Source organism: Microbacterium flavum (genome assembly GCF_018717645.1).
Taxonomy (GTDB): domain Bacteria; phylum Actinomycetota; class Actinomycetes; order Actinomycetales; family Microbacteriaceae; genus Microbacterium; species Microbacterium flavum.
The window spans coordinates 171,560-229,230 of record NZ_JAFLHG010000004.1 but is presented as its reverse complement, the minus strand read 5'-3'; the positions used below and the strand labels follow the sequence as shown (position 1 = coordinate 229,230).

Genomic DNA, 57,671 nt, shown 5'->3' with positions numbered 1-57,671 from the left:
CATCGCGCTGCTCATCGCGCTGGTGCTCCTGCTCGCCTTCTCGGGAGCCCTGGCCCTGCGCCGTCTCTCTCCGGGGCTCGCCCTCGCGATCTGCTGGGTCGCCGCGATCGTGCAGATGTCCGCCGGGCTTCCGCCGCTGCCCGCGAATCTCGCGATCTTCGGCGTGCTGTACACGACCGCCGCCTACGGCACGCGGCGGCTGTTCTGGATCGGGTTCGCCTCGTCGCTCGCGGGCGCTGCGGCGATCGCGGTGTACCTCATCATCCCCGGCGCCATGGAGATCATCGGCTCGGGCGATGTGGGGCAGCTGCGCACGTACGTCTTCGCCGCCGTGATGACCTTCATCGCCTCGGCCCTGGCGCTCCTGCTGGCCTGGACGATCGGCGCTCTCGTACGCTCCGGCCTACGCGCGCGGGAGAATCGGCAGGCCCAGCAGGCCGCCGAATCCGAGGCCGCGGCGGAGGCGGAGCGCACGCGCATCGCGAGGGACATGCACGACGTCGTCGCACACTCGCTCGCGGTCGTCATCGCGCAGGCCGACGGCGCGCGGTACGCCGCCGCGGCTGATCCCGAGGCGGCATCCCGCGCCCTCGGCACGATCTCGGCGACCGCGCGGGCGGCGCTCGCCGACGTGCGCATGCTCCTCACGCAGCTCCGGCACACCCAGGCCGAGGGGCCTCAGCCCACGCTCGCCGACCTCGAGCAGCTCTACGCGCAGGTCCGGGCCGCCGGCGTCGACCTCGCGGTGGATGTGGATCCCGCGCCGCGGGGCGACATCCCGGCCGCCACCCAGCTCGCGGTGTACCGCATCCTGCAGGAGGCGCTCACGAACGCGCTGCGCCACGGAGCCCGCGGCGGCCAGGACGCCGGAGCCCCGGCGGGGACAGCGGCAGGGCGCGTCGACGTCCGGCTCGCGTGGCACGATGATCGCGTGGAGATGATCGTCGCCAATGCGCTGCGCCGGCCGATCCCCGAGGTCGCCGGCGCGAGCCGCGGACACGGCCTCATCGGCATGCGCGAGCGCGCCCAGCTGGTCGGCGGCACCCTCGACGCGGGCGCCGACCCCTCCGGCTGCTTCATCGTCAGCGCGACTCTTCCCCGGGCGGATGCCACATGAGCGCGCCCATCCGCGTCGTGCTCGTCGACGACCAGGCGCTGTTCCGTGCCGGCATCCGCATGGTCATCGATTCGCAGCCCGACCTCGAGGTCGTCGGCGAGGCGGGCGACGGGGAGGAGGGCGTGCGGGTCGTCCGTGCCGCCCGCCCCGACGTCGTCCTCATGGACATCCGGATGCCGGTGCGGGACGGCCTCGCCGCCACGTCAGAGCTTCTCGCCGACACCTCGTTCGGCGACCACCCGCCGCGAGTCGTGATGCTCACGACGTTCGACCTCGACGAGGCGGCGGCGCGCGCGATCCAGCAGGGGGCGAGTGGATTCCTCCTGAAGGACGCCGACCCCGAGTTCCTCCTGGCGGCGATCCGCACCGTGCACGCCGGCTCCGCCGTCATCGCGGCATCCGCCACCCGCGACCTGTTCGCGCACGTCATGGGGCCGGCGACGGCGCCCGTACCGCCGGCGTACGGCGAGCTCACCGAGCGAGAACGGGAGATCTTCGCGCTCGCCGCCCGCGGCCTGTCGAACGCGGAGATCGCGCAGCGCGAATACCTCTCCGAGGCGACGGTGAAGACCCACATCAGCCGCATCCTCGCCAAGCTGGCGCTCCGCGACCGCGTCCAGCTCGTGGTCTTCGCCTTCGAGCACGGCCTCGCCTGACCGCCCCCAGAGCCAGCGCCAGCGCCAGCGCCTGGGCGGGTCCGGCTCGGGCCACGCTGCCGTGACCGGCCGTTCGCGCTCCGAAAGCAGGCTCGATCGACCTCGCGGGGCCCCGGCGCCACCGAACGGCCGATCCAGCCTGCTTTCGGCGCACGCGGCCCGGCACGGCCCGCCCCGGCACGGCACGCGCGGCACGCGCGGCGGATCATCCTCGCGATGTACGCCGGCGCGACCTGCGGCCGAGGCGCCGGCGGGGGCGCCCTCCGTAGCGTCGAGAGCATGGAGATCACGACGACGCAGCTGGGCCTCGCCGCCCGCGTGCAGAACCTCACGAAGACCTACGGGGCGGGCGAGTCGGGCGTGCGCGCCCTCGACGACGTCAGCGTCGGCATCCGTCGCGGCGAGTTCACCGCGATCATGGGACCATCCGGATCGGGCAAGTCCACCCTCATGCACATCATGGCCGGGCTCGACGCCCCCTCCTCGGGGCGCGCGTGGATCGGCGACACCGAGATCACGGGGCTCGGCGACCTGGAGCTGACGCTCCTGCGTCGCCGCCGGGTCGGCTTCGTCTTCCAGGCGTTCAACCTCGTGCCCACCCTGGATGCGATGGGGAACATCCTGCTGCCCTTCGACCTCGACGGGCGCCGACCGAGCGCGCTCGAGCGTGCCCGCATCGACGGGCTCGTCGAGACCCTGGGGCTCGGCGCCCGCCTGCGCCACCGGCCGCACCAGCTCTCCGGCGGTCAGCAGCAGCGGGTGGCGATCGCCCGCGCGCTCGCCACGGGGCCCGACCTCGTCTTCGCCGACGAGCCGACAGGCAACCTCGACTCCCGGTCGAGCCGGGAGGTTCTCACGCTCCTCGCCGCCGCGAGCCGCGAGCACGGGCAGTCGATCGCGATGGTCACCCACGACCCGGTGGCGGCCGCCCACGCCGATCGGGTCGTCTTCCTCGGTGACGGCCACATCGTCGCCGACAAGACACGTCAGAGCGCCGCGCAGGTCTCCGCGTTCATGCTCGCGGCGGAGGTGGCGGCATGACCGCGGCATCCTCCGTCGACGTCCGCGACGCACGGCCGGTGCCCTCGGCATCCGCGGGCGACGGGATGCCGCACGGCAAGGCCCGTCGCGCGTCGGGGAGCTCCCGCCTCGCCGCGGCGCTGCGCGAACGGGGGATGGGGGCGACGGTGCTCGTCGCCGCGATCTCGACGGCCTTCGGCGTGCTCCTGCTGAGCGCGACCGGCTACATCGGCGCGTGGGCGAACAGCGAGGAGGCGCTCGCCGGCGACACGCTGACGCTCGTCGTCGGCATCCTGAGCGTCCTCCTCGTGGGCGTCGCCGTGTACGTCGCGGCGATCGTGACGGCGAACACCTTCGCGACGATCGTCGCGGGGCGGACACGGCAGATCGCGCTTCTGCGCCTCATCGGCGCCTCTGCCCGCTCGCAACGGGGGGCTGTCGCCGCACAGGGCGCCGCCGTCGGCACGATCGGCGCCGTCACCGGACTCGTCGCCGGAACCGCCGCCGCGGCGATCCTTCTGCGATGGGCGGATGCCGCGCTGGGCATCTCGACCGGGTACGGCGTGGTCCAGCCGATCCTGCTCGTCCCCGCCGTGGTGGTCGCACTGACGACGTGGGCGGGCGCGTGGAGCGGATCGCGTCGCGTGCTGGAGGTGACTCCCCTCGAGGCGATCGGCGGATCCGCCCCGCGCTCGCACGGCGAGGTCGCCCGGAGCCGGGGGCGCAACGTCACCGCGCTCGTCATGACCATCACGGGTGCCCTGCTCCTCGCGGCCGGGGTCGCGATCGGTCTCGTCACCCCGCTCGGCATCGCGGTCGCGTTCTTCGGCGGCATCCTCTCGTTCACCGGCCTCAGCCTCGGGGCGGTGGTCATCATGCCGCCCCTCCTGCGGCTCACTGGTCGGGCGTTCGGTCGCTCCGCGCCCGCGCGGCTCGCGGCCGAGAACGCGCTGCGCTACCCCGAGCGCTCCAGCCGCATGGCCATCGGCGTCGTCATGGGCGTCACGCTCGTGGTGATGTTCGCAGTCGCGAACGAGTCGCTGAAGGCGGTGTTCACGGCATCCTCCGGCGGCGAGCCGCCCGCCGAGTTCGGGCGGATCATGGACACCTTCGCCGCCATCATGATGGGCCTTGTCGCCGTATCCGCCGTCATCGCCGCCGTCGGGCTCGTCAACCTCCTGACGATCGGTGTCGTGCAGCGCCGGCGCGAGCTCGGCCTCCTGCGTGCGCTCGGGCTCACGTCCGGTCAGGTGCGCCGCGTCGTCCTGCTCGAGGCGGTGCACGTGACGATCACCGCCCTCGCCTTCGGCCTGCTGCTCGGCATCGCCTACGGGTGGATCGCCGCGCAGTCGCTCCTCGGGTCGGTGGCGGCGCCGCCCTCGTTTACGTCCCCGACGCTCGTCGCGCCCGCGATCCCGTGGGTGCCCGTGCTCGTCGTGATCGCCGCGATCGCCATGCTCACGCTCGTCGCGGCCGTCGTCCCCACGCGGCTCGCGACGCGGGTCAGCGCCGTCGAGGCGCTCGCCGAATAGCGCGCGGAGCGCTCAGGATGCCGCGGGTCCCGCCTCGGCCACAGCCTCCGATCCCGGCTCCAACCCTGACGCGAGTCCGGGGTCGGAGGCGGGCGTGGTCTCCGGGTCGTGGGCCCAGGTCGGTGCCAGGGTCCGCAGGCGCGCCGCGCGCCACTGCCAGATCGTCCACAGCACGGGCCAGAGCACGGGTGCCGCGGCACCCCCGATGACCAGGCGCTCGCGCCAGAGCGTGCGGCCGGGGTCGCCCGGCGCGGGCGAGACGGCCATCTGGTGGTCCCACACGTCGAGGCTCGCGAGGGGGCCGGTGAGCGGGATGCCGCTGTCGCGGAGGATCCGCACATCGCCCCGTGCCTCGGGGATGACCCGCTCGCTCACGTGGATCAGCTGATCGCCGAGCGCGGCTCCCCCCACCCGCATCCGCACCGGGACGTCGTCGCCCGGCGCGAGTCGGATCGGCATGCCGCCCGCTCCCATCGGCTCGAGGTCCACCAGCGGCCCGTAGAGATCGGCGATCACCCGCGGGGAGTGGAGGGCGCGCCACGCGGCATCCGCGTCGCAGTCGAGCACGATCTTCACGAGGATCCGCATGCGCCCAGTCTCGCACTGCGGGTGCGACCGCGTCGGCGCACGCCCGGGCCCGCCGCGCCTGAGCAGGTTCCGGCCGCCCGCGTCCCGCGCCCCGAATCCCGCGTCCCGAATCCCGCGTTCCGCGTTCCGCGTCCCGAATCCCGCGTCCCGCGTCCCGAAAGCAGGGCGCACCGGCGGGCGCACGCCGTGTCGGCGACGAAAGGTACGGTCCAGCCTGCTTTCGGAACGGGGCGACGTCGCAACGGGGCGACGGCGCAACGCGGCGACGGCGCGACGCGGCGACGGCGCGATGGGGCATGCGGGCGCGGGCGCGCCTGCATCCCGCCCGTAGCCTGGAGGGATGAGCTCACCGTTCGACCAGTCCCGCTACCAGGTGCGCCTCGCATGGGGGGCGTCGGGCCTCGACATGCTCGCGCCCGCCGATGTCGTGATCGTCGTCGACGTCCTCCGGTTCAGCACCACGGTCGCGGCGCGCCTGGACGCGGGGGAGGACGTGCCGCTGGATGCCGCGGCGCACGCCGCGTCGCTCAACGGGGCGGCCGTCGCAGCCCATGCCGCGCAGCTCGCGCATCGGCCCGTCGTCCTGCTCGGCGGCCTCCGCAACGCGAGCGCCGCGGCGCGCGCCGCCCTGGCGGAGCAGACCCGCCGGGGGGCGCGGACGAGCATCGCCGTCATCCCCGCGGGAGAGCTCGCCGGGCGCCGGCCGGGCGCACCCCTGCGCTTCGCCGTGGAGGATCTCCTCGGAGCGGGCGCCGTCGTCGACGCTCTCGGCGCGCTCGGGATCGATCACACCGCTCCCGACGCGGCCGCCGCCGCCGAGGCGTTCCGCGGTCTGCGGGGCGCGACGCGGCATCTCCTCACCGCGAGCGGCTCCGGGCAGGAGCTCGTCGAGCGCGGCGGGCGGGATGAGGTGCTCGCCGCCGCAGAAGTGGATGCCTCGGCATCCGTGCCCGTCCTGCGCGGCGACGTCTTCCGCCCCTACGCGGACTGATCGGTCCTTCGCTCCACCGTCGACTGATCGCGCGGCGTCATCGCTGCGAGCCGGGTGGCGGGCGTGATCTCGCGGCGGGTCCAGGTGAAGAGGAAGCGGGCGTCGAAGGTCGGAGAGCAGACGGCGCACGAGGTCGCCCGCGTCGCCCGGCGGTGGCGGTAGGCGACGTGGCCCACCGGGCACACCCCCACCCACGGTGCGAGCTCGGTCGCCGTCTCGCCGTAGTGGGTCGTGCCGCCGGTGTAGCCGAGGCCGCGCGCCGTGCGCTTCCACACGGGTCCGTGCCCCGCGCGCGCCCCCGCGAGGGCGTGCGCGACCTCGTGCAGGAGCGTCTGACGGTTGGTCTCGTCGTCGTAGCGGGCAGCGAGGTAGCGCGACACGGTGATGCGTCCCCGGGTGTAGTCGCACGCGCCGGCGCGCCGCTTCGCGTTGTCGAAGGCGAACGTCCACGACGCGTCGAGGTGCGTGTGCAGCAGCGCTTCAGCCATGCGCCGCACCTCGATCAGATCGGACATGCGGGAAGTATAGAACGGATGTACGACACGGGATCGATCGGACGCGCGGGCGGCTGCGTCAGCTGGCGACCTGCGAGCCCGAGCGGCGCCTCTCGGCGGCGTCGATCGCCGTGAGGGTCGATTCGAGCTGCTCCTCGGGCGCGCCAGCCTCCTGGCGGAGGAACAGGGCGCGCTTGAAGTCGGCGCGTGCATTCACGAAGTCGTTCATGTCGTAGAACACCTTGCCGCGGTGCTGGTAGGCGAACGCAGCGAGCGCCGACCAGCCCTGGCCTTCGGCCTCCTCGCCGCACGTCGTGAGCTCCTGGATCGCCGCGGCGTACGCGGCGCGCGCCTGAAGGACGGTCGCGTGCAGCACGCGGGAGCGCAGCAGGTCCTTCCGGGGTCCGCCCATCCGGGCGACGCGCACCGACTGCTCGGAGACGACGAGCGCCTCGTCGAGGTCTCCCGTGACCTTCAGCAGCCACACGCGTTCGAGGAGGGCGGCCAGCGACCGCTGGTCGCCGAGCTCGTCGAGCCGGTCGCGGCACTGGGCCTCGTCCACGATCTCCCGCAGGGTCTGCGGATCGTATCCCTGGATGTAGCTCACCGGCATCCCCCTTCGTGCGCGGACGGTGCGGTGACCAGTGTCTCCCGATCGCGCGGGCTCGCGCCGACCTCGCCCGGCGTGCCGCCCGACCCGTCTCCGACGGCTCTGCTCAGCGCTCGAACAGCGCCGACGACGGCTTCGGTGAGGACGTCGCGTCGGCGTCGGTCACGACGGTCGCGCTCCGCACGAAGTCATCGATCTCGCGCCCCTGCGCGACCTTCGCGGGGTGGGGACCGGCGGCCATGAGGCGCGGCAGCCACTGCGTCGGCAGGGGTGCGGCGGATGCCGCGACCACGAGGTTGCCGAACCGGCGGCCCTTGAGGGTCTGCACCTCGGCGAGCACGATCACTTCCGGCAGGACGGCGCGGATGGTCGCGACCTGCCGGCGCGCGAAGGCGAGGCCGGAGCCGTCGGCGACGTTGACCAGGAGCACGCCGTCCGGTGTCAGGAGGCCGGCGAGGATGCCGTAGTACTCGGCCGTCGTGAGGTGAGCGGGGGTCTGCGCGCCGGCGAAGACGTCCGAGACGACGAGGTCGGCCGTGCCCTGCAGGCCGGGCGGAAGCTTCGCGGCGACAGCGCGCGCGTCGCCGATCCGCACGCGCACCTGCGCGGTGCGGGGGAGCGGGAGGTGCGTGCGCACGAGGTCGATGAGCGGCTGCTCGAGTTCGATCACCTGCTGGCGCGATCCCGGTCGGGTGTGCGCGACGTAGCGGGGGAGGGTCAGCGCGCCGCCGCCCAGATGGACCGCGGTCAGCGGCTGTCCCGGCATCCGGAGCAGATCGATCACGGCGCCCATGCGGGCGACGTACTCGAAGTGCAGGTGGGTCGGATCGTCGAGGTCGACGTGCGACTGCGGCGTCCCATCGACGTCGAGCTCGAAGCCGCCCGCGAACCTGCTGGGCACCACACGTGCGAGGGAGCCGTCGGAGAGACGGACCTGCTCCGGCTCTTCGACGTGTGCGCGGGCCATGGTGCCCACGGTACACAGGCCGCGGTGCCCCGGCCGATGCGTACCGATTGCAGGATCGCCGCGGCTGCGCCGGAGCGCGAGGCCCGCGATGCCGCGCCTCACGCTCCTGCCGGCGGCGGTCGATCCTGCATACGGTACGCGGCGCGGCCGGTAGCGTGGCGGCATGAGCGCGATCGACCTGAACGCCGACCTGGGCGAGACGGTCGACGGGGCGCCGACCGCCGATGACGCCGCGATGTTCGCGGTCATCTCCAGTGCCTCGATCGCGTGCGGCGGACATGCGGGCGATGCCGCGTCGATGCGGGATGCCGTGGCCCGCGCGGCCGCGCACGGGGTCGCGGTGGGGGCGCATCCGTCGTACCCCGACCGTGCCGGATTCGGTCGCGTCCGGCCGGCGCTCGGCGCAGGCGACCTGCGGGAGAGCGTCGCCGCGCAGCTGCACGCGCTCGTCGCCGCGGGCGCGGATGTCCGATACGTCAAGCCGCACGGCGCTCTGTACCACGCGGTGCGGGACGACACGGCGCAGGCCGCCGCGGTGGTCGCCGCCGTCGCCGCGCTGTCGGAGCGGGTGGGCCGCGCCGTGCCGATCCTCGGCCTCGACGGCGCCATCTCGCGCGCCGCCGCATCGGCCGGGCTCCCGTTCCGTCGGGAGGCCTTCCTCGACCGGGGCTACCTCGCCTCGGGCGCCCTCGTCCCCCGCGGCGACCGCGATGCCCTGCTGGATGATCCCGTCGTCGTCGCCGCGCGGGCCGTGCGACTGGCCCTCACGGGCGAGGTCGAGGCCGTGGACGGCGCCGTCGTCACGACCGGCGCCGTCTCGCTGTGCCTGCACGGGGACTCCCCGGGCTCCGTGGCGATGGCGCACGCGGTGCGGGCCGCACTTGATGAGGCGGGTGTCGCGGTGGCGGCACCGTGGTGAGGCCGTGGTGAGGCCGTGGTGAGGCCATCGTCGCCCGCCGCGCCGTCGCCGGCCGCGGCGGCGCCCGCCGCGGCGGCGCGCGTGCTGCCCTTCGGCGACCGGGGTGTCCTCGTCGAATGCGCCGGTCTCGATCAGGCGCTCGCCATCCGTGCGCGCCTCGCCCGGGCCTGCCCGGACGGCGTCATCGACCTCGTGCCCGCCGCGCGCACCGTCCTCGTGCACGTGGACCCGCGGCGGCTCCCGCTGGCAGCCGTCCGCTCCTGGATCGAGCGCACCGCCGTGGGCCCCGCGCCCACCCGCGAGGCCGGCGACGCCGTGCGCCTGCCGATCGTCTACGACGGGCCGGACCTCGCGGCTCTCGCCGAAACCCTGGGGCTCACGCCGGCGGAGCTGGCCGGCCGGCACGCCGCGTGCGAGTGGACCGTCGCCTTCACCGGCTTCGCCCCCGGGTTCGGGTACCTCGTGAGCGAGGACTGGACGTACGACATCCCGCGCCTCGACTCGCCGCGCACCCGCGTCCCGGCGGGCGCCGTCGGACTCGCCGCCGGCTTCACGGGGGCCTACCCGCGCGAGACCCCCGGTGGATGGCAGCTGATCGGCACCACGACGGCGCCGCTGTTCGACGCGGATGCCGCGCCGCCCGCCCTCCTCGCCCCCGGAACCCGGGTCAGGTTCGCTCCGGAGGCCGCTCCGGAGGCCGCACCGGGGGCCGCCGCGTCGGACACCGCGCCGCCTGTTCCGGCCGAACCCCACGCCGCAGGCGGGGAGCGCGACCCCCGGCGGGCCCCCACCGCGGCGTTCCGGGTCCTCCATCCCGGCGCCCTGACCACCGTGCAGGACCTCGGACGCCCGGGTCACGCCGCGGAGGGGATCGCGGTCTCGGGCGCCGCCGACCGGGCGGCACTCCGCCGCGCCAACCGCCTCGTGGGCAACCCGGAGGGCGCCGCCGCGCTGGAGGTCGCGCTCGGCGGCTTCCGCGCCGTCGCGGAGGAGGACCTCTGGTTCGCCGTCACGGGCGCGTGGGGTGGCGTCCGTCTCGACGGTCGGGACGTGGATCCGTCCACCGCTCACGCCTGGCCGCGGGGGGCGGAGCTCGCCCTCGACGCGTTCACCCACGGAGTGCGCGCCGTGGTCGCCGTGCGCGGCGGTGTCGCGGCCTCCGTCGCGGTCGGATCGCGCGCCACGGACACGCTCTCCGGCCTCGGTCCTGCCGCCCTCCGCCCCGGCGACGCCGTCGACCTCATCGACCGGCATCCGGCGGCCCCCATCCCCGCCACCGACCTGCACCCGTGGGGTCCGCCGCCCGCGTCGGCGATCGACCTCGAGGTCGCCCCTGGTCCGCGCGCCGACTGGTTCGCGCAGCCGGAGCTCCTCTTCGAGGGTGTGTGGACGGTCTCGGCGCGCGCGGACCGGGTCGGGGTCCGCCTCGACGGGCCGCCGCTGGCGCGCACGGACGGACGTGCGCGCCAGGGCGAGCTCGCGAGCGAGGGGATGCTGCCCGGCGCCGTCCAGGTGCCGCCGGACGGATGCCCCGTGATCCTCGGGCCCGACGGACCGGTGACCGGCGGCTACCCCGTCGTCGCCGTGGTGACCGATGCCACGCGCGACGCCCTGGCCCAGGCGCGACCCGGCACGCGGGTGCGCTTCCGTCATGCGCGCTGACCTCCGTGCTGATGCGCGCTGATGCGCGCTGATGCCCGGGGATGCCCCGGGATGCCCCGGGATGCCTCCCGCGTGTCGCCGCCGTCTCCTACAGTGACGGTATGACCCGCGCACGGATCGCCACCCTCGCTCTCGCCGCCACGCTCTCCCTCGGGCTGTCCCTCGGGGCGGCGGGATGCTCCGCCTCGGCGCCCGCGGAATCCACGGCCTCCAGCCCCGCCGCTCCGAGCGCGACGCCCGCGGCCGGCACCGTCATCACGGGAACGGGCTATCGCTTCTCCGTCCCCGAGGGCTGGGGCGACCCCGGCCCCATCGAGGGCTTCGACCCCGACAGCCTCGCGGTGGACGGCTCCGACGCCGACGGCTTCTCCGACAACGTCAACGTCATCCTCTCGCCCGCGGGGAAGATCACCCCCGACCAGGTCGAGTCGCAGGGTGTGACCGAGTTGAAGGGGAGCGGGGCCACGGACGTCACGGTGCAGCCCCGCCTCACGGTCGCCGGGAGCGAGAGCTCGCACCTGACGGCGGCGCTGGAGAGCGGCGGCGCGTCCTACGTGATCGACCAGTTCTACGTGTCCGACGCCTCCCAGACCTACATCGTCACGTTCAGCTTCAGCCCCACGGTCACCGACGACGAGCGCGCCGCGGTGACCGGACCGGTGCTCGCGTCCTGGGTGTTCACCGCCTGACCGGCCGGGGACCGGAGGGGCGGGATGCGCCTGCGGTTCTTCTCCTCCACCGCGGGAGCGCGTTTATACCGCAGCATCCGATGCTCGTCAAGATTCGACTGGACATGGCGCGTCGCAGCACGTATAGTGGGTAGTTGCGCTCCCATCCCCCATGCCCTCATATGGTGGTCGGCTGTGCCTGCGCCCCGTTGTCAGACGGCTTGCGCGCAGGAGTGGATCGGAGCACTCCACCTGACGACAAGGAAACCAGCCCCCGCCCGGGCTCATGGAGGTCATCCCCTTGGCTGCTGCGCGCAACGCAACCAACCCCACCACCAAGAACGGCCGCGGCGCATCGCGCCTCTCGTTCGCCAAGATCACCGACACTCTCGAGGTCCCCGATCTGCTCGCACTGCAGACCGAGTCCTTCGATTGGCTCGTCGCGAACGACGCCTGGAAGGCGCGGGTCGCCGAGGCCAAGGCTCAGGGACGCACCGACGTTCCCGAGAAGAGCGGCCTCGAGGAGATCTTCGAGGAGATCTCGCCGATCGAGGACCTCGGCGAGACGATGCAGCTGAGCTTCACGAACCCGTACCTCGAGCCCGAGAAGTACTCGATCGAGGAGTGCAAGGAGCGCGGCAAGACCTACGCCGCCCCGCTGTACGTCGAGGCCGAGTTCATGAACCACCTCACCGGTGAGATCAAGACGCAGACGGTCTTCATGGGCGACTTCCCGCTCCAGACCGGCAAGGGCACGTTCATCATCAACGGCACCGAGCGCGTCGTCGTCTCGCAGCTGGTGCGCAGCCCCGGTGTCTACTTCGACAAGACGCCCGACAAGACGAGCGACAAGGACATCGTCTCGGCGCGCGTCATCCCCAGCCGCGGCGCCTGGCTCGAGTTCGAGATCGACAAGCGCGATCAGGTCGGCGTGCGCATCGACCGCAAGCGCAAGCAGTCGGTCACCGTGTTCCTCAAGGCCCTCGGCCTCACGAGCGAGGACATCCTGAACGAGTTCGCCGGCTACGACTCCATCGAGGACACGCTGTCCAAGGATGCGATCCTCACCAAGGAGGACGCGCTGCGCGACATCTACCGCAAGCTCCGTCCGGGCGAGCAGGTCGCCGCCGAGGCCGCCCGCGCGCTCCTGGACAACTTCTACTTCAACTCGAAGCGCTACGACCTCGCGAAGGTCGGCCGGTACAAGATCAACCAGAAGCTCGGCCTCGACAAGCCGCTGAGCGACTCGGTGCTCACCGTCGACGACATCGTCGCGACGATCAAGTACCTCGTGGCCCTCCACCGCGGCGACGCGACCATCCCCGGCGTCCGCGCCGGTCAGCCCGCCGAGATCCGCCTGGACGTCGACGACATCGACAACTTCGGCAACCGTCGCATCCGCGCCGTCGGCGAGCTCATCCAGAACCAGGTCCGCACGGGCCTGTCCCGCATGGAGCGCGTCGTCCGCGAGCGCATGACCACGCAGGACATCGAGGCGATCACGCCGCAGACCCTGATCAACGTGCGCCCCGTCGTCGCCGCGATCAAGGAGTTCTTCGGCACGTCGCAGCTGTCGCAGTTCATGGACCAGAACAACCCGCTCGCGGGTCTGACGCACAAGCGTCGCCTCTCGGCCCTCGGCCCCGGCGGTCTGTCGCGTGAGCGCGCAGGCGTCGAGGTCCGCGACGTCCACCCGTCGCACTACGGCCGCATGTGCCCCATCGAGACCCCGGAAGGCCCGAACATCGGCCTGATCGGCTCGCTGGCATCCTTCGCGCGCATCAACGCGTTCGGCTTCATCGAGACGCCGTACCGTCGCGTGATCGACGGCAAGGTCTCCGACACGATCGACTACCTGACGGCCTCCGAGGAGGTCGACTACATCGTCGCTCAGGCCGGTGCCGATCTGAAGGCGGACGGATCGTTCGCGAACGAGCGCGTCCTCGCCCGTCGTGGTCAGGGCGGCGAGGTCGACCTCTTCCACCGTGACGAGATCGGCTACATGGATGTCTCGCCGCGCCAGATGGTGTCGGTCGGCACGTCCCTCATCCCCTTCCTCGAGCACGACGACGCGAACCGCGCCCTCATGGGTGCGAACATGCAGCGTCAGGCCGTGCCGCTGCTGCGCAGCGACTCGCCGTTCGTGGGCACCGGCATGGAGGGCTACGCGGCCATCGACGCCGGCGATGTCATCACCGCCGACAAGCCCGGCGTCGTCATGGAGGTCTCCGCCGACGTCGTCACCGTGCAGCTCGACGAGGGCGGCACGAAGGACTACTTCCTCCGCAAGTTCGACCGCTCCAACCAGGGCAACTCCTACAACCAGCGCGTCATCGTCTCTGCGGGCGACCGGATCGAGGTCGGCGAGGTCATCGCCGACGGTCCCGCCACCGAGAACGGCGAGCTGGCCATCGGAAAGAACCTGCTCGTCGCGTTCATGACGTGGGAGGGTCACAACTTCGAGGACGCGATCATCCTCAGCCAGGACCTCGTCAAGAACGACACGCTCTCCTCGATCCACATCGAGGAATACGAGGTGGATGCCCGTGACACGAAGCTCGGCAAGGAGGAGATCACCCGTGACCTCCCCAACGTCAGCCCGGACCTCCTGAAGGACCTCGACGAGCGCGGCATCGTCCGCATCGGCGCCGAGGTGCGCCCCGGCGACATCCTCGTCGGCAAGGTCACGCCCAAGGGCGAGACCGAGCTGAGCGCCGAGGAGCGCCTGCTCCGCGCGATCTTCAACGAGAAGAGCCGCGAGGTGCGCGACACGTCCCTGAAGGTGCCCCACGGCGAGCAGGGCACGATCATCGCGGTCAAGGAGTTCAACGCCGAGGACGGCGACGACGAGCTCGGCTCGGGCGTCAACCGCCGCGTCGTGGTCTACATCGCTCAGAAGCGCAAGATCACCGAGGGCGACAAGCTCGCCGGCCGCCACGGCAACAAGGGCGTCATCGCCAAGATCCTTCCGATCGAGGACATGCCCTTCCTCGCCGACGGCACCCCCGTCGACGTCGTCCTGAACCCGCTCGGCATCCCCGGTCGAATGAACTTCGGCCAGGTGCTGGAGACCCACCTCGGGTGGATCGTCAAGCAGGGCTGGAAGGTCGACGGCACCCCCGAGTGGGCTGCCGACCTGCCCGAGGCCGCCCGCGAAGCGGCCCCCGGCACGAAGGTCGCCACCCCGGTGTTCGACGGCGCGTACGAGGCGGAGATCGCGGGTCTGCTCGACTCGACCCTCCCCAACCGCGACGGCGAGCGTCTCATCGACAGCTCGGGCAAGACCCAGCTGTTCGACGGCCGCTCCGGCGAGCCGTTCCCGGCGCCCATCTCGGTCGGCTACATGTACATCCTGAAGCTGCACCACCTCGTGGACGACAAGATCCACGCGCGCTCCACCGGCCCGTACTCGATGATCACCCAGCAGCCGCTCGGTGGTAAGGCGCAGTTCGGCGGCCAGCGCTTCGGTGAGATGGAGGTGTGGGCTCTCGAGGCCTACGGTGCCGCGTACGCGCTGCAGGAGCTCCTCACGATCAAGTCCGACGACATCGTGGGACGCGTCAAGGTGTACGAGGCGATCGTCAAGGGCGAGAACATCCAGGAGCCCGGCATCCCCGAGTCCTTCAAGGTGCTCATGAAGGAGATGCAGTCGCTCTGCCTGAACGTCGAGGTCCTCTCGGCAGACGGCACGGCGGTCAACCTCCGCGACACCGACGATGAGGCCTTCCGCGCAGCGGAGGAGCTCGGCATCAACATCTCCACCCGGTTCGAGTCCTCGTCGATCGACGAGATCTGACCCTTCGACGGGCTCAGGGAATGACCCCTGAGCCTGTCGAACCACCGATTTCAAGAACTTTCTGAGACACAGGAGAACCAGTGCTCGAGTCCACCACTTTCGATCAGCTTCGCATCGGCCTGGCCACTGCCGACGACATCCGTCGTTGGTCGTTCGGCGAGGTCAAGAAGCCCGAAACCATCAACTACCGCACCCTCAAGCCCGAGAAGGACGGTCTGTTCGGAGAGCAGATCTTCGGACCGTCCCGCGACTGGGAGTGCGCCTGCGGCAAGTACAAGCGCGTCCGCTTCAAGGGCATCGTCTGCGAGCGCTGCGGCGTCGAGGTCACGAAGTCCTCGGTCCGCCGTGAGCGCATGGGCCACATCGAGCTCGCCGCGCCCGTCACCCACATCTGGTACTTCAAGGGCGTGCCCTCGCGCCTCGGGTACCTGCTCGACATGGCTCCGAAGGACCTTGAGAAGGTCATCTACTTCGCCGCCTACATGGTGATCTCGGTCGACGAGGATGCGCGCCACCGCGACATGCCGACCCACGAGGCGAACCTCCGTCTCGAGATCAAGAACCTCGGCGACCGCCGCGACGCCCGCGTCGCGACGCGTCTGGCGAAGCTGGAAGAGGAGCTCGCCGTCCTCGAGAACGAGGGCGCGAAGGCCGACCAGAAGAAGAAGGTCAAGGACGCCGCCGAGAAGGAGATGGCCTCCATCCGCAAGAACGCGGACGACCAGGTCGCCAAGCTCGAGCGGATGTGGGACGAGTTCCGGGGCCTCTCCGTCGGTCAGCTCAAGCAGGAGGACGACGTCTTCCAGGAGCTGCAGGACCGCTTCGGCCAGTACTTCGAGGCCTACATGGGCGCCGAGTCGATCCAGCGTCGCCTCCAGGCGTTCGACCTGGCGGCCGAGTCCGAGTCGCTGCACCTGCAGATCTCCGAGGGCAAGGGCCAGCGCAAGATCCGCGCGATCAAGCGCCTGAAGGTCGTCAACTCGTTCCTGCAGACCGGCATGTCCCCGGCCTCCATGGTCCTCGACGTCGTCCCGGTGATCCCGCCGGAGCTGCGCCCGATGGTCCAGCTCGACGGTGGCCGCTTCGCGACCAGCGACCTGAACGACCTGTACCGCCGCGTCATCAACCGCAACAACCGTCTCCGTCGCCTGATCGACCTCGGTGCGCCCGAGATCATCGTCAACAACGAGAAGCGGATGCTGCAGGAGGCCGTCGACGCGCTGTTCGACAACGGTCGCCGCGGCCGCCCCGTCACCGGTACCGGCAACCGCGCCCTGAAGTCCCTCAGCGACATGCTGAAGGGCAAGCAGGGGCGCTTCCGCCAGAACCTCCTCGGCAAGCGCGTGGACTACTCGGGCCGTTCGGTCATCATCGTCGGCCCGCAGCTCAAGCTCCACCAGTGCGGTCTGCCCAAGCAGATGGCTCTCGAGCTCTTCAAGCCGTTCGTGATCAAGCGCCTGATCGACCTCGGTCACGCGCAGAACATCAAGGCGGCCAAGCGTCAGGTCGAGCGCATGCACGCGCAGGTCTGGGACGTCCTCGAGGAGATCATCCGCGAGCGCCCCGTGCTGCTCAACCGTGCGCCCACGCTGCACCGCCTCGGCATCCAGGCCTTCGAGCCGCAGCTCGTCGAGGGCAAGGCCATCCAGCTCCACCCGCTCGTGTGCGCGGCGTTCAACGCCGACTTCGACGGTGACCAGATGGCCGTCCACCTGCCCCTGTCGGTCGAGGCCCAGGCCGAGGCCCGCGTGCTGATGCTCGCGTCGAACAACATCCTGAAGCCGTCCGACGGCCGCCCGGTCACCCTGCCCTCGCAGGACATGATCATCGGCCTCCACCACCTGACCACGGTCAAGGAGGGTGCGAGCGGCGAGGGTCGTGTGTTCGGCTCGGTCGGCGAGGCGATCCTCGCGAAGGACGAGGGCACCCTCGACCTGCAGGCGAAGGTCCGCATCCGCATCCCGGGTCTGACGTTCCTCGAGGGCGAAGCCCCCGAGGGCTACGAGCGCCACGGTCTCGTGGACGCGTCGCTCGGTCAGGCGATCTTCAACGACACGCTCCCCAAGGGGTACCCGTTCGTGCGCGAGCAGGCCGACAAGGGCAAGCTCAGCCAGATCGTCAACAAGCTGGCCGAGGAGTACCCGAAGGTGGAGGTCGCGGCATCCCTCGACCGCATCAAGGACGCCGGCTTCTACTGGGCCACGCGCTCGGGTGTCACCGTCGCCCTCAGCGACGTCCTGACTCCGCCGAACAAGGGCGAGATCATCGCCAAGTTCGAGAAGCAGGCGCAGAAGGTCCAGGGCCAGTTCGAGAAGGGTCTCGTGACCGACGCCGAGCGTCGTCAGGAGCAGATCAAGATCTGGACCGAGGCGACCGACGAGGTGCAGGCCGCGATGAAGGCCAACTTCCCGGCCGACAACACCATCAACCGCATGGTGAGCTCGGGCGCCCGTGGTAACTGGCTGCAGATCCGTAACATCGCGGGCATCCGAGGCCTGGTGAACAACACCAAGGGTGAGATCATGCCCCGTCCGATCATCTCCTCGTACCGCGAGGGGCTGTCGGTCGCGGAGTACTTCACCGCGACGCACGGTGCCCGCAAGGGTCTGGCCGACACGGCCCTCCGTACCGCCGACTCGGGCTACCTGACGCGTCGACTCGTCGACGTCTCGCAGGATGTCATCATCCGCGAGGACGACTGCGGCACCACCAAGGGCCTCGAGTTCACGATCGCCGCTCCGGATGCCTCCGGCACCCTGGTGCGCGACGCGAACGTCGAGAACTCGGTGTTCGCCCGTACCCTCGCCGCCGACGTGGTCGCGCCCTCGGGCGAGATCGTGGCGGAGGCCGGCGACGACGTGGGCGACGTGCTCATCGACAAGCTGGTGGATGCCGGTGTCGAGACCATCAAGGTCCGCTCCGTCCTCACCTGCGACTCGGCGGTCGGCGTCTGCGCGAAGTGCTACGGCCGCTCGCTCGCGACCGGCAAGCTCGTCGACATCGGCGAAGCGGTCGGCATCATCGCCGCTCAGTCGATCGGTGAGCCCGGAACCCAGCTGACGATGCGTACCTTCCACACGGGTGGGTCGGCCTCGGCCGATGACATCACCCAGGGTCTGCCGCGTGTGCAGGAGCTCTTCGAGGCCCGTACCCCCAAGGGTGCGTCGCCGATCGCCGAGGCCGACGGCCGCATCACGATCGACGAGACCGACAAGGCGAAGAAGGTCATCCTGACGCCCGACTCGGGCGACGAGCCGCACGTCTACCCCGTGCTCAAGCGCGCCACCCTCCTCGTCGAGGACGGCCAGCACGTCACGGTCGGTCAGCCGCTGCAGGTCGGGACGCTCGACCCCAAGGAGGTCATGCGCGTGCAGGGTGCCCGCGAGGTGCAGAAGTACCTCGTCGGCGGCGTGCAGGGCGTGTACCGCTCGCAGGGTGTGCCGATCCACGACAAGCACATCGAGGTCATCGTGCGCCAGATGCTGCGGAAGGTCACCGTGGTCGACCACGGCGAGACGACGCTGCTGCCCGGTGAGCTGGTCGACTTCAAGAAGTACCAGTCGATGAACCGTGCCGCCGTGGCCGAGGGCAAGCGCCCCGCGTCGGGTCGTCCGGAGCTCATGGGTATCACCAAGGCGTCGCTGGCGACGGAGTCGTGGCTGTCCGCGGCATCCTTCCAGGAGACGACCCGCGTGCTGACCCAGGCGGCCATGGAGGGCAAGAGCGACCCGCTCGTCGGCCTCAAGGAGAACGTCATCATCGGAAAGCTCATCCCCGCCGGAACGGGTCTCGCGAAGTACCGCGACGTCACCGTCGAGGCGACGGAGGAGGCCAAGAGCGAGCGCTACCCGAACCGGATCTTCGCGTCCGACGGTGCGTACAGCGACGCCGATCTGAGCTATGTCGACTTCGACAGCTTCACGACCGACGGGTTCTCCACCGAGTACAACTGAGTGATCACGCCATGATGAAGGCCCCCGGGACATCGTTCCCGGGGGCCTTCGTCGTGTCCGCCATGCCCCGCGACGCACGCCGCCTACGCTGGAACCATGGCACGGGTCGGGGGCAGGAATGCCGTTTTCGCATGGATCGTCGGGGTCCTCTGCCTCGCCGTCGTCGGCGTCCTCGCCTTCCTCGCCATCCCGCTGATCCCTGCGTCGGTGGCGTGGATGGGCGACACAGTGAACCGGCCGACGGGTTCCGCGGTCGCGGACGGCGCCGACGGGGAGGGCGCCGCCGGCGTCCCCACCGAGTGCTCGGGCCTGTACGACTCCGCCCTGTGGGCGACGATGCGCTTCGCGCCCGGCTCCGTCATGACGCCCTCCGCCGACGCGCCGACGAGCACGGCCCAGTCGCTCGTGACCGCGCTCCAGCCCCAGGTCCTGTTCACGTGCTCCTGGCATGCCGATGCCGGGACGGTGTCGACGACGCTCGCGACGGTGCCGACGGATGCCGGGGCGATCGCCGCGGCCGCGCTGCCCGCGGCGGGCTTCACGTGCGAGGCGGTCGACGACCGCACGCGCTGCGCGCGCACCGACGGGGAGCTCGTCGAGACGATCGAGGCCGGTGGGGGGCTGTGGCTGTCGACGAGCGAGAGCGCGTGGCATCCTGCCGAGTACGTCCGCCGCACGGGCGACCGCGTCTGGGGCTGAATCCGGGTCTCCGCGTGCGGGACGACGTGCGTTCGGGAGGAGATCGGCGTTCGGGAGTACTCCTGCGCGTCAGGCATCCTCCGGAGCGTCGATCTCCTCCCGGATGGCGCGGCGCTCGCATCACCCCAAGGGCGTCGGGCTCGGCTTCGGGGTGCGCCCGCCGGCGGGCCAGAGGGCCGCGATCACCGCATCCGTGTATCCGTCGGGTGAGAGGTTCGAGTACTGGGTGTCGACGATCACCCCGTCGCGCCAGAACAGGGTGCGGCCGTCCTCGACCGGCAGGACCGGATCGGTCCAGGTCTTCTCGCAGCGCAGGCCCCCCTGCGGCTCGTAGCAGGTGAAGCCGTCCTGCCCCAGGGCGAAGAGCGCGTCGCGCGCCTCGCGCTCGGGGGAGTAGCCGATGACCGTCACCAGGCGCGTGGTCGCCGCTCCCGGCTCGCTCCAGACGCAGACGCGGGAGCTGTCTTCGCGGATGCCGCCGCCCATCCCCTCCGCGTTGAGCGGGATGCCGTCGAGCTGAGCCAGCACGTCGGCGTCGAGCAGGTCGCGGCACCCCTGCGGAAGGTCCGCCGGCAGCGGCGTCGTCGACACCGAGGCGCCGAGGGGGAACGGCGTGATCGACCCCGACGGGGTGGGTCGCGGTGCGATCGCCGTTGCCGTGCCCGAGGGTGAACCGGGGCCGGGCTCGGCGACGCAGCCCGCGAGGAGGATGGCGAGCGCCGCCGACGCCGCGACGAGGGCGGATCGGGTGCGGGCGGGGCGAGGCATGCCCCCACGATAGGCGGGTGCGCCGCCGGACGCGCGCAGTGGCGAAATCGCGGCGAGGCGCCGCGGCACGGCCCGATCCGGGCGTTACTCTCGCTGTGCGGCGGCACGTGCCCCCGCGTGAGGAGCAACGCCATGAGCGACCACAAGTACGGCGAGCCGGTCGACGAGGGAACCGTCGGCCACCCCGTGACGTCGGCCGACGATGCCGTCGCGAGTGCCCACGAGGGCCTTGCGGACGCAGAGGCGGCCTCACGCGACGTGGTCGCCCCGGACCCGGCGACGGATGCCGCCGCGTACGATCGCGACGCCGCGCACGACCGCGACGCCGCGGTGACCTCGGCCGAGCCGGTCGTCGAGCCGGGCTCGTCGCACTCCGGATACTCCTCCGCCGCGTCGGAGGTGGCCGCCGAGCCGGTCGCGCCCGCTGCGCCCGCCGCCCACGGCGGGATGTACGCCGACGATCCGGTCGACGAGGCCTACGTGCCGGGTGCCTACTCCGACCGCACCGACGCGCCCACCGAGGTCGTCGCGCCCGCCGTCGTCGCCCCCGCCGCGGTCGCTCCCGCGGCGTCCGTCGCGCCCGCACCGCAGCCGATCTTCGTCCAGGCGCCCGAAGCGCCGCGCCCCCGCGGGAACCGTGGCGCGGCGGGACTCATCGGCCTGCTCGCGACCGTCGCGTTCGCCCTGCTCTACCTCGCCGCGGCCCTGGGCCTCCGCGCCCTCGGCGGCGACGTGACGACCTCCAACGTCGGGACCGAGGCATCCTCGGCCCTCACCTCGTGGTGGTTCTGGGTTCCCGTCGCGGTCTTCTTCCTCGCGTTCTGGCTCCTCGGCGCGATCATCAATCGCGGCCGCTGGGGTCACTGGGTCATCTTCGGCCTCTTCGTCGGCGCCGCCTCCTACGGCGGGCACCTCCTCGGGCAGCTCTTCCAGGCGCCGTTCTGGCAGCTGACGGCCAGCCAGGGTCAGCAGGTGGTGCAGGATCAGCTCCTCGCCCCGCTTGCGATCGTCGCGTTCGTCGTGGGCCGTGAGCTCACGATCTGGTTCGGCGCGTGGGTCGCTGCACGCGGCAAGCGGATGGCCGAGCTCAACCGCGAGTCGCAGCGCGAGTACGAGCGCACCCTCGAGGCGGGTCCGCGCATCCAGCAGGCCTGAGGCGCGTCGCGTGAGCCGATGACCCTCCCGCCTCGTGACGAGGGCGGTGTCAGCGCTCGGGTCGCCGTCGCCTTGACGACGGCCGGGTTCTTCGCGCTCCTGGTCGCGGGGTTCGGCATGCTGAGCCTCGCGACGGATGCCGAGGTGATCCCCGTCCGCGGACTGGGCCAGGCGCCGGGCGTCGTCGCGACCGTCGCCGCGGTGGTCGCCTTCGCCGCCGTCACGGCATCGATCGTCCGCCGCCCCCGGCCGTCGTACCGCGGGGTGTGGCTCACCGCGGTCGCCGTCCCCCTGGCCTACCTCCTCGGGCTGGGGATCGGCGCACTGGTCTCCGGTGTCGACCTGGCCCGTGCGGTCGCGGCGGTGGGCGGCTTCGCCACGTCGTGGTTCGGCGTGCTGCTGGCATCCATCGCCCTCGTCTGCGGGTGGAGCGCCGTCGCTCTCGTGCGCACCCGTGCCGGGCGTCCGCGGTGGCCCTGGGAGGGCGACGAGGACTGACGCGGCGCGCGGAGCACGCCGGGAAACGGACGAAACGGCGCGCGACCGGCGAGAATGGACCCGTGGAGCGGTCGATCGAGACCCAGGTCAGCCAGGCAGTCGATGCCTGGCTGCGCTGGCTGCCGCGTTGGGAGCCCGCCACCCACCGCGGTCGCGTCGCCCCGTGCCGCCGCTGCATCGGCTCCCCGGTGCTCTCCGCGGCGGGTCTGGGCGCCGATGTGCCCCACGGCGTGCAGCACGGTCTGTCGACCCGGGTGAAGACGATCGTCGACCACGCCGTCGCCGAGTACACCGCGCGCAACCTTCCGCTCCTGCAGACCGAGCTCGATCAGCAGGCTGCCCGCAATCGCGCCCGCAGCTACCGCCCGACCGAGGGCCTCGAGCCCGAGTTCGACGGGCTGCCGATGGACCCCGACCCCGTGCCCGGCGCCCCCTTCCTCTTCACGATCGGAGGGCTGGCGGAGGAGGTGGATGCCGCGATCCCCGCCCTTCCGCCGCTCAGCGACGAGGCCAAGGCGGCGCTGCGTCAGGAGATCGGGCTCGCCGACGACTACGCCAACATGATCGGCCGCGAGGTCTGCGCCGTGCTGCTGCACCACCGCCTGCGGATCCAGGCCGCTGTCGCGCAGTACGTCGAGCCGCAGATCGCGGCGATGCTCGAAGAACTGACGCGCTCGCTCGATGCGCCGTTCGACCCGAACCCCGATCCGGGTCCTGGTCTGACCGAACCGTGACCTGCGCCCGCGACAGGGGCGGGGCCCGGTCTTGTTAGCATTGCCGGGTCGTCGATGAGGCCGATGACCGTGAGCGAAGGGATGCCATGACGCGCAGGCTCCCCTCCGCGCCGCCGCTGCTTCCGGGTCTCGACTACGTCCGCCCCCTCGGCTCCGGCGGCTTCGCCGACGTCTTCCTCTATCAGCAGGACATGCCGCGCCGTCAGGTCGCGGTCAAGGTGCTGCCGATCGGGGAGCGCGACCCGGACATGCTCCGGATGTTCAACGCCGAGGCCGACGTCCTCGCCCACCTGTCGGCGCACCCCTCGATCGTGACGGTCTACCAGGCGGGCATCTCCGCCGACGGTCGTCCCTTCATCGTGATGGAGTACTGCCCCGGCTCCCTCGCGCAGCGCTACCGCATCGAGCGCGTTCCGGTCGAGGAGGTCATGGCGATCGCGGTGCGGCTCGCCGGCGCCCTCGAATCCGCCCATCGCGCCGGCCTCATCCATCGCGACATCAAGCCGAGCAACATCCTCATCACGACGTTCGGCTCGGCGGTGCTCGCCGACTTCGGCATCTCCTCGACACTCGTCCGGTCGGGGGACGACGAGGTGCTCGCCATGTCCATCCCGTGGAGCGCGCCCGAGGTCGTCGCCGAGCAGACCGGCGGCACCATCGCGAGCGAGGTCTGGGGGCTGGGCGCCACCGTCTACTCGCTCCTGGCGGGCCACAGCCCGTTCGAGCGGCGCGAGAAGGGGCAGAACACCCGCGACCTGATGCGGCGCCGGATCGCTCGCGGCACGTTCGTGCCGATCGCGCGCGACGACGTCCCCGACGCACTGCAGCAGGTCCTCGCCACGGCGATGGCCCGCGACCCGGCCCGCCGCTACCGCAGCGCCGCCGAGTTCGGCGAGGCGGTGCGCGAGGTGCAGCGCGGAGCGGGGCTGGCCCCCACGCCGCTCGAGGTCCCCGCGGACGAGTGGATGCCGGCATCCGTGCCCATCGACTTCGCCGACGCCGCGCCCCGCGGTCCGGTGCGCAGCCGCGTGGCCTCCGAGAGCCGTCGGACGGGCGAGCCCCTGGAGGGCACGGCGCTCCGGCGCGAGGAGGACACGGACGTCACCACCCCGCCCGCCGGACACGGACCCATCTGGCCGTGGGTCGTGGGCGGGGTGGCGGGGCTCGTCGCCCTCGGCGCCGGCGCCGGGTGGATCTGGATGGTCCTCACCTGATGAGCGGCAGGCGGCCTGAGGGAGGGGCTGGCGGCCCGATGACGCGGCGGACGGTGATCGGGCTCGCCGCGACGGGAGCGGTGGTCGCGCTGGTCGCGGGGGTCAGCGCTATCTGGCCCGGGCTGGACGCGCAGCGCACGCCGCCCACCACGACGACCGCCTGGGTGCTGCAGTCCGACGGTCTCCGGTACGCACGGGTCAACACGGCGATCGACGAACTCGACACCGTTCGCACCGTCAGCAACCCGAGTCGCATCGTGCAGACGGCGGATGCCTCGTACATGTTCACCGACAGCGACGCCAAGGTGATCCGCATCGACGATGCCGTCCCGGCCGATCTCGACGCGGAGGGGATGCGCGCGGCCACCTCCGCCCCTCCCGGCGCGGTGGAGGTCGACACGGCCGGCGACTTCGTGGCCTACCGCACCGATGCCGGGGCGGTCTACGCGGGGCGGCTGTCCACCGGCGACGTGAGACAGCTCGACCCGGGCGGCGCAGCGCGCGACGCCGGCGGACCCGGCGCGACACCCGGCGTGGCATCCGCGGCCACCTCCGACGCCATCGCGGTCGGCTCCGACGGCGAGGTATTCAGCTACTCCGCCGCGGCGCACACCATCGCGCGGATCGACACCGTGACCGGCGCGATCCTCGCCACCGACACCGTGGACGCGCAGGTCGCTGCGCCGGCTCTGAGCGCCGCGGGCGACGACTGGGTGCTCGTCGACACGACGGACGGCACCTACTGGACGTCCCACCGCGGCGGTGCGTCGGCGGGGACGAGCGGGGCGGTCGCGCTCTCGCGCGTCGACGCGGACGGGCAGGCGGTGTACCTGGCCGACCAGAGCGGACTCGTGCGCATCCCGACGGAGGGCGCCGACCCCGAGCGCGTCTTCGGCGATCGCACGACCGCGCGCGGCGCCCCCGCCCGTCCCGTGGTGCGCGGCGGCATCGTCCACGCCGCGTGGCTTCCGGAGGGCGCCGGGCCGGGGACGCTGTGGACATCGGATGCCGGGGACGTCTCCCTCGACTACGGCGGCGCCACGCTGCCCTCGAACCGCCGACCAGTGTTCGCCGACGCCGGCGACGGGCTCGTCCTCAACGACACCCGGTCGGGGTGGGTGTGGAGCGTGCCCGACGGCCGGCTCGTGCCGTCGAGTCAGAACTGGGATCTCGAGGACGACGTCGTGACGGCGCCCGAGACGACGACCCAGGAACCTCCCGCCGTCATCGATCCGCGGCCGCCGGTCGCCGTGAACGACGCGTTCGGGGTGCGACCGGGCGCCCTCGTGACGCTGCCGGTGCTGCTCAACGACCACGACCCCAACGAGGACGTGCTCCAGATCGACCCGGCATCCGTGAACGGACTCGATCCCGCCTTCGGGACGCTCACGATGACCGACGATCGGCAGCGGCTCGCGGTCCGCGTGGCGGCGGACGCCGCCGGAACCGCGACCTTCGCCTACGCCGTGACCGATGGAACCGCCCCCGATGGTCTGCTCTCGGCTCCTGCGACGGTGACTCTGCGCGTCGCTGCCGACGGCGAGAACTCCGCCCCGCAGTGGTGCGGCGTGGAGGGGTGCCAGCAATCGTGGCCGCAGCCGGAGGTGGCGGCGGGCGGCACGGTCGCGCTGCCGGTGCTCGGCGACTGGGTCGACCCTGAGGGCGACCCGATCCTCCTCCTCTCGGCACGCGATGACTCCGGCGTCGGCCAGGTCGCGGCGACGCCCGAAGGGCGGGTCGTCTATCAGCACCCCGACGCCGGGGAGGGCGGTGACGAAACGGTGCCGCTCACCCTCACCGTGGCCGACACGCGCGGAGCCGTCACGACCAAGACGCTCACGGTGCGGGTGTCGGGCGACCCGCAGCCGCATATCCAGTCGTTCGCCGTCGTGGACACGGCAGGCTCGCGGCTGTCGGTCGACGTCGCGCCCCACGTGACCGGCACGGCCGGCAGGCTCACCCTCACCGCCGCGCGCGTCCTCGACGACGCCGCCGCGACGGCGACGGTCGTCGGCGGCACCACGCAGTTCGACTTCTCCGCCGCGAGCCCCGGCACGTACCGCGTCGCGGTCACGGTCGCCGCGGGAGCCCGGGAGGCGACGGGGACGGCGCGCGTCACCCTGCTCGCCCCCGATGCTCCCGCGCAGCTCGCGACGGCGCCCATCGTCGCCTTCGTGCGCCCCCAGGCCGACGCGACCGTCGACGTGCTCGCCGCCGTCGCCAACCCCACGGGGCGCGTCCTGCTGCTCAGCGACGTGGTCGTCTCCGCCGCAGCGGGATCCTCGCTCGTCGCGGACGCCGTGGGCCAGAGTCAGCTGCGCGTGTCGGGCGCGACGGCCACCCAGGAGTCCGGACTCCTCGGCACCGTCGCCTACCGCGTCAGCGACGGGACGGCGGACGAGGGCGCCGCCGTCGTCGGCGAGGCGACGGTGTACCTCCTTCCCCCGCCGCCCGACGCGGCGCCGATCACGGTCGATGACAGCGTCGTCGTCCGCGCGGGGGAGCAGATCGACGTGCCCGTCCTCGACAACGACGTCGCCGCCGAAGGGGGGCGTCCGCGCCTGGACGCCGAGTCGATCACCTCGTCGTCGCCGGATGCGCTCGCCTTCGCCGCCGGGGACGTGCTCCGCTATCTCGCCCCGAGCGAGGCGGGGGACTACACGGTCGAGTACCGCGCATTCACGACCGGCTCCCCGTCGCTCGGCGACATCGCGACGGTGCACGTCCGCGTCGTCGGGGCGGGGGAGAACCGCGACCCCCTGCCGCCGCGGCTGTCCGGGCGCGTCGCGAGCGGACTGCAGACGACCATCCCCTTCGACGGATTCGGGATGGATCCCGACGGTGACGTCGTGCGCCTCGACAGCGTCGTCTCCCAGCCGGCGCACGGCACCGCCACCATCGCGCCCGACGGCTCGGGCATCGTCTACTCGAGCACCGCCGGGGCGAGCGGTCAGGACACCTTCACCTACCGGGTGGTCGACGCGTTCGGGGGCTCCGGAGAGGGAACCGTCCGCGTCGGTGTACTCAGCGGCGAGACGAGCCCGAGCCCCGTCACCTACACCGACTACGTGCACGTGCAGGCGGGCGGGGACAGCGTCATCCGGGTCCATCCCCTCGCGAACGACATCGACCCGCTGCGGGGCACGCTGACGCTCACCCGCGTGCGCCCCGATGTGCCGGAGACGGCCCTCGACGGATCGACGAGCGCGGAGTACGCGCGCCTCTCCGGCCGCATCCGGTCCGTCTCCGACGACACCGTCACGATCGCCGCCGGCACCGAGCCGGGCACGATGTCCTTCCTGTACGACGTCACCTCGTCCTCGGGCAACACCGCGCGCGGGCTCCTCGTGGTGAAGGTCGTGTCCCAGCGGGTGCCCGACTACCCCGTCGTCTCCGACACCGTCCTGACGGTGGCGGACCGCGACGACCTCCAGATCGGCGTCGACGTCCTCGCGGGCAAGGTGCTGTGGTCGGGGGGCGAGGTCGCCGACCTCACGGTCGGGCTGTGGGGCACCCCGCCGGGGGTGACCGTCACCGGGCACCGGCTGCGCGCCGCACCCGGCGACACCGCTCGCATCATCCCGTTCTCGGTGACCGGCCGATCGGCCGGTGGCCCGGTGACGACGTACGCATTCGTCCGCATCCCCGCGGCCTCCGAGGGTGCGCTCTCGCTCCGTGCGGACGCGCCGCCGATCGTCGTCGATGAGGGCCAGCAGGCGGATGCCGATGTCGCGACCCTCGTCGCGCTGCCGCGCGGGCGCACGCTGGAGATCGACGCGGACGGAGTCCGCGCCTCCGGCGCCCGCGCGGCAGCCGGCTGCGCCGCCGCGGCGGGCACGGGCATCCGCTACAGCGCCGGCGACGGCGCGCCGTGGGCCGACGCCTGCATCGTCCCCGTGCGTCTGGTGGGCACCTCAACCTGGTCGGTGCTCACGATCCCCGTCCAGGTCAGCCCGCGCGCGCCGCAGCCGGTGCTCGCGCCCGCGGCGCTCGAGGTCGCTCCGGGCGACACCTTCGTCTTCGACCTCGGCGCCATGACGTCGTGGCGTGGGCGGGCGGAGCCGGTCTCCTATCGGATATCGGGTACGACGAGCTCGTTCGCGCTGACCCTCCAGGACTCCCAGCTGACCGTGCGCGGCGGCGACGGGGCCGCGCCTGGAACCGTGGAGAGCGTCGCCATCGAGGTGACGAGCCACCCGGGCGTGACCCCCGCCCGCCTGACGCTGCGCGTCGGCGCCGCTCCGTCGACGCTGCCGCAGGGCGGTCAGGCCGCGCTGCAGTGCAGCCAGGCGACCGGCAGCTCGTGCGAGGTCGAGGTGATCGGGGCACCCGGCGAGGTGAACCCGCTCCCGTCCACGCCGCTGACCGTCGTGGCGGTCGCCGCGACGAGCGCGTGCACCGGGGTGTCGTTCGCGGTCGCATCGCCCACGCGGGTCGTCGCCAGCTGGGACGGGGATGCCCCCGGCGCGACCTGCTCCGCGCGCTTCACGGTGCGCGACGCGCAGGGGCGTCAGAGCGCGGCGGCACGCGACGGGGTCGTCGCGCTCGACCTCCTGGGGTTCCCCCGCGCGCCCGGATCGCTGGTCCAGTCCGCCTACGCCGACGGCAGTCTGACACTGCGCGTCGATCCGGGAGCCGCGCAGACCTCCTACCCCGCGGTCACGGGCTTCGAGATCCGCTCGGACGATCAGACGGTCGCGACCTGCTCGGCGCAGGGCGTGTGCCCGCCCCTCGCCGCTCCCAACGGCGAGCAGCGCCTCTACGAGGCCGTCGCGATCAACGCGGTCGGCGCCTCGCGAACGTCCGTGCGAACCACGGCCTGGGCCTATGACGCGCCGGCGCCCCCGTCCGCCGCGACGCCGACCCCGGTCGTCGCGGGTGCGGACGGCGGGGTGGTCTCGATCGTCTTCGCCGGCGTGGATGCCGCGAACGCCCGCGCGCTCCAGATCTCGAGCCCCGTGGGGGAGACCCTGACCGTCGCGGTGGACCCCGCCGCGACGACACTGACCGTGCCTCTGTTCCGGGTGGGGGCGAACTCCGCGAGCCCGGTGACGGTCACGCCGGTCTCCCGCTACGACGTCCCGCAGGGGCTCGGGGAGGCGGCGGCCTCGCCCCTCACCTTCACCGCGAGCGGCATCGGTGCGCCGACCGCGCCCGCCCTCGCGCTGTCCGCCGCCAACACCGGCGGCGGCCTCGTCGACATCACGGCGGTCGGCACCGCGGGGTCGGGCGGCGACGGATCGACGCTCCGCTTCGGCATCGTCCCGCAGGGGCAGGCGTGCACCCCGACGCCGGGCGGCGACCGGCAGGTCTTCCGCGGCTACCAGGACGGTCGCGCGTACAGCTTCGACCTGTGCGTCGAGTCGTGGTCGGACGGGACGGTGTTCGGACGGTCGACGACCAGTGCGGAGGTCCGCGCGGTGCAGAGCGGGGCGGCCCCGCGCGGCTACACCTTCGTCGTCGGGCCGACGCCCACCCTCACCGACGGCCGGGCGGCCTGGACGATCGCTCAGGACCCCACCTCGTCCGAGCAGCCTCCGCGGGACAACGTCGCGGTGTTCTCGGGGTTCCCCTCCGGCGTGTTCGACCAGGACCCCGGCATCCGCGTGCGGTACGAGCACGTCTCCGGCTGGTGGCAGTCGGAATGGGGCGCGGTCACCCCGGCGCCGGGCAGCGCCCCGTACCAGGTGCAGGCGACCTGGTCGCTCGGTGCGTGCACCGGCGGCGCCGAGCTCACGCGGACGGGACGCTCCACCGACTCGCTCGCGAAGATCGACTTCGACGCGAGCGGCGCCACCTTCTACGACGCCTCCGACGAGGTCCTCCCGGCGACGGGTGACCCGTGGACCGTGCCCGCGCGGGCGACGCGGGTCGACGGCATCCGCGTCACGGTCGACTGGTCGGCGCAGGGCTGGGGTCTCGAGCCCGCCACGACGACACTCTCCGCCCGCTGCACACCCGTTCCCCCCACCTCCGGAGGCACCCCGTGACCATCACACCCGAACAGGCGACCTGGTTCTCGGAGACCTTCGCCGCCCTCGCCGACAATGTGGAGCGTGCGGTGCTCGGCAAGCGCCACGTCGTCGAGCTCGTCCTCACGGCGATGCTGAGCGAGGGGCACGTCCTCCTCGAGGACGTGCCCGGCACCGGCAAGACGTCCCTCGCCCGCGCGGTCGCGCAGTCGGTGCAGGGGACCACGACGCGCATCCAGTTCACGCCCGACCTGCTGCCCGGGGACATCACCGGCATCACGGTGTACGACCAGAAGACCGGCGCGTTCGACTTCCACGAGGGCCCGGTGTTCGCCAACATCGTCCTCGCCGACGAGATCAACAGGGCGAGCCCCAAGACGCAGGCCGCGCTCCTGGAGGTCATGGAGGAGGGCCACGTCACGATCGACGGCGTCACGCGGCCCGTCGGTCGCCCCTTCCTCGTCCTCGCGACGCAGAACCCCGTCGAGCAGGCGGGCACCTACCGGCTGCCCGAGGCGCAGCTGGACCGCTTCCTCCTGCGGACCTCGCTCGGCTATCCCGACCACGCCGCGACGGTGCGGATCCTCGATCGCGGCGCCACCCCGATCGGCGAGCTCGTCCCGATCATCACCCCCGGCGCGCTCGCCGGGATGGCGGAGCTCGCCGACGAGGTCTACGTCGACGCGCTCGTCCTCGACTACATCGCCCGGATCGTGGATGCCACCCGCTCGGCCGACGAGGTCCGGCTCGGGGTCAGCATCCGCGGCGCGCTCGCCCTGACCCGCTCCAGCCGCGCGGCCGCGGCGGCCCACGGGCGCACCTACGTGACGCCCGATGACGTGAAGAAGCTCGCTGTCGCGGTCCTCGCGCACCGCCTGATCCTGCACCCCGAGGCCGAGTTCGACGGGATCACCGCCGAGGCCGTCATCGGTCAGGTGCTGCTGGATGTGCCGCCGCCGACCCGCCGGGAGCGTGTGTGACCGAACGCCCCGGCACCCTCGCGGACACGCGCCTCACGCGCACCTCGGCCGGCTCCCTGACGGGGGAGCGGACCGAGGTCACCTCCGTGCGCGGACGTCGGTTGGTGGGCGCGGCGGTCCGCGCGACGCGAGCGTGGACCGGAGGCCGCGTCGCGCTGGCCCGCGCGTGGGCGGCGATCCGGCGCACGGTGCGACCGGCCGGGGTGCTCGCCCTCGCCGCGGCGACCGTGGGCCTTCTCGCCGGGCTCGCCTTCGGGTGGGTGGAGGCCCTGGTCGGAGGCGTCGCGGCGGGTGTGCTCCTTCTGCTGAGCGCGCCGTTCCTCTTCCAGTCCCGCACGTACGAGGTCGATCTCGCCCTCGCGCACGAGCGGGTCGTCGCCGGGAACGGAGTGCAGGCGACGGTCACGATCCGCAACTCCGGGCGTCGCGCGGTCCTGCCGGGCCGGATCGACGTCCCGGTCGGGGCGGGCCTGGTGGAGTTCGGCGTCCCGCTGCTGCGGGCCGGGGCATCGAGCGAGCAGGTCCTCGAGCTGCCGCCTCAACCACGCGGCATCGTGCGCATCGGGCCGGCGACGACCGTCCGCTCGGATCCGATCGGCCTGCTCCGGCGCGAGCACGCGTTCGATGACGTGCACGATCTGTACGTCCACCCGCGCACGGTCCCCGTGCCCTCGACGAGCGCGGGTCTCATCCGCGACCTCGACGGCAGCCCGACGACGCGCCTCGTCGACGCGGACATGTCCTTCCATGCGATCCGCGAGTACGCCCCCGGGGACTCCCGCCGTCAGGTGCACTGGAAGTCGACCGCCAAGACGGGGCGCCTCATGGTCCGCCAGTACGAGGAGTCGCGGCGCTCGCGGATGGCGGTCGTCCTGGGGCTCGACACCGACGAGTACGCGTCGGATGCCGAGTTCGAGCTCGCCGTCAGCGCGGCATCCTCGCTCGCGGTCCGCGCCGTGCGGGACGCGCGCGAACTCGACATCGTCGTGGGCGCCCAGATCCCTCGGGTCGTCCGGGGGCGCCTGCGGGCCATCCGGCACATTCCGACCGGCACGCCGCGGTCCGTCCTCGACGGGTTCAGCGGCGTGGACCGCCTCGGCGACACGATGCCGTTCGCGGAGGTCTGCCGCCTCGCCGCCGAGGCCAACGAGCGGCTCTCGATCGCGGTCATGGTGACCGGTTCCACGGTGGGCGTCGGGAAGCTGCGTCAAGCCGCGCTCGCCTTCCCGGCGGATGCCGCGACCGTCGCGATCGTGTGCGATGAGCGCGCCCATCCGCGCACGCGCGTGCTCGGTGGGCTCACGGTCGTCACCGTCGGCACCCTCGACGACCTCGCGGGACTCCTCCTCCGGGGGGCGACCTCGTGAGGCGCATCGTCGCAGGATCCCTCTACGTCGGCGTCGGCGTCCTGCTGGCCGCGGTCGCCGCGTGGCCGATCTACCGCTCCGCATCCTTCGTCCTGCTCGTCGTGGCGGCGACGGCGCTCGCCGCGGGCATCGCCGCTCTCGTGCGGTGGAGGGGCTGGGACGTGTGGGCGGTCCTCGCCCTGTTGGCCGCGACGATCCTCATCGTCGGCGTTCCGCTCGCCGTCCCGACGCGACTCACCGACGCGGCGGGGCTCATCCACGGCCTCGGCGAGCTCGGTGCGGGACTCGTCGTGGGGTGGAAGGACCTCCTCACCGTCGACCTGCCGGTGGGCGCCTACCGGAACCTCCTGGTCCCGGCTCTCGTGGTGTTCCTCGTCGGGACGACGTTCGCGCTCCTCCTCTCGTGGCGGCGCAGCGCCGTCGCGGTGGCCGCCGTGCCCGTCGTGCTCGCGATGTCGGCGTTCGGCCTCCTGTTCGGGCGCACCGATGTGAGCGCCCCGATCGAGCTCGGGCCGGTGACGCTGCACGCGCCCGTGGAGACGGTGATCGGTCTCGGCGCCCTCGGATCCGCGGTGATCTGGCTGTCCTGGCGCAGCCGTGATGCGAGGGTCGCGGCGCTGCGCCGGGCGGCGGCCTCCAGCGGTGTGCGGCTGCGGCGCTCGACGCGCACGGGCTCGCGGCGCCTCGTCCTGGGCGCCGGCATGATCGCCCTCGCGGGGGTGGCGGCGCTCGCCGTGCCGGTCGCGGCGGTCCCTGCCGAGCGTTCCGTGCTGCGCGAGGCGACGGGCCCGCGCATCGAGCTCTCGCGCGCCGTCAGCCCCCTCTCCTCGTACCGCACGATGTTCCAGGGTGCCCCCGGATCCCCGGTCGACCCGCAGAAGCGCATCCTGTTCTCGGTCACCGGCGCCGCCGTGCCGGAGCGGGTCCGCCTCGCCGTCCTCGACGAGTACGACGGGGCGGTCTTCCGCACGGGATCGGACGGCTCCGACTTCGTGCGGATGGCGTCCTCACGTACGCCGCCGGCCGGCACCGCCGTCGACGCCGACATCGTCATCGGCGACCTGGACGGCATCTGGATGCCGTCGGCCGGCACCCTGGCATCCGTCCGCTTCGCCGGCACCCGTGCCGCTGCGCTGGCTGATGCGTTCTACGTCGACGACACGCTCGACGCGGCTGTGCAGACCGCGGGGTGGCGCCCCGGCGACGCCTACCGGCTGCGGGCGTCGGTGCCCGCGTCGGCACCGCTCGGGACGGCTGAGTCCCCCGGCGATGCCGGTGCGGGGCCAGACGCTCCGGCCAGCCTCCGGACGTGGCTGCAGGGCCACGTCACCGGGACGGGCGGCTCGGCGCTCGAGGGTGTCGTCGCCCTGTTGCGGCAGCGGGGATACCTCAGCCACAGCCTGAGCGAGTCGCAGACCGCGTGGATGGCGGATGCCGGGGTCGACACCTTCGTGCCGAGCGCGGCGGGGCACTCCCTGGCGCGGATCGATCAGATGTTCACGGCGCTCCTGGACCGCGAGCAGGATCCGCGTGCCGCCCAGGCGGGGAACTTCGTCGCGGCGGTCGGCGACGACGAGCAGTTCTCCGTCGCCGTCGCGCTGCTCGCGCGCGAGCTCGGCTTCCCGGCCCGCGTCGTCGTCGGGGCGCGGACGAGTGCGCAGGACGCCGACCTGTCCGTGTGCGACGGCGGCACCTGCCGCGCCGAGGACCTGTCGGCCTGGGTGGAGGTACGCAGCGCCGCGGGGGAGTGGATCCCCGTCGACGCCACCCCTCAGCACGCGCAGGCGCCGAGCCGAGAGGTGACCGCGCAGCCGGACCCCACGGTCGGGACGGAGGTGCGGCCGGATGCCGTCGAGGAGGTCGACCCCCCGAAGCCCGCACAGGAGGACACCCCGACGGACGTCACCCGACCGGACGAGCTCGATCTCGCCTGGCTGTGGACGACGCTGCGCGTCGGCGGGATCTCGCTCGCGGTGGTGCTGATCCTCGTCGGCCCGGTCCTCGGCATCCTCGCGGCCAAAGCGCTGCGGCGCCGCGCGCGGCGGGAGGCGGCCGCCCCGGCCGACCGCATCGCCGGAGGGTGGGAGGAGTACCTCGACGCGGCGGCCGATGCCGGCCGGACGGCTCCTGCGGCATCCACACGCCTCGAGATCGCCCACGCGCTCGGAAGCGCTGCGGCGCCCGCACTCGCCGTCTCCGCCGACCGTGCGGTGTTCTCCGGTGGAGCGGCCACCGACGATGACGCGGTCGAGTTCTGGCGCATCGTCGACGGCGAGCGCACCGCATTCGCGCCGACCCGCTGGCAACGCCTGCGGGCGGCCGTATCGTTGAGATCGTTCATCCCCGAGGGCTGGAAGCGGCCCTCGCCACGCACCGAGAGGGGGAGCCGCGCGCGGAGCAGCGTGCGGCGCACCGAATGAACGCACCCGTCGACGACTCCCCCCTGGCCCTGTTCGTGCTGCTGGCGTCCGTGGTGAACCTCGCCCTCTACGTCTGGACCGCTCTCGCGCTCTCCGCGATGTTCCGGAAGATGGGCGAGGAGCCGTGGAAGGGCTGGGTGCCGTTCCTGAACCTCGCCACCGTCCTGCGGTGGGGCGGGTTCAGCCCCTGGCTCGTGCTCCTGCTCGTCGTGCCCGTGGCGAACATCGCGGTGCTGGTCGTCCTGATCGTCGCCGTGCACCGTATCAACCCCGGTTTCGGGTACGGCTCGGGGATGACCGTCCTCGCGGTGTTCCTGTTCGTCGTGTGGGCGAGCATCCTCGGCTTCGGTCCCGCGCGCTGGCTCGGCGCGCGAAATGCCGGTCGCGCCGCCCCGTCGCGGGACCGGCGGTCGGCAGAGCCGGGATCCGGCGACGCCGATGCCGCTCCGCCCCCCGAAGCGAGCATGCCCATCGCCCGCCTCCTTCCGCCCGAGAGCGCCTCCTCGGCCGCATCCGGGTCGAACGAGGAGAGCGCTGCTCCGGAGGATTCGGACTCCGCGTGGGCGGATGGCGCGTCCTTCGCGCCGCCGGCCCAGGGAACGGGCGGGTGGACGCCGCCCGACACCAGCCCTCGCCCGGGCTCCGCCGCGTCTCCCGGCGCGCCCCGGTCTGCAGCGCCGGCCGCCGCTGCGCCGCCTCGGGCCGCAGGTCCCGCCGCGGCCGACTCGCCCGCGCCTCCCCCATCCGAGGGTTCCGTCGCGCCGCCGCCGGGCGTGCCCGCACCTGTCCGCGCCTCGACGCCGCCGGCGACGGATCCGGATGCCGCCGACGATGCGTGGCCCTCCGAGGTGGACGACGTCTCGGCGATCCACCCATCGCCATTCCCGCCGAGCTCGGCCGCGGGGCGGCCGTTCGTCAGCGCGCCCGTCGGCGCGGAATCCGGCCCGATCGCCTTCGTCCCCGGTCGCCGCACGCATCGGGACGAGGTGCCTCCGTCGGCGCCCGTCACGCGGGTCCCGGCCGCACGCCCCGTCGACGCGGATGCCGCCGTCGCCGCCCGCCCGGATGCGGAGGACGGGGCCGCCGCGACCTTCGCCGGGCCCGCGCGGGCCCGGCGGGCGTACGAGCCGGACCCCGACGGCTTCCCCGAGATGTCCGGGGAGGTCTCGGCCGTGGTCGGCGCGCCGATCGCCGGCCGCCCGCGCTCGGCGGCGGGAGCGGTCTCGGCTCAGCAGCACCGCGCGGAGTCCCCGGAGGGCGAGACGCGCGCGGGCCGCGCCGGACGCCTCGCCCCGGAGGAGCCGATCGCCCCCGACTCGGAGGACATCGACCAGACGATCATGACGCGCCGCGCGGCGCGCCCGACCTGGGAGCTGGTGCCCGCCTCGGGTGCGCCCATCGCCCTCACGGCCGCCGTCGTCATCCTCGGGCGCCGGCCCGCGGGCGATCCCGCGTTCCCCGCAGCGCAGCTGGTCGCGGTGGCCGGCGATGCCCGGACCGTCTCCAAGACGCACGCCCGGATCGAGCAGCGCGGCGAGGCGTGGATCGTCACCGATCTCGGCTCCACCAACGGGGTCCTCGTGCGCACCCTCATGGGCGACGAGGTCGAAGTCGAACCCGGTGAGCAGCTGGATGCCGGAGAGCGGTTCTTCCTCGGTGATGAGGAGTTCCACCTGCGCCGCCTCGCCCCCTGACCCCTGACGCCCGCCCCCGCGCCCTGCCACATCCCCCCGAGTGTCCAGAACACGCGGTGCCGAGCGAGTCGGACTCCGCGGGTCTTGGACACTCGGCATGCCGCCAACCCCGGGCCCCCGGCTGCGCGACACCCCCGCGTGTTTGCCCGGGTTCGTCATACGGCGTAGTATTGGGCGGGTGTGCGCTTTGCGCGCCTTGTGCCGTGCCGTGGATCCGTCCCCGGCATCCACCGAGGCGACCAGCGCGTCGCACAGGGATCGACCTGCGAACAGGCCGCCCCCACGGCATATCCACCAGAAAAGCACAGCACCTCGTGCTGCGCCGGCGGATCTGTGGTGAAACCACCATCGCTGTCACCGTGCAGCACCTGCGGAATCCGAGAGGACGCCGCAGCATGACAAGGAGAGAACGTGCCAACCATTCAGCAGTTGGTTCGCAAGGGTCGCTCGCCCAAGGTCACCAAGACCAAGGCGCCCGCCCTGAAGTCGAACCCGCAGCAGGCGGGTGTCTGCACCCGCGTGTACACCACCACGCCCAAGAAGCCGAACTCGGCGATGCGCAAGGTCGCCCGCGTGAAGCTCCGCAACGGCACCGAGGTCACCGCCTACATCCCCGGTGAGGGCCACAACCTGCAGGAGCACTCGCTCGTGCTCGTCCGTGGAGGCCGTGTCAAGGACCTCCCCGGTGTCCGCTACAAGATCGTTCGCGGCGCCCTGGACACCCAGGCCGTCAAGAACCGCAAGCAGGCCCGTAGTCGCTACGGCGCCAAGAAGGGCTGAGTCAGATGCCTCGCAAGGGACCCGCACCCCGCCGCGTCGTCGTCAACGATCCGGTCTACGGTGCTCCGATCGTCACCCAGCTGGTGAACAAGATCCTCGTCGACGGCAAGAAGTCGATCGCCGAGGCCATCGTCTACAACGCCCTCAAGGGCGTGGAGGCCAAGAACGGCCAGGATGCCGTCGCGACGCTCAAGAAGGCGCTCGACAACGTCCGTCCGACCCTCGAGGTCAAGAGCCGCCGCGTCGGTGGCTCGACCTACCAGGTGCCCGTCGAGGTCAAGCCGCACCGCGCGAACACGCTCGCGCTGCGCTGGCTCGTCTCCTACGCGAAGGGTCGTCGTGAGAAGACGATGACCGAGCGTCTGCAGAACGAGATCCTCGACGCCTCGAACGGCCTGGGTGCCGCGGTCAAGCGCCGCGAGGACACCCACAAGATGGCCGAGTCGAACCGCGCCTTCGCGCACTACCGCTGGTAACCCCCTGACAGGCTCGGGGACCGGGGCGAGAGCCTTGCCGGTCCCTGAGCCTGTCGGAGGGCCGCCCGCCCACATTCGTCACTACACGTAAGGACACCCCGTGGCACAAGAAGTGCTCACCGACCTCAACAAGGTCCGCAACATCGGCATCATGGCGCACATCGATGCCGGCAAGACGACGACGACCGAGCGCATCCTGTTCTACACGGGCGTCAACCACAAGATCGGTGAGACGCACGACGGCGCCTCGACCACCGACTGGATGGAGCAGGAGAAGGAGCGCGGCATCACGATCACGTCTGCCGCCGTGACCTGCTACTGGAACAAGAACCAGATCAACATCATCGACACCCCCGGCCACGTCGACTTCACGGTCGAGGTCGAGCGGTCGCTGCGCGTCCTCGACGGCGCGGTCGCCGTCTTCGACGGCAAGGAGGGCGTCGAGCCCCAGTCCGAGACCGTGTGGCGTCAGGCCGACAAGTACAACGTCCCCCGCATCTGCTTCGTCAACAAGATGGACAAGCTGGGCGCCGACTTCTACTTCACCGTCGACACCATCGTGAACCGCCTCGGCGCGAAGCCGCTGGTCATCCAGCTGCCCATCGGTGCGGAGAACAGCTTCGTCGGCGTCGTCGACCTGGTCGAGATGCGTGCCCTGGTGTGGCCCGGTGACGCCAAGGGTGATGTCACCATGGGCGCCAAGTACGAGATCCAGGAGATCCCGGCCGACCTCGCCGACAAGGCCGCCGAGTACCGCCAGGCGCTGCTCGAGACCGTCGCCGAGACCGACGACGTGCTGCTCGAGAAGTTCTTCGGCGGCGAGGAGCTCACGGTCGCCGAGATCAAGGGTGCGATCCGCAAGCTGACCGTTGCGTCGGAGATCTACCCCGTGCTGTGCGGTTCCGCGTTCAAGAACCGCGGCGTCCAGCCCATGCTCGACGCGGTCATCGACTACCTGCCGAACCCCCTGGACGTCGGCGCCATCGAGGCGCACGACCCGAAGGACTACGACACGATCGTCGAGCGTCACCCCGACGCGAACGACCCGTTCGCAGCGCTCGCGTTCAAGGTCGCGGTGCACCCGTTCTTCGGTCGCCTCACCTACATCCGCGTCTACTCGGGTCGCCTCGACTCCGGCGCGCAGGTCATCAACTCGACCAAGGGCAAGAAGGAGCGCATCGGGAAGATCTTCCAGATGCACGCCAACAAGGAGATCCCGGTCCCCTCGGTCGCCGCGGGCAACATCTACGCGGTCATCGGTCTGAAGGACACCACCACCGGTGACACCCTGACCGACCCGGCAGCTCCGGTCGTCCTCGAGTCGATGACGTTCCCCGAGCCCGTCATCGAGGTCGCGATCGAGCCGAAGACCAAGGCCGACCAGGAGAAGCTGGGTGTCGCCATCCAGAAGCTCGCTGAGGAGGACCCCACCTTCCGCACCGAGCTGAACACCGACACCGGTCAGACGGTCATCAAGGGCATGGGCGAGCTGCACCTCGACATCCTCGTGGACCGCATGAAGCGCGAGTTCAACGTCGAGGCGAACGTCGGCAAGCCGCAGGTCGCGTACCGCGAGACGATCAAGAAGGCCGTCGAGCGCCACGACTACACGCACAAGAAGCAGACCGGCGGATCGGGTCAGTTCGCGAAGATCCAGTTCGCGATCGAGCCCCTCGACCTCGCGTCCGACAAGACGTACGAGTTCGAGAACAAGGTCACCGGTGGTCGCATCCCGCGCGAGTACATCGAGCCCACCAACCAGGGCTTCCAGGACGCGATGAACGTCGGCGTGCTCGCCGGCTACCCGATCGTCGGCGTCAAGGCCAGCCTGCTCGACGGTGCCAGCCACGATGTCGACTCGTCCGAGATGGCGTTCAAGATCGCGGGTTCGATGGGCTTCAAGGAGGCCCTCCGCAAGGCGAACCCCGTCATCCTCGAGCCGCTCATGGCGGTCGAGGTGCGCACCCCCGAGGAGTACATGGGCGACGTCATCGGCGACCTGAACTCCCGTCGTGGGCAGATCCAGTCGATGGAGGACGGCTCGGGCATCAAGATCGTCCGCGCCCTCGTCCCGCTGTCGGAGATGTTCGGCTACATCGGCGACCTGCGCTCGAAGACCTCGGGTCGTGCGGTCTACTCGATGGAGTTCGACTCGTACGCCGAGGTCCCCAGGGCCGTCGCCGACGAGATCGTCCAGAAGAACAAGGGCGAGTAATCGCCCGATCGGGATGCCGCACCAGCTCCTGAGCTCGTCGAAGGACGCGGCATCCCGGTGACACACAACTTCATACCCGTAAACTAGACACATCCCCGTAGAGCGCCGGTCGCAATCCAGCGACCGGAACCTCTACACGAATGTCCTGAGGAGGACCCAGTGGCCAAGGCCAAGTTCGAGCGGACCAAGCCGCACGTCAACATCGGAACGATCGGTCACGTCGACCACGGCAAGACGACGCTCACCGCCGCCATCTCGAAGGTGCTCGCCGACAAGTTCCCGTCGGCCACCAACGTCCAGCGTGACTTCGCGTCGATCGACTCGGCGCCCGAAGAGCGTCAGCGTGGTATCACGATCAACATCTCGCACGTCGAGTACGAGACCCCGAAGCGCCACTACGCGCACGTCGACGCGCCCGGTCACGCCGACTACATCAAGAACATGATCACCGGTGCCGCTCAGATGGACGGCGCGATCCTCGTGGTCGCGGCCACCGACGGCCCGATGGCGCAGACGCGTGAGCACGTGCTGCTCGCCAAGCAGGTCGGCGTGCCCTACCTGCTCGTCGCGCTCAACAAGAGCGACATGGTCGACGACGAGGAGATCCTGGAGCTCGTCGAGCTCGAGGTCCGCGAGCTGCTCTCGTCGCAGGACTTCGACGGCGACAACGCCCCCGTCGTCCGCGTCTCGGGCCTGAAGGCTCTCGAGGGCGACGAGAAGTGGGTCGAGTCGATCGTCGAGCTCATGGCCGCCGTCGACGAGTCCATCCCGGACCCGGTGCGCGACAAGGACAAGCCGTTCCTCATGCCGATCGAGGACGTCTTCACGATCACCGGTCGTGGCACGGTCGTCACGGGCCGCGCCGAGCGCGGTACCCTCGCGATCAACTCCGAGGTCGAGATCGTCGGCATCCGCCCGACGCAGAAGACCACGGTCACGGGTATCGAGATGTTCCACAAGCAGCTCGACGAGGCCTGGGCCGGCGAGAACTGTGGTCTGCTTCTTCGCGGCACCAAGCGTGACGACGTCGAGCGCGGCCAGGTCGTCGTCAAGCCCGGTTCGGTCACCCCGCACACCGAGTTCGAGGGCACGGCCTACATCCTCTCCAAGGAGGAGGGTGGCCGTCACAACCCGTTCTTCACGAACTACCGTCCGCAGTTCTACTTCCGCACCACGGACGTCACCGGTGTCATCACGCTGCCCGAGGGCACCGAGATGGTCATGCCCGGCGACACCACGGAGATGAAGGTCGACCTGATCCAGCCCATCGCGATGGAAGACGGCCTCGGCTTCGCCATCCGTGAGGGTGGTCGTACGGTCGGTGCCGGTACCGTCACCAAGATCATCAAGTAAGTCCTCGGACTTCACCGACAGGGGTCGGGCCTCAGCTTCGCGCTGGGCCCGGCCCCTTCGTCGTTCGATCACCGTTATCTCGTCGAGACCTGACGCCTGTAGCGTGCTGGAAAGGCTGTCGCGGGGTCGACGGTGCCCGCCCGACGGCACTCCCTCCGAACAGCGTGATGGAGTGACGTGGTGAGTGGTGTGGTCGGCGTGAGCGCGCGTTTTCGGATCGTCGTGATGACGGTGGTGGTGGCGCTGCTGCTGTCCGTCGGTATCGGGGTCGCCTCTCCGGCGTCAGCGACGGTACCCGTTTCGGGCGAGGTCCAGAGCGGGCTCACGGTCACCTCGACGGGTGCGACCGTGCTCGCGGGCGGCGACGGACGCGTGAGCGTGACGGCCCAGAACCCCGACGGGGTCGACCTCTACAACGCGTCGGGAGTCATCGTGCTGCCGGTGGGCGTCACCTACGTATCGGGGTCCGCCTTGCCCGGCGCTCCGAACGCGATCGGCGAGCCCACGGTGCTCACCTGGATCCCCGACCCTGCCACCCCGACTGTCACGGCCCAGGCTCTTGTGTGGGAGAACATCGCCGACCTTCCCGTGGGGGCGCAGACCACCTTCTCCTTCGCCGTGACCGCCGACCCGGAGCTCTACCTGGTTGGCGAGACATTCGACGTCGGCATCGGTGTCTACGCCAACAGCGACGAGCGGACTGTCCCGACCGTCACGGTCCCCGATGCCGGCGGCGCGCCGGAAGTGACGGATGCCACCGAAGGGGCTTCGGCGGATTCGACGCTCACCGTCGTCGCGCTGGAGATCGAGAAGGCCGAGACCGCGAACCCCGAGGGCGAGGTCTACCGCGGCCCCGGCAACCCCGCGACCTTCGCCGTCACCGTACGGACGGCGGATGCCGCCGGCTCCGACGACGTCGTCGTCACCGACCTCATCCCGGCGACGTTCATCTTCGACCGGTTCACCTCCGCGCCGTGCACCGTCACGCCCGCCGCGTGCACCGCGGAGACGGTGGTCATCGACGGTGCCGTCTTCACGAAGCTGACCTGGGTGGTCGGCGACCTCGACCCTGCGGGAAGCCTCACGCTCACCTACGACGCCCACGTCGGCGAGCGGCAGATCGCCGCGGACGGGACTGCGACCGGCGCGTCGACCCGCCCCGCAGGCAAGGGCACGGCGGTGAAGAACACGGCATCCGCCAGCGCCTCCTATCAGGGCGACGTCAGCGAGGGCGGGAGCACCGACGTCTCGGTCGAGGCGGAGGCGACGGTCACCGTCCTCGACCTCGGCATCGTGAAGACGGGTCCGGCGGAGGTCTTCTCGGCCGGCGAGCAGGGCATCTACCGCCTGGATGTCCGCACCAGCGACTACGTCGACACCGTCGGCACCACCATCACCGACGTCGTGCCGGACGGCCTCTGCCCCGTGATCCCGACGGGCGTTCCCACGCCGGAGGGCTGGCCCGCGGACTGCGTCACCGGCGGCACCGTCCAGTCGGACGGGATCACGCTGACGGCGGTCTCCTTCGACACCGCGACGGGTCGCTCGACGGTCACGTTCACGGTGGCTGACCGTGCGCCGGACCAGGATGCCTGGATCGAGTACCCGGTGGTCATGCGCTCCGCCTACCAGGGCGGTCAGCCCACGGGGACCGGGGACACCTTCACGAACGTCGCCGACGTGACCGGCACGACCGTTCCCGCCGAGGGCACCACGGTCGACACGGGCGAGGTCGTCGCCGAGAACGGATCCTCCGCGACGCTCGACACCGGTCTGGTCTCCCTCTCCAAGGCGGTCTCCGCCAACACCGCGCGCGCGAAGATCACCGGCGTGAGCGGCGACGGCAACACGTGCGCGAACCGCACCGACTATTCGAGCACTGCTGTCGACGCATCCCCCGCCTACCAGCTCGGCGACCTCATCTGCTTCCGCATCGAGTCCGACTTCCCGACCGGCGTGGCCACCCGCGACGTCATCGTGACCGACTTCGTGCCCAGCGGCACGGCGCTCGTGGACTGGGCGGCCGGTCCCGGCAGCACGCTGTCGGCCGACGCAGGCACCATCTCGCAGATCGGAACATCCACCCGCTGGCGCCTCGGCGCCCAGGTCGGGGGCACCGGACCCTTCTACGTCGCCGCCGATTCGAAGCTCGTCCTGGACGTGCTCGTCCGCGTGACATCCGTGCCGAAGTCGACGCCGCGCGTGTCCGGCAACCTGGCGAAGCTGCGGTACCAATCCGGTGACGGCTCCGTCGTGGCCCTGCGCGACGACGTCGACTTCCGCCTTGCGCCGCCGCCGGCGATGACGCTCGACAAGTCCAACGGCGGCGCAGAACCCCGGATCGTGCGCGAGGGAGACGTCGTCCCGTTCACCCTCACGGTAGCCCACAGCGGAGCCGCAGCCACGTTGAACGACTACCCGCTGGCGACGGTGAGAGTCGAAGACGTTCTGCCTGCCGGCTTCGACTGCGCCACGGTCGACAACGCCGTTCCGGCGCTCAGCGGCTGTGATGAGCGCGACGGCGCGCGGGTTCTCATCTGGAACCTCGGAGCCGACGAACTGGGCGATGGGCTCGTGCCCGGCACGCCGATCACCATCACGTACGGCCTCACGGTGCCCTCCCCGCTGTCGATCGACTCGTCGCACACCAACACCGCTGCGGTCACGCGCTTCACGGCGGTGACGACGGACGGCATCACCCCCGGCGCGACCGGAAGCACGTTCTACCCCACCAACCCGGTCGGCGCCTTCCCGGATCAGACGAAGAACGCGGCTGAGGCATCCGACCGTTCCACGATCGCCCTGGCGAACGCCGCCGTGGCGAAGCGGGTCGTGTCGACGAGCGTCGACGAGTCGAACAACTCCGCTCTGACGCAGGCGACGATCGGCGAGACGGTCGTGTGGTCCTATAGCGCGAAGATCCCGGCGGGCACGAGCGTGTTCAACGGCACCCTCTCCGACGGCCTCCCGGTGCCGGCTCGTCTCGCGGTCGACGCCTCCGCCGTCAGCGCAACGCTGCCGGACGGCGCTGTGCTCATCGACGGCTGCGGCGAGCGGGATGCCACGGCGTTCCGCCTCTGCGCCGACCCGGCGGACAGTCAGTTCGGCAGCCTGATCTTCCCCGCGGTCTGGACGAACCAGACGACCGAGGCGCAGACCGTCACCGTCGAGATGGTGACGCGCGTCGCCGATGTCGATGCGAACGCGCACGGTTCGGCGATCACGAACACGGCGACGCTGACGAGCACGCCGACGGCGGCCGACTCCAGCGCGATCACCCGCGCCACCTCCTCCGCACAGGTTGAGGTCGTCGTCCCCGCGCCGTCGCTCGACAAGAACGTGGCCACGTCGGCGACGGGTCCCTGGACCTCGACGACCCAGCCCGTGTCGGGTGGCCAGACGGTCTACTACCGGCTGAACGCGAGCAACGCCGCCGGCCGTCCCCCGATCCACGACGCCGTGGTCATCGACTGCGTGGACCGCGGCGTGACCATCGGGACCCTTCCCGCCGATGTGACGGGCCCCGAGTTCGGTGACGGGCTCAACGGCTGCGCGCTCGGCACCCAGAAGCTCACCTGGACCCTCAGCGCGCCGGTGATCGCGGGCACACCGCAGTCCGTCGTCTATCCCGTGACGCTCCCCACATCCGCCGTCTCCGGCGTGGCGTACGTCAACCGCGCGAAGCTCACCGGCAGCACGCTCGAGGGCGCCGTCGACGGCGAACGCGTGGTCACCTCCAACGAGCCGAGCAACACCGTCACGGTGGTCTCGCCCACGATCACGAAGGTCGCCGACCGGCTCAGCCCGAACAACATCTACGTGCCGGGGGAGACCGTCACCTGGACCGTGACGACGACGCTGCAGCCCGACACCACGCTCTACAACATGGCGATCACCGACACCCTGCCGAGCGTCTTCCCTGCCGATGCCGGGTCGCGTGTCACGATCACGGGCTGTCAGCCGGCAGCGCTCTGCGACAACTCGCGGTCGCTGTCGCCCAGCGGGCGGACGTTCGGCGTGTTCTTCGGCGACATCGCCGCGTCGACATCCACGCGCACGGTGACTCTCACCTTCTCGGTCGTCATCCCGAACACCGCGACCAACCAGCAGGACAACAACGTCAGCTACACGAACCGCGCTGTCGTGCGCTGGGATCGCATCGACCGCGCCGAGCAGTCCTCCGTGCTGGGGAACTGGAACGAGGCGGTGCAGTCGGGACTCTCGCCCATCGTCGTGCGCCGCCCCGCTGTGGTCGTGACCAAGCAGGTGAGCGACGCCGCTGTGCCCAAGGCGCAGGGCGACATCTTCGCCTACACCGTCGGTGCGCGCGCCGCGGCCGGGACGAACGACGTCACGGCCTACAACGTCAGCGTGGTCGACAAGGTCCCGGCCGGCGTCGTGCCGGTCGTGAGCGCGACCGACGGCACACCGGTGGCGGATGGCGCGAGCGTCGCGGGCGGCGTGTGGAATGCCACCGCGCGCACGATCACCTGGACGATCGCGACGCTCGAGCGGGGTGCGGCGGAGACGACCTTCCGCTACAACGCGAAGCTCGACCTCGCCTCGACCCTCTCCGGTCCGGCGCTCCAGAACACCGTGACGCCGCAATCGTGGCAGTCGCTCGAGACGGACGGCGCGGGCAAGACCTACGGTCCGGGGACGGCGGCGACGGCCACCGTCCAGCCCGCCTTCCCGAAGGTGGAGACGGCCAAGACCCAGCTCTCGCCGACCAACCCGGTGTACATCGGCGACGAGATCGCCTATCGGATCGTGCTGTCGAACCCGACCCGGCCCGCGCCGCAGCCGCCCACGGCGACCGCGTTCACCGTCGGCGCCGAGGACACGCTCCCGGCGGGATGGACCTACCAGAGCGGCTCCTCGAAGCTCGGCGGCGTCGCGATCGACGATCCGGAGGTCTCCGGCCAGAAGCTGGCCTGGGATGCCCTCGGATCGATCGCGCCCGCGGGCCAGCTCGTCCTGACCTACATCGCCGTCCCCGGTGCGTCCGTCGCCGTCGGCTCCAGCGTCGCGCACACCAACACCGCCGTCGCGACCGGAGTGACCGATGCGACGGGTGGAGACCGCTACGCGGAAGGCTCGTACATCGGTGCGAACTCCACGGCGACCGCCCGTATCGATGAGGCGGACCTCGAGATCACGAAGTCGGCGGGCGAGTTCGTCGCCGGGCAGACCGGATCCTTCGAGGTCACCGTCCGCAACATCGGGCCGGACCCGTCCGTCGGCGTGGTCGTCCGCGAGGACCTCGACCTTCCCGAGGGCGCGACGTTCGTCAGTGCGACCGGAGCGGGCTGGGCGTGCGGCGTCCCCGCCGACGACGGCACGTTCACCTGCGCCCGTTCGGATGCCGCCGCGGCGGTGCCGAGCGGCGTCACCCTTCCCGTGATCACGGTGATGGTCGCTGTCGCCGCCGACGTGGCATCCGGAACCGCGGTTCCGAACACGGCCACGGTGGGCGCGCGGACCGCCGACACCGTCACCGAAAACAACACGGCCACCGCGACGGGCGAGGTCACCACAGAGGCGGACCTCGGTGTCGAGAAGACGGTCCTCACCCCGGCCGACGGCGCCGTCACCGCGGGCCGCCAGATCGAGTGGCAGGTCACGCTGACCAACAACGGCCCGTCGCTCTCGCGCGGCTCCGACGACGCCCCGATCGTCCTCACCGACACGCTGCCCGCCGGCGTCTCCGGGCTCGCGATCTCGGGGACCGCACCCGAGGGCTGCGCGATCTCCGGTGGCACGCTGACCTGCACGATCACCCGCGACCTGGCTGTCGGCGACACGATCGTCGTGACCGTGGCGGGCGTCGTCGACAGCGACGTCGAGGCGGGAGCCGCCGTGATCAGCAACACGGCATCGGTCACCCCGGTGACGACCGATCCGGACCCCGGCAACAATTCCTCGACCACCGAGACCGATGTGGCCGTCGAGGAACGCCTGACGATCACGAAGCGGATCACCGCCCCGGTGCCGCCCGAGCTCGTCATCCCGGGTGAGCAGATCACCTACACGCTCGACGTCCGCAACGGCGGGCCTTCAGACGCGCGCGGCGTCTACATCGATGACGTGCTGCCGGGAGCCCTCCGGTTCGACACGCTCGTCAGCGGTGACGGGTGGACGGCCACGGCCGGGGCGGGCACCGTCCGCTTCGCCTACGACGGTGTGCTGCCGGCCGACACGAGTGCCCCGACGATCACGTACCGCGCCACGCTCGACCCGGCGTTCGTCGGAGAGGCCGACGAGCTCACGAACACCGCGACGGTGTCGTCGACGTGGAGATCCGATCAGGACACCTCGCAGGCAACGCCGGGCGTGCCGGAGGCGGAGGCCGACCTCGCGCTGACCAAGGACGTGCGCCCGGAGGGCGGGGCGGAAGGCGACGCGGTCATCGCCGGTCGCAACGCCGTCTACAGCTTCTCCGTCGACAACCTCGGCCCGTCCGATGCGGACGCGGTGACGGTCACCGACGTGCTCCCGATCGGGATGAGCGTCGTGACGCTTCCCGACGAGTGCAGCGTGGCGGCCGACGGGCGCACGGTGACGTGCGTGCTCGCGGGCGGTCTGGACGCAGCCGCCGACCCGTGGACGTTCGAGATCACGGTGGCCGTCGCGCCGTCGGTCACCTCGGCGACGCTCGTCAACGACGCGCTCGTGAGCTCGACGACCGACGACCCGAACACCGAGAACAACGACGCGAAGGCCATCCTCCCGGTCGAGACCCTCGCGAAGCTCAGCGTCAGCAAGACCCCGGATGTCGACTCGGTGAACGCGGGCGACCAGGTCTCGTGGACGATCACGGTCGCCAATGCGGGCCCGTCCGACGCCCAGAGCGTCTCGCTCGCCGATGCGCTTCCGGCGGATCTCGTCCTCGTGTCGGCGTCGTTCGGCCCCGACCAGACATCGTGCTCCGGCACTCAGGCGGTGCGGTGCGACCTCGGCGTCATCGCCGCCGGAGGCTCGGTCGATGTCGACGTCGTGACCACCGTGCGCGCTTCGGTGCCGGACGGCTCGCGCATCGTGAACACGGCGACCGCCACCTCCACGACGCGCGACGTCGACACCGGCGAACCCGCGACGGCGACCGATTCGGGCGCCGTCGACGTGGTCGCCGTCAGTGCGCTCACGATCGACAAGACGACGTCGACGCCCGTCGTGCGCGCCGGTGAGACGGCGACCTTCACGATCAAGGTCGGCGACTCCGGACCGTCGGATGCCGCGGCATCCGTCGTCGTCACGGACACGCTCCCCGAGGGGCTGACCTACCTGTCCTCCTCGACGACCGGCGGCCCGGCCGTGTGGTCGTGTGAGAGCGCCGACGGACGTCAGGTGCTGTGCGAGCTGCAGGATGCCGCGGGCGAACCCGTGAGCCTCGCTGCGGACGCCTCGGCGCCGGACCTCGTGATCGTCGCCGCCGTCTCCCCGACGCTCGCCGCGCAGGTCGTGACGAATGTCGCGACGGTCACCTCGCCGTCCGCGCCCGAGGATCCCCAGGATCAGGTGGATGTCGAGATTCAGACTGTCGCCGACCTCGGCATCACGAAGACCAACCTCGGCGCCCCGACGGCGGGCGAGGAGTTCGTGTGGGAGATCGTCGTGACCAACCACGGGCCGAGCGACTCGGTCGCCACGCCGGAGGATCCGATCCTCATCACCGATCAGCTGCCGGCCGAGGTCTCCTTCGTCAGCGCGACCGGCGCCGGAGCGGAGTGCCGCGCGGAAGACCGTGACGTTACGTGCGCGATCGCGGACACGATGGCGCCGGGCGACACGGTCACGGTGAGGCTGCGCGTGGCGGTCGACCAGGCCGCGTCGGGAGCTCTCACGAACACGGCGACCGTGGTCCCCTCGCTCACCGAGGAGCCCGCCGAAGACCCCGAGAACCCCTCGTTCCCGAACACGGCCACCAACGTCACCCCACCGGTGATCGAGGTCGCCGACCTCGGGATCGTGAAGTCGGTCACCAGCCCGGCCGACGGACCGGTCCTCGCCGGCTCGGAGGTCGTATGGCGACTCGACGTGACGAACCACGGTCCGTCCAATTCCGACGCCGACGTCGAGAACCCGATCACGGTCGTCGACACACTCCCCCCGGGCGTCCTCGCCACGCGTGTCGATGCGCCCGAGGGATGGACCTGCACGATCTCCGACGACAAGGGGACGGTCACCTGCACGCTGCCCGAGAACCTGGCGAGGGATGATGTCCAGTCGATCGGTATCGTCGGCGCGGTCGACCCCGGCCGACAGGGCCGGATCGACAATGTCGCGACGGTGGCCCCCGGACTCACCGGTCAGGGCGCGAACACCCGCCCCGACCGGGACACCGCCACCTCGATCATCTCCGAGTCGGCCGACCTCCGCATCGACAAGGAGATCAGCGCGACGATCGTCGCGGGCGGCACGGGCCGCTACACGATGGATGTGACGAACGACGGCCCGTCGTCGGCGCGCGGCGTGACCGTCACCGACACCCTTCCGGCGCCGATCGGGTTCTCGAAGGTGGTCATCCCGGACGGTGAGGACGCCCTCTGGACCTGTGCGCCGGACGACGGCGACGCGCAGATCGTGATCTGCGCGTACGACGGGATCCTCGAGCCGGGCAACACGATCCGCCTCGAGATCGAGGTGACGGCGCCGAGCGATCTGACCGGCGACATCACGAACGTCGCGCGCGTGGATGCCATCACCGACGACCCGAACCCCGGCAACAACGAGGACACCGTGAGCGGCACCACCGCGACGCAGGCCGACCTCGAGGTCACCAAGTCGCACGACCCCGACGCGCAGGCGATCGCCGGTCGCGACCTGACGTGGACCGTGACGGTGAACAACCTCGGCGAGAGCGACTCGCGCGCCTCGTCGGAGCAGCCGATCGTCGTCACGGATCAGCTGGCGGCCGGGACGACGTTCCTCGCCGACGGCTCGGACCCCGCGTGCGCGGCGGATGCGGCCGACCCGCAGCTGGTCGTCTGCACGATCACGCAGACCCTCGCCGCGCAGACGTCGGTGTCGTTCGACATCCGCGTCGCGCTCGATGAGGCGCTCGAGGGCACGATCGCGAACGCCGCGACGGCGACCCCGGAGATCACCACCGATCCGAACCCGGACAACAACACCGGGCGAGACGAGGTGACGCTCGTCGAGGTCGCGGACCTGCAGATCGAGAAGGCGCTCGTCACCGAACCGAGCGCCGTGATCGCCGGCCAAACGGTGACCTGGAGCCTCGTCGCGACCAACCTGGGTCCGTCGAACTCCGACGCCGACGCCGAGACGCCGATCACCGTCGTCGACACGCTTCCCGACGGGGTCCGCGCCACGAGCGTGACCGGTCCCGCGGGTTGGGCGTGCGCGATCGCCGAGGACGAGCGCGCGGTCACGTGCACCCTGCCCTCGGACCTGCCCACGGCCTCGCCGCAGACCTTCACCGTCTCCGGTGTCATCGACCCCAGCCGACAGGGCGAGATCGAGAACGTCGCCGTCGTCACGCCGGGACTGACTCCTCAGCCCGAGGAGAACGTCGGGCCCGACCGCGCCGTGGTGAAGACCCCGGTCACCGAGTCCGCCGACCTCAAGCTCGTGAAGAGCATCAGCGGCGAGATCGTCGCCGGCTCGACGGGACGCTACCTCCTGCAGGTGACCAACCTCGGCCCGTCGACCGCGCGCGGCGTGACGATCACCGACACGCTGCCGACGCCGCTGGCGTTCGCGCGGGTCGTCGTGCCCGAGGGCGTGGACGCGCCTTGGACGTGCGCCTCGACGCCCGGGACCCAGGAGGTCGAGTGCGCCTACGACGGCGCGATCCTCCCCTCCGGGATCGTCGATCTCGAGATCGAGGTGTCGGCACCCGCCGACCTGAGCGGCGACCTCATCAACACCGCGACCGTGCGCGCGCAGACTCCGGACCCGGATCTCGAGAACAACACCTCGACGGTCGGCGGCACGACGGTCACCACCGCGGACCTCGTGCTGCGCAAGACGCACGATGCGGGGGCGACCGCCGTCGCGGGGGCGCCGTTCACCTGGACGCTCACCGTCACCAACGACGGCCCGAGCGACTCGGTCGCGGATGCCGACCGTCCGATCGTGGTGACGGACCGGCTCACGGACGGCACCGGCTTCCTCGCCGCCGGCTCGTCCGAGCTGTGCGCGGTGGATGCCGATGATCCGCAGCTCGTCGTCTGCACGATCCCGCAGACGATCGCCGCCCAGGCATCCGTCACCCTCCCCGTCCAGGTCTCGCTCGACGCGGCGCTGACGGGCGAGCTCGCGAACACGGCGGACGTCGCGCCCGGGGCGACAGCCGACCCCGATCTGCGCAACAATGTCGCCACCGACACGGTGACGCTCGCACAGGTCGCCGACCTGTCGGTGGCCAAGACGGTCACGACCGCCCCCGGCGACATCGTCGCGGGTAGGGAGATCTCCTGGACGGTCCAGGTCGCGAACGCCGGTCCGTCGACGTCGTACGCCGATGCGGACGAGCCGATCCTCGTCGCCGACATCCTCCCCGCCGGCGTCTCGTTCGTCTCCGCCTCCGGGGACGGCTGGAGCTGCGCCCCGGGCGCGGCGGGGGGCGACGGCCGCGCGATGGTCGACTGTGCCCGTGCGGGGGACCTCCCCGTCGGCGCCGCTCCCGTCATCACGGTCGTGGGGCTCATCGCCTCGGACGTGCAGGGCGAGGTCCGCAACGATGTCACGGTCGCACCGGGGAAGACGCCGGATCCGGACGCATCCAACAACGCCGCGCAGGCGACGTCGGTCGTGAGCACCTCGGCCGACCTCACGCTCAGCAAGGCGATCTCGCAGGAGATCCAGGCGGGCGGATCGGGTCAGTACACGTTCACCGTGACGAACCTCGGCCCCTCGACGGCACGTGACATCGCGGTGGTCGACACCCTTCCCGCCGGCCTCTCCTTCGCGAGCGCCGCGGGAACCGGATGGACATGTGCCGCAGCCGGCGGCAGCGCGGTGGACTGCACGTTCGACGGCACCCTGGCGCCGTCCGGGTCGCTCACCTTCACGATCGACGTGTCGGCGGATGCCGCGCTCCAGGGCGACATCGTCAACACGGCCGTCGTCTCGGCATCCACTCCCGACCCCGATCCCGGCAACAACACCGGGACAGCCACGGGCACGATCGCCGAGGTCGCGGACCTCTCGATCGTGAAGACCCCCGTGGGCGAGCCGATCGTCGGCGAGACCTTCGCGTACGAGCTCGCGGTCGGCAACGCCGGTCCGGCGACCTCTCGGGGCATTCGCGTCGAGGACGCGCTGCCCGCCGGTCTCGCGTTCGTCGGCGCCACGGGGGACGGCTGGTCCTGCGGGGCGGATGCCGCCACCGGCACCGTCGCGTGCGTCCTGCCCGAGCTCGCCGCCGGAGCACAGGCGCCGGTCATCACCGTCGAGGTCCGCGTGCTCCCCGCCGCGTACCCCGAGGTCGCCAACACCGCGACCGTCACGGCGACCACGCCGGAGGACCCGGGCACGCTCGAGGACAACACGTCCACGGCGACCGTGACCGTGCCCCCGCTGGCGGACCTCGCCATCACGAAGACGCTCGTGGGCGACCTGGTGACCGGCGCGCAGGGGCACTACCGGATCACGGTCGTGAACAACGGCCCGACGGAAGACCCGGGGCCGATCACGGTGACCGATCCGCTGCCAGCGGGGATCGTCGCGAACTCGGCGACGCTCTCGGGAGCCGACGGAACGTGCTCGATCTCGGACGGCACGCTCGGGTGCGTGGTCGACGGACTCGCGGTCGGGCAGACGGCGACGGTCGACCTCACGGTCGACGTGCAGTCGAGTGCCCGCGGGACGATCGTGAACGTCGCATCGGCGTCGTCGAATGCCTTCGGGAAGACCGTGGAGGCCACGGCGACGGGCATCGTCATCGTCGTCGACCTGCCCGCGACCGGTGGGGTCCTCGGCCCGTACCTGCCGTGGGGCCTCGGGCTCCTCGCCCTCGGCCTCCTCGCCCTGTGGTGGTCGCGCCGCCGCCGCGAGGAGGACGCCCGGTAGTCGGAGCGCGGGGGCGGGTCGCCAGGCCCGCCCCCGGCCCGGCCGACGGCGATCCGTAGGATGGTCCGCATGCCCCCCGCATCCCCCTCGCCCTCTCGCCTGCGGGTCGGGATCGCGGCCGCGGGGACGCTGGTGTGCATCGTCGTCATCCTCCTGATGACCCTCTCGCCGACGCCGCTCGACCGTGGATACGAATCCGCGATCGATGAGCTGCTCGCCGCGCTGCATCGTCACGGGGTCCCGACATGGTTCGGCTACCGCAAGTTCGAGTTCACGGCGAACGTCGCCATGTTCCTCCCCCTCGGCTTCCTCGTCGCCCTCGCCCTGCCGCGTCGGGCGATGTGGCTGACCCTGCTCATCGTCCCGGCGCTGTCCGGATCGATCGAGTGGGCGCAGTCCGCGCTCCTGCTCGAACGCACGCCGAGCCTCTTCGACGTGCTCGCGAACACGCTGGGCGGCTACGCGGGGGCGCTCGCGGCGTGGCTGCTGCGCGCCCTCGTGCACGCCCGGGACGAGCGGGTGATCGCCGCCGCGCTCGCACGGCGGGGCGATGCTCTGGTCACGGCCGGGGGTGACCCGTGGCCGGCATCCTGATCCACGAGTGGCTCTCGCGTCACGGGGGCTCGGAGAACGTCTTCGAGGTGCTGTCGGCGATGTATCCGGATGCCGAGCGGTTCTGCCTCTGGAACGACAGCGACGGCCGCTTCGACGGCGTCGAGGAGACGGTCCTCGCGCGAACGCCGCTGCGCGGCCGCAAGGCGCTCGCGCTCCCGCTCATGCCTGCGGCGTGGCGCCACCTGCCCCGCCGCGACGCCGAGTGGGTGCTCGCCAGCAGCCACCTCTTCGCGCATCACGCGCGGTTCGCGGGGCCGGCGCGCGACGCTCCGAAGCTCGTCTATGCGCACACGCCGGCGCGGTACGTCTGGGCGCCGGAGCTCGATGGTCGGGGGGGCGGCCTCGCGGCGCGGGCGGTGTCGTCGGCCCTGCGCCCCGTGGACCGACGGCGCGCACGGGAGCCCCTCGCGATCGCGGCGAACAGCGCGTTCGTCGCTCAGCGGATCGGGGATGCGTGGGAGCGGGAGGCCACCGTGATCCACCCGCCCGTCGACGTCGAGGCCTTCGCGTCTGCGCCGGACCTGAGTGGCGAGGAGGCCGCGCGGATGGCGGACCTCCCCGCGGAGTACCTGCTCGGGGTGTCGCGCTTCGTCCCCTACAAGCGCCTCGACCGGGTGATCGACGCGGGCGCTGCGGCCGGTCTTCCCGTCGTGCTGGCCGGTCACGGTCCTGAGGAGGGCCGCCTTCGAGCGCGGGCGGCGGCGGCCCGGGTGCCCGTCCGGTTCGTCACGGCGCCCACGCAGGCGATGCTCGCGGCGCTGTACCGATCTGCGGTGGCGCTCGTCTTTCCGGCGATCGAGGACTTCGGCATCATGCCCGTCGAGGCGATGGCCGCCGGCACGCCTGTCGTCGCCAGCGCGGCAGGCGGTACGGCGGAGACGGTCATCGACGGCGTCACCGGCGCGCTGGTTCACGACTGGAGCGCGGCGGAGCTGGCGGATGCCGTGTCGCGCGCCGCGGGCGTCGACCGCGCCGCGTGCGTCGTCCGGGCGGGGCGCTTCGATACGGCGACGTTCGTCGCGGCGATGGGCGACTGGGTGGCCACTCACACCGCGTCTCGCGGGGCGCTCGCGTGAGGGCGCTGTCCGTCGACGACCGGTATCGCGGGGCGCACGGGATCGGACGGTACGCGCGCGAGGTGCTCCCGCGGCTCGGGATGCCGTGGCATCCTCTCGGCCTGAGCGGCAGCCCGCACACTCCGTGGGACGCGCTGCGACGAGTGCCCGATTCCGCCCGGGAGGGGGTCGTGTACTCGCCCGGGTACGGGGCACTCGCGCGGGCGGGCCGCCAGGTGCTGACGATCCACGACCTGATCCAGCTGCAGCTGCCGTGGCCGGGGCGCGCGAAGTTCCTCGCCTACTATGCGGGTCCGGTGCGTCACGTCGTGAGACGGGCGGGCCTGATCCTCACGGTGTCCCAGACCTCCGCGGCGGCGATCGCCGAGTGGGTGGACGATGACGATGTGCGGATCGTCGACGCCGGAAACGGCTGTTCCCCCGCGTTCACGGTCAGCGGTGGTTCCGGTCACGGGGATCACGGCGCCGGGGATCCGGGGTCCGACCCGTACGTCGTGTTCGTCGGCAACCTGCGGCGGCATAAGAATCTGGACGTGGTGCTGCGGGCGCTGCGCGGCGCGGCCGGGGTGCGGCTGAGGGCGGTTCTGCCGGTGCGGGAGGTGGCGGCCGCTGCTGCGCGTGCGCGAGAGCTGGGTGTATCGGAGCGGGTCGCTCTCCTGTCGGGTCTCGACGACGAGGCGCTGGCGGACCTCTATCGGGGGGCGGCCGCGACGGTCATGCCCTCGACGATCGAGGGGTTCGGGCTCCCGGCTCTCGAGTCGATCGCCTGCGGAGTCCCGGTGGTCCACTGGCGCGGGTGCGCGGCGGTGTCCGAGGTCGTCGGCGGGCGCGGATGGGCGCTCGAATCGGCGACGGACGCCGAGGAGTGGTCGCACGCGCTGCGCGCAGCCGCGGGGCAGCGCCGACGCGTCAGCCCGCCCGTCGGTGCGCACGACTGGGACCGCGTCGCGGCGACGGTGACACAGGCCCTGCGCGGCATCGCGATCTGATCGGCGCGCCGGGAAGACCGGACGCCTCACCGGGTCGGCAGGGAGGCGAGGAAGGCCCGCAGAGTCCGCGTCTTCTCCGGCCAGGAGGATGCGGCGGCGCCGGCTGCGCCCGCGAGGTTCGGGGACGGGTGCGCGAGCGCACGCGAGAGCGCTGCCTCCGCGTCATCCGGCCCGTCGTAGGTGTAGAGCCCCTGGCTCTCGCGAGCTCCGATCACGGGTGTGCCACGCGCCACCACGCTGAGTCCGGCGCCGAGGTATTCGTGGAGCTTCATGGGGCTGCGCCCGGCGTTGAGGGGATCGTCGCTCAGGGGGAGGAGGCCGACCCGAGCGCCGTGGAGGAGAGCGGGCACCGCGTCGTAGGCGACGGGGCCGAGCAGCGTGACATTCGCCGGCACGGCCCGCGGGCCGGGCGTCGGCCCCGCGATCTCGAACCGGACATCCGGTCGGGCCTGGGCCCACCGGATCACCTGCAGCCAGTCGAAGCGCCCATCGAGTGCCCCCACGTACACGCAGACCGCCGGTCGCGCGGCGGAGTCGGATGCCGCGACATGCCCGAGGTCGACGCCGTTCTCGAGCACGAGGGTCGGCACGTCCACATCGCCGAGTCCGCGCAGCACTTCGGCCGAGGTCGCCACCACGGCGTCGGCGGCAGTCACGATCCGACGCTGCAGATCCGCCTTCACGCCCGAGGGGTAGAGGTCGGTGGGCCGATAGACGAGTGTCCGTGCGAGCGGGCGCACCGAGGCATCCCACAGGAGCGGCTGGTCGATGAGGACGGTGTCGAATGCGGCCGGGAGGGAGTGCCGCGCGAGTTCCCGTTCGACGCGGAACGATCCGAAGGGGCGGGGTGTCAGCGTGCGCGGCACGAGGTGGGTGACGCCGGCGTCGTCGGTATGCGTCCCACGGGGCGTCGCGGCGGCGTCCGCCCGGCTGACGCGACCGGTGACGCGGTGTGCGAGGGAGAGTGGCGTGCTGAGGTGCACGACCTCCGCGCCCGTGCGGGCGAGCTCGCGCGCGAGATGGTGGCTGCCGACGCGGAACGGTCCCGAGGCGTGACTGTGCGAGAGGAAGAGGAACGAGCTCACGCGCGGGCCGCTTCGATCGTGCCGCGCGCGACTGCTTCGAGGTCGTCGAGCTCGTCCGCAGCGTTCGACACGCGGGCGGCGAGCTCCCCGGTGCGACTCAGCTGCGTGCTGAGGAAGGCGGCGATCGTGTCGCTGCCGGCGTTCGCGACGTCGACGCTGAGGTCGTCGTAGCCGATCGTGTGGAAGGCCTCGGCGATCTTCCCGGTGGGGTTCGGCACCGCTTCGACCGGAACGGCGCCGCTGAGGGCGGCCAGGACGAGGACGTGCATGCGGTCGGAGAGGACGAGTCGGGCGCTGTCGTACCCGTCGCGCAGCACTGCCTCGTGGGCGAGCGGGTCTCGGTCGCCCCAGAGTTCGGTCTCGCCTCCGAGAGCATGCGCGAGCTCGCGTGCGCGGTCCTCGTCCTCGCGTACCTGAACGATCGCGCGGACGCGCAGGCCGTGCTGCTCCGCGACGCTCCGCACCGCATCGATCCACGCCCCGTCCGGCATCGGCCGGTTGCCGCGCAGGCTGACGAGCATGTCGCTGCGTTCTCCGGCCGCCGGAGCGGGGCGGATTCCGGCGGCGAA

At 71.8% G+C, this 57,671-nt stretch carries 35 protein-coding genes (2 of these 35 running past the window's edge); 28 read left to right on the top strand and 7 right to left on the bottom strand.

Annotated features, from left to right (window positions below):
• From J0P97_RS06095 to J0P97_RS06080, 4 genes are all read left to right on the top strand, one after another.
• Positions 1-1,117 carry the 3' portion of a sensor histidine kinase gene (locus J0P97_RS06095; protein ID WP_215486876.1) on the top strand. The gene continues 134 nt to the left of window position 1, outside the view, so only the last 1,117 of its 1,251 coding nucleotides appear in the window; its start codon lies beyond the left edge, outside the window; its stop codon occupies positions 1,115-1,117.
• Positions 1,114-1,773 (top strand): response regulator, encoded by a 660-nt coding sequence (locus J0P97_RS06090; protein WP_215486875.1) that lies wholly within the window; start codon positions 1,114-1,116, stop codon positions 1,771-1,773. Before J0P97_RS06095 ends, J0P97_RS06090 begins: the two co-directional genes overlap by 4 nt.
• A 279-nt stretch (positions 1,774-2,052) precedes the next feature.
• The gene (locus J0P97_RS06085; protein WP_215486874.1) at positions 2,053-2,814 is read left to right on the top strand and encodes an ABC transporter ATP-binding protein; all 762 of its coding nucleotides are present in this window, start codon (positions 2,053-2,055) and stop codon (positions 2,812-2,814) included.
• 65 nt (positions 2,815-2,879) lie between these two features.
• Positions 2,880-4,325 carry an ABC transporter permease gene (locus J0P97_RS06080; protein WP_246539899.1) on the top strand — a complete coding sequence of 482 codons (1,446 nt, stop codon included), beginning with the start codon at positions 2,880-2,882 and terminating at the stop codon, positions 4,323-4,325.
• A gap of 12 nt (positions 4,326-4,337) precedes the next feature.
• Here the strand turns inward: J0P97_RS06080 and J0P97_RS06075 are convergent, their stop codons facing one another.
• The gene (locus tag J0P97_RS06075) at positions 4,338-4,913 is read right to left on the bottom strand and encodes a hypothetical protein (protein ID WP_246539846.1); all 576 of its coding nucleotides are present in this window, start codon (positions 4,911-4,913) and stop codon (positions 4,338-4,340) included.
• 340 nt (positions 4,914-5,253) lie between these two features.
• Here J0P97_RS06075 and J0P97_RS06070 point away from each other — a divergent pair, with 340 nt between their 5' ends.
• A complete protein-coding gene (locus J0P97_RS06070) occupies positions 5,254-5,904 on the top strand; it encodes a 2-phosphosulfolactate phosphatase (RefSeq protein ID WP_215486873.1) in 651 nt (216 codons plus the stop codon).
• On the opposite strand, the gene J0P97_RS06065 is transcribed toward J0P97_RS06070, so the two are convergent.
• The 3 genes from J0P97_RS06065 to J0P97_RS06055 form a co-directional block, all read right to left on the bottom strand.
• Positions 5,892-6,419 (bottom strand): SprT-like domain-containing protein, encoded by a 528-nt coding sequence (locus tag J0P97_RS06065; RefSeq protein WP_215486872.1) that lies wholly within the window; start codon positions 6,417-6,419, stop codon positions 5,892-5,894. The two genes, J0P97_RS06070 and J0P97_RS06065, sit on opposite strands and share 13 nt — an antisense overlap.
• 58 nt (positions 6,420-6,477) lie before the next feature.
• Complete coding sequence (locus J0P97_RS06060; protein WP_215486871.1) at positions 6,478-7,005, bottom strand: hypothetical protein; 528 nt, start codon at positions 7,003-7,005, stop codon at positions 6,478-6,480.
• 109 nt (positions 7,006-7,114) lie between these two features.
• A complete protein-coding gene (locus tag J0P97_RS06055) occupies positions 7,115-7,975 on the bottom strand; it encodes a spermidine synthase (RefSeq protein ID WP_215486870.1) in 861 nt (286 codons plus the stop codon).
• 163 nt (positions 7,976-8,138) lie between these two features.
• On the opposite strand from J0P97_RS06055, the gene pxpA reads away from it, so the two are divergent.
• The 6 genes from pxpA to J0P97_RS06025 all read left to right on the top strand — a co-directional run bounded on the left by pxpA (position 8,139) and on the right by J0P97_RS06025 (position 19,672).
• Complete coding sequence (pxpA, locus tag J0P97_RS06050) at positions 8,139-8,894, top strand: 5-oxoprolinase subunit PxpA (RefSeq protein ID WP_215486869.1); 756 nt, start codon at positions 8,139-8,141, stop codon at positions 8,892-8,894.
• Positions 8,895-8,912: 18 nt separating this feature from the next.
• Positions 8,913-10,556: a 5-oxoprolinase subunit B/C family protein gene (locus J0P97_RS06045; protein WP_308163457.1), complete on the top strand. Its 1,644-nt coding sequence runs from the start codon at positions 8,913-8,915 to the stop codon at positions 10,554-10,556.
• Between the two features lie 101 nt (positions 10,557-10,657).
• On the top strand, positions 10,658-11,245 hold the full coding sequence (locus J0P97_RS06040) for a hypothetical protein (protein WP_215486868.1): 588 nt from the start codon (positions 10,658-10,660) through the stop codon (positions 11,243-11,245).
• A gap of 280 nt (positions 11,246-11,525) precedes the next feature.
• Positions 11,526-15,020, top strand: coding sequence for a DNA-directed RNA polymerase subunit beta (gene rpoB / locus J0P97_RS06035; RefSeq protein ID WP_215486867.1), 3,495 nt, complete (start codon positions 11,526-11,528; stop codon positions 15,018-15,020).
• 80 nt (positions 15,021-15,100) lie between these two features.
• Positions 15,101-18,973 (top strand): DNA-directed RNA polymerase subunit beta', encoded by a 3,873-nt coding sequence (rpoC, locus tag J0P97_RS06030; RefSeq protein ID WP_215486866.1) that lies wholly within the window; start codon positions 15,101-15,103, stop codon positions 18,971-18,973.
• Between the two features lie 96 nt (positions 18,974-19,069).
• The gene (locus tag J0P97_RS06025) at positions 19,070-19,672 is read left to right on the top strand and encodes a hypothetical protein (RefSeq protein ID WP_215486865.1); all 603 of its coding nucleotides are present in this window, start codon (positions 19,070-19,072) and stop codon (positions 19,670-19,672) included.
• A gap of 120 nt (positions 19,673-19,792) precedes the next feature.
• Here the strand turns inward: J0P97_RS06025 and J0P97_RS06020 are convergent, their stop codons facing one another.
• A complete protein-coding gene (locus tag J0P97_RS06020; RefSeq protein ID WP_215486864.1) occupies positions 19,793-20,440 on the bottom strand; it encodes a hypothetical protein in 648 nt (215 codons plus the stop codon).
• A 132-nt stretch (positions 20,441-20,572) separates the two neighbouring features.
• Between J0P97_RS06020 and J0P97_RS06015 the strand changes: the two genes are divergently transcribed.
• From J0P97_RS06015 to J0P97_RS05935, 17 genes are all read left to right on the top strand, one after another.
• Positions 20,573-21,595, top strand: coding sequence for an ABC transporter (locus tag J0P97_RS06015; protein ID WP_215486863.1), 1,023 nt, complete (start codon positions 20,573-20,575; stop codon positions 21,593-21,595).
• A gap of 18 nt (positions 21,596-21,613) precedes the next feature.
• Positions 21,614-22,093, top strand: coding sequence for a DUF6121 family protein (locus tag J0P97_RS06010; protein ID WP_215486862.1), 480 nt, complete (start codon positions 21,614-21,616; stop codon positions 22,091-22,093).
• A gap of 62 nt (positions 22,094-22,155) precedes the next feature.
• Positions 22,156-22,827 carry a spermidine/putrescine ABC transporter substrate-binding protein gene (locus tag J0P97_RS06005; RefSeq protein ID WP_215486861.1) on the top strand — a complete coding sequence of 224 codons (672 nt, stop codon included), beginning with the start codon at positions 22,156-22,158 and terminating at the stop codon, positions 22,825-22,827.
• 86 nt (positions 22,828-22,913) lie between these two features.
• On the top strand, positions 22,914-24,041 hold the full coding sequence (locus tag J0P97_RS06000) for a serine/threonine-protein kinase (RefSeq protein ID WP_215486860.1): 1,128 nt from the start codon (positions 22,914-22,916) through the stop codon (positions 24,039-24,041).
• 38 nt (positions 24,042-24,079) lie between these two features.
• Positions 24,080-30,031, top strand: coding sequence for an Ig-like domain-containing protein (locus tag J0P97_RS05995; protein WP_215486859.1), 5,952 nt, complete (start codon positions 24,080-24,082; stop codon positions 30,029-30,031).
• Positions 30,028-30,993 (top strand): AAA family ATPase, encoded by a 966-nt coding sequence (locus J0P97_RS05990; RefSeq protein ID WP_215486858.1) that lies wholly within the window; start codon positions 30,028-30,030, stop codon positions 30,991-30,993. Before J0P97_RS05995 ends, J0P97_RS05990 begins: the two co-directional genes overlap by 4 nt.
• Positions 30,990-32,360 carry a DUF58 domain-containing protein gene (locus tag J0P97_RS05985; RefSeq protein WP_215486857.1) on the top strand — a complete coding sequence of 457 codons (1,371 nt, stop codon included), beginning with the start codon at positions 30,990-30,992 and terminating at the stop codon, positions 32,358-32,360. The genes J0P97_RS05990 and J0P97_RS05985 overlap by 4 nt, the downstream gene beginning before the upstream one ends.
• The gene (locus J0P97_RS05980; protein ID WP_215486856.1) at positions 32,357-34,780 is read left to right on the top strand and encodes a transglutaminase-like domain-containing protein; all 2,424 of its coding nucleotides are present in this window, start codon (positions 32,357-32,359) and stop codon (positions 34,778-34,780) included. The genes J0P97_RS05985 and J0P97_RS05980 overlap by 4 nt, the downstream gene beginning before the upstream one ends.
• A complete protein-coding gene (locus tag J0P97_RS05975; RefSeq protein WP_215486855.1) occupies positions 34,777-36,474 on the top strand; it encodes a DUF5684 domain-containing protein in 1,698 nt (565 codons plus the stop codon). Before J0P97_RS05980 ends, J0P97_RS05975 begins: the two co-directional genes overlap by 4 nt.
• 411 nt (positions 36,475-36,885) lie before the next feature.
• Positions 36,886-37,254, top strand: a complete 369-nt coding sequence (gene rpsL, locus J0P97_RS05970) for a 30S ribosomal protein S12 (protein WP_017201609.1) — start codon at positions 36,886-36,888, stop codon at positions 37,252-37,254.
• A 5-nt stretch (positions 37,255-37,259) separates the two neighbouring features.
• Positions 37,260-37,730, top strand: coding sequence for a 30S ribosomal protein S7 (rpsG, locus tag J0P97_RS05965; protein WP_018187368.1), 471 nt, complete (start codon positions 37,260-37,262; stop codon positions 37,728-37,730).
• Positions 37,731-37,830: 100 nt separating this feature from the next.
• Entirely contained in the window at positions 37,831-39,945 is a 2,115-nt protein-coding gene (fusA, locus tag J0P97_RS05960; protein WP_282837001.1) for an elongation factor G, read from the top strand.
• Between the two features lie 159 nt (positions 39,946-40,104).
• Positions 40,105-41,298, top strand: coding sequence for an elongation factor Tu (gene tuf, locus J0P97_RS05955; protein ID WP_215486854.1), 1,194 nt, complete (start codon positions 40,105-40,107; stop codon positions 41,296-41,298).
• A 198-nt stretch (positions 41,299-41,496) separates the two neighbouring features.
• A complete protein-coding gene (locus J0P97_RS05950; protein ID WP_215486853.1) occupies positions 41,497-53,337 on the top strand; it encodes an isopeptide-forming domain-containing fimbrial protein in 11,841 nt (3,946 codons plus the stop codon).
• 69 nt (positions 53,338-53,406) lie between these two features.
• Complete coding sequence (locus J0P97_RS05945) at positions 53,407-53,931, top strand: VanZ family protein (protein WP_215486852.1); 525 nt, start codon at positions 53,407-53,409, stop codon at positions 53,929-53,931.
• Positions 53,916-55,028 (top strand): glycosyltransferase, encoded by a 1,113-nt coding sequence (locus J0P97_RS05940; protein WP_215486851.1) that lies wholly within the window; start codon positions 53,916-53,918, stop codon positions 55,026-55,028. Before J0P97_RS05945 ends, J0P97_RS05940 begins: the two co-directional genes overlap by 16 nt.
• Positions 55,025-56,017: a glycosyltransferase gene (locus tag J0P97_RS05935; protein ID WP_215486850.1), complete on the top strand. Its 993-nt coding sequence runs from the start codon at positions 55,025-55,027 to the stop codon at positions 56,015-56,017. The genes J0P97_RS05940 and J0P97_RS05935 overlap by 4 nt, the downstream gene beginning before the upstream one ends.
• A 26-nt stretch (positions 56,018-56,043) precedes the next feature.
• Here J0P97_RS05935 and J0P97_RS15870 read toward each other — a convergent pair whose 3' ends face one another.
• Together J0P97_RS15870 and J0P97_RS05925 are read right to left on the bottom strand one after the other, a co-directional pair.
• Positions 56,044-57,102 (bottom strand): glycosyltransferase, encoded by a 1,059-nt coding sequence (locus tag J0P97_RS15870; RefSeq protein WP_215486849.1) that lies wholly within the window; start codon positions 57,100-57,102, stop codon positions 56,044-56,046.
• A protein-coding gene (locus J0P97_RS05925) for a hypothetical protein (RefSeq protein WP_215486848.1) crosses the window boundary here: on the bottom strand, positions 57,099-57,671 show its 3' portion. It continues 528 nt past the right edge of the window; the window shows 573 of its 1,101 coding nt (coding positions 529-1,101); its start codon lies off the right edge, out of view — the gene reads right to left on this strand; it ends in the stop codon at positions 57,099-57,101. Before J0P97_RS05925 ends, J0P97_RS15870 begins: the two co-directional genes overlap by 4 nt.

What these genes read in the sequence shown, in the direction of transcription:
- J0P97_RS05945 (WP_215486852.1), top strand. Translation starts at nt 53,407, where the DNA reads ATGCCCCCCGCATCCCCCTCGCCCTCTCGCCTGCGGGTCGGGATCGCG.
- J0P97_RS05975 (WP_215486855.1), top strand. Translation starts at nt 34,777, where the DNA reads ATGAACGCACCCGTCGACGACTCCCCCCTGGCCCTGTTCGTGCTGCTG.
- J0P97_RS05995 (WP_215486859.1), top strand. Translation starts at nt 24,080, where the DNA reads ATGACGCGGCGGACGGTGATCGGGCTCGCCGCGACGGGAGCGGTGGTC.
- J0P97_RS06075 (WP_246539846.1), bottom strand. Translation starts at nt 4,913, where the DNA reads ATGCGGATCCTCGTGAAGATCGTGCTCGACTGCGACGCGGATGCCGCG.
- J0P97_RS06070 (WP_215486873.1), top strand. Translation starts at nt 5,254, where the DNA reads ATGAGCTCACCGTTCGACCAGTCCCGCTACCAGGTGCGCCTCGCATGG.
- J0P97_RS06040 (WP_215486868.1), top strand. Translation starts at nt 10,658, where the DNA reads ATGACCCGCGCACGGATCGCCACCCTCGCTCTCGCCGCCACGCTCTCC.
- J0P97_RS06055 (WP_215486870.1), bottom strand. Translation starts at nt 7,975, where the DNA reads ATGGCCCGCGCACACGTCGAAGAGCCGGAGCAGGTCCGTCTCTCCGAC.
- J0P97_RS06015 (WP_215486863.1), top strand. Translation starts at nt 20,573, where the DNA reads ATGAGCGACCACAAGTACGGCGAGCCGGTCGACGAGGGAACCGTCGGC.
- J0P97_RS06000 (WP_215486860.1), top strand. Translation starts at nt 22,914, where the DNA reads ATGACGCGCAGGCTCCCCTCCGCGCCGCCGCTGCTTCCGGGTCTCGAC.
- J0P97_RS06010 (WP_215486862.1), top strand. Translation starts at nt 21,614, where the DNA reads ATGACCCTCCCGCCTCGTGACGAGGGCGGTGTCAGCGCTCGGGTCGCC.
- J0P97_RS06085 (WP_215486874.1), top strand. Translation starts at nt 2,053, where the DNA reads ATGGAGATCACGACGACGCAGCTGGGCCTCGCCGCCCGCGTGCAGAAC.
- J0P97_RS06080 (WP_246539899.1), top strand. Translation starts at nt 2,880, where the DNA reads ATGCCGCACGGCAAGGCCCGTCGCGCGTCGGGGAGCTCCCGCCTCGCC.
- pxpA (WP_215486869.1), top strand. Translation starts at nt 8,139, where the DNA reads ATGAGCGCGATCGACCTGAACGCCGACCTGGGCGAGACGGTCGACGGG.
- J0P97_RS06090 (WP_215486875.1), top strand. Translation starts at nt 1,114, where the DNA reads ATGAGCGCGCCCATCCGCGTCGTGCTCGTCGACGACCAGGCGCTGTTC.
- J0P97_RS06065 (WP_215486872.1), bottom strand. Translation starts at nt 6,419, where the DNA reads ATGTCCGATCTGATCGAGGTGCGGCGCATGGCTGAAGCGCTGCTGCAC.
- J0P97_RS06020 (WP_215486864.1), bottom strand. Translation starts at nt 20,440, where the DNA reads ATGCCTCGCCCCGCCCGCACCCGATCCGCCCTCGTCGCGGCGTCGGCG.
- rpsG (WP_018187368.1), top strand. Translation starts at nt 37,260, where the DNA reads ATGCCTCGCAAGGGACCCGCACCCCGCCGCGTCGTCGTCAACGATCCG.
- J0P97_RS06025 (WP_215486865.1), top strand. Translation starts at nt 19,070, where the DNA reads ATGGCACGGGTCGGGGGCAGGAATGCCGTTTTCGCATGGATCGTCGGG.